Below are 56848 nucleotides of genomic sequence, written 5' to 3'. Positions count from 1 at the left end.
CACTGATCCCGTTCGGGTCTTCGGCCGGTCAGAAGGAGTTCACTGCCGCCTCCTCGACGACCGTCGATCAGGGAAACCCGCTGCTGGCCCGACTCGACCCCGGGATCGGGGCGCGCCTCATTGCTCTGCGCTGTCGGCTCGTGTGGGCGACGACCTGGATGGAAGAGGCGAACGACGTCATCGCCCCGCGCATCGGCCTGCCGCGGCTGCCGGTGCTGGAGTGGCCGGACGCCGACGCGGGAGGAACCCCGCGGGGACTCCACTGGAAGACCCGCCCCATGGTCGAGTGGGCCGCCGGCCGCCCCTTCGTCTGGGTCGACGACGAGATCAGCACCATGGACCGCCTCTGGGTCGACGCCAGCCACCCTGGGCCTTCACTGCTGCACCAGGTCGAGCCGGCCAGAGGCCTCGATGGCGCCGACTTCCGCGCGCTCGCCGGATGGCTCGATGCCGTTGCGCCGGGATGAGTACACCTCAGGGCTGAGTCCACCGCCTTCGGCGCCGTCCTCATACGGCGAAGTCCAGGCGTGGCTATCGCGCGGGCACCCCCGACGTCACCGATTCACGCCTTGCGGACACCGTCCGCGGGGAATCATGGGTGCGACGTCGTGACGGGGTCACAGCGAGGGGGATGGGGAAGAGTGCCAGCAGCGGTGGAGTCGGTCTTCGTCAGCTATGCCGGGCCGGACCGGGCCTGGGCGGAGTGGGCGGCATGGCACCTGCGGGAGGTCGGCCATGCCGTGGAGCTGGATGTCTGGGACTGGCGGATCGGCGACAACTTCATCGAACGGATGAACGACGCGATGCGGCGTGCCACGACGGTGGTGGCGCTGTTCTCCAACAACTACTTCGATCCCGCGCGGTGGACGCGGGAGGAGTGGACCTCCGTCGTCGCGCGCCGCGAACGCATCGTCCCGGTGACCATCGAACCCCTCACGGCATCAGACATCCCGGACATCCTGACCGCCGTCATCCGAAAAGACCTGCACAGTCTGGACGAGCAGGCCGCCATCACGGCACTGCTGGAGGCCGTCAGCGGCCCCACCGGCCCGCGCACGGCGCCCAGTTTCCCCGGCACACCCGCACCGGTGCACGCCGCTTCCGCAGGGGGCGCACAGGGACAGCGTCCCCGGCTGCCCAGTGGCGCAGGCCTGCCACGGGTGTGGAACGTGCGAGACCGCAATCCCCATTTCACCGGGCGTGAGGCCCTGATCTCCCGGATCCGCGAGGGCTTGCTCGGCGGTCGGCAGGCCGTGGTCCAGGCCCTGCACGGCCTGGGCGGCATCGGCAAGACACAGATCGCCCTGGAGTACGCCCACCGCTTCGCCAGCCAGTACGACACCGTCTGGTGGATCGACGCCGCGCGGGCCGACCAGATCCTTGTCCGCTACACCGAGCTGGCCGCCCGGCTGGGCATCGCCAAACCGGAGGCCGGCGCCGAACACAACGCGCGCACGCTGCTGGAACATCTGCACACCCAGGATCGCTGGCTGATCATCCTGGACAACGCCGACGATCCTCACGACTTCGAAAGCCTGATCCCCACCGGGCCCGGCCACGTCCTGATCACGTCACGCAACCCGGGCTGGAACGACCGGGTCCACAGCCTGAACCTGGGCGTCTTCGCCCGCAGCGACTCCCTGGCCTACCTCACCGCCCGCATGCCCGGCATCACGCCGGACCAGGCCGGCGGCCTCGCGGACGACCTCGGCGACCTGCCCCTCGCCCTCGCCCAGGCGGTCGGCGTCATCACCAGCGGCATGACCTTGGACCGCTATCGCCATCTGCTCACGGAGAAGACCGCCAAGCTCATGGCCAACGGAGGTCCGCCCGGCTACCCCGCCCCGTTGGCCGCCGCCGTGGACATCGCCACCAACCGCCTGGCAGGCGACGACCCGGACGCCGCCGACCTGCTCCGCCTCGGCGCCTTCCTCGGCCCGGAACCGATTCCCACCGCCTGGCTGGAAGCGGTCCGCGACCGGCTGAGCACCATTGCCGTCGACCCGGACAACATCATGTGGCCGCAGACCGCCCTCCGGCCCCTGGCCCGTTACGGTCTCGCCCGCGTCGACCACGAGACCTTCCAGATCCACCGGCTCACCCAGGCCATCCTCCGCGACCGGTCCAGCCAGGCCGACACCGACGGGTCCGAAGACGATGTCGCCACGATCCTGACCACCGTGGCCCCGGGCGACCCGGACACGCCCGCCGCCTGGCCCGGGTGGGCCGCCTACACGACCCACCTCGCCGCCCGGAAGGACATCGCGACCAGTCGCCCGGAGCTGCGCCAGGCGCTCGTCCGAGCAGCGCGTTACCTGATCAAGAGCGGCCAGGAACGCACCGCCCGCGACCTCGTCTCCGCCCTCCACGACAGCTGGACCGGCGTCCTCGGCGAGGACCACCCCGACACCCTCGCCGGCGCCCGCTACCTCGGTCACGTCATCAGCTACTTCGGGCAGTACGGCGAGGCCCGCCGCTTGCACGAGGACACCCTCGACCGGCGGCGCCGCGTCCTCGGCGAGGACCACCCCGACACCCTCGACTCCGCGCACAGCCTCGCAGGCGCACTGCACGGCCTCGGGCAGTACGCCGAAGCCCGCCGCATGCACGAGGACACCCTCGACCGCCGCCGCCGCACCCTCGGCGAAGACCACCCCGACACGCTCCACTCCGCCCACAGCCTCGCAGGCGCACTGCACGACCTCGGGCAGTACGCCGAAGCCCGCCGCATGCACGAGGACACCCTCGACCGCCGCCGCCGCACCCTCGGCGAAGACCACCCCGACACCCTCGACTCCGCCCACAGCCTCGCCAGCAGCCTGCACAATCTGGGGCGGTACGCGGACGCCCGCCGCATGGTGGAAGAAACCTTCGACCGGCGCCGCCGCACCCTGGGCGAGGACCACCCCGACACCCTCGCCTCCGCCCACGATCGAGCCGCCAGCCTGCACGCTCTCGGGCAGTACGCCGAGGCCCGCCGCATGGTCGAGGACACCCTCGACCGGCGCCGCCGCACCCTCGGCGAGGACCACCCCCACACCCTCTCCTACACCCACGACCTCGCCGCCAGCCTGCACAACCTCGGGCAGTACGCCGAAGCCCGCCGCATGGACGAGGACACCCTCGCGCGCCGCCGCCGGCTGTTCGGGGAGGACCATCCCCACACCCTCGCCTCCGCCCACAGCCTGGCGGTGACCCTGCACGCTCTCGGGCAGTCCACGGATGCCCGCCGCATGCACGAGGACACCCTCGACCGCCGCCGCCGCATCCTCGGCGAAGATCATCCCCACACCCTCGACTCCGCCCACAGCCTGGCCGTCACCCTGCACACCCTCGGGCAGTCCACGGATGCCCGCCGCATGCACGAGGACACCCTCGACCGGCGCCGCCGCACCCTCGGCGAGAACCATCCCCACACCCTCGCCTCCGCCCACAGCCTGGCGGTCGCCCTCCACGCTCTCGGACAGGACGCGGACGCCCGCCGCATGGTCGAGGACACCCTCGACCGGCGGCGCCGCATCCTCGGCGAGGACCACCCCGACACCCTCGACTCCGCGCACAGCCTCGCAGGCAGCCTGCACAACCTCGGGCAGTACGCCGAAGCCCGCCGCATGGACGAGCAGACCCTCGGCCACCGCCGCCGCATCCTCGGCGAGGACCACCCCCGCTCCCTCCAGTCCGCGTACAGCCTCGCGGTCACCCTGAGTGCCCTGCGAGACCATGCGACGGCCGTGCAACTGCTCAAGGACACTCGCGCTCGAAGCCGCCGAACCCACGGTGAGGAGCACCAGTTCACCGAGGAAGTGACCGAGGCACTCGCCGCCGAGCTGACTGCGGTGGGCAAGCGGCACGAGGCGCAGAAGATACTCTCCGCCCGCAAGGCGGGCTCGCGCCCCGTCACCCGCCGGAAACGCCGCTAGCCCCGGTTTGCGCCGTCGGCCGGGATCGGGGCCGGGGTCAACCGCTCACCGGCCCGGGCTCTCGTCACTGCTCGTTCTTCCTGCGGACCAACAGCAGGACCGCGCCGCCGAGGACCACGAGGCCGATGGCCGCGCCGCCGATCAGCGGGGTCGCGTCGGAGCTGCCGGTTTCGGCGAGGTTGGGGTTGGGGGAGGGCGTGACGACCGTGGCGGGGGCCGGTTCGCTGAGGGTGTGGGTGGTGTCGGACAGGGTGGCGCTCTGGGTACGGCAGTCGAGGACGCCGGCGAATCGCTGTTCGAAGCCGGCCGGGCCGCGGATCGTGAAGTCGTAGGCGCGGTCCTCGGGCAGCGGTACCGGCACCGTCCGGGTCTCGCCCGGCGCGATGGTGTACTCGGCGTCCAGCAGCTCGAAGGTGAAGGGCTCGTCGCCCTTGTTGAGCGCCGTGATGTCCAGGGTGCCCTCGGCGCAGTTCTTCTCGGCGGACAGGGCGGGTATCGCGCCCTCGGCGGCCCAGGTGGCGGTCGCCGTGGCCGCGACTGTCGACTCGCTGGACCCGGCCAGGATCTGCGTCTGGCTCCGGCTCTCGGAGGCGAAGGCGCGGCCGACCGGCACGGTCGTCGAGGCCTGGACGGACAGCTGGGCGGTACCGGCCGCCGCGTCCTCGGGCACGTCGAAGAAGATCTGGGCACCGTCGGTGACCTTGGTGACGGGCTCGCCCTTCTTGTCGACGATCCGTACCGCGCCCTCGCTCGTGGCGTCCACCGGCGGCGTCACCGTCGCGCCGCCCGCGTTGGTGCGGACCGTCACCGGGCCGAGCCGTTCGCCGGGGCGGCCCGAGACGGCCGGCGGGTCCAGGGCGAGCGACGCCGCGGGTTCCGCGAGGCCGCGGGCGTTCTCCTCCAGGTAGTCGGCGAGCCGCTCGGCCTGCGGATCGACGGCCTCGACGTCCGTGTCGTCCGAGTAGCGCCAGATGGCGACCTGGGTACCGGCCGCCGCGTCCTCCTCGGTGAGCCCGCCGCGGAGGCCGGCCTTCTTCGCGAGCGCGGCGAGGTCGTTGACCTGCGGGTAGCTGTTCTGCAGGATCCAGCGGACGCGGCCGGCGTCCTTGTTGGTGCCCAGCGACGTCCCGCTCCAGGGAGTCTCCTGGTACTTGGCGTCCTTCTGCGTCGGGTTCTGGATGTCGACGCAGTACGTCTGCAGCATGCCGCCGCCCTCGACGGACATCTCGAACAGCCCGGCCGGCACCTGCTGGTCGCCGTCCGGCCCGTGGATGACCGCGGTGCCGTGCGTCTTGAGGCCGCCTATGGTGGCCGTCGCCCCGCCCTGGCCCCGCGCCGCCCCGTCCTGGGCGGCGGCGGGAGCCGCACCGGTCACCACACCGGCGAGCGCGAGCGCGGACGCCAGCGCTCCGGCGGCGAGACGCGCCGCCCCTCGACCGGGCAGAGACGGCGCAGCGTGCGAAGAAAACACCAAATTCCCCTTCGAGCAGGACCCGTTGGCGTGGGGGGAACGGTCCCACCAGCAGAATCAGCAGCCACACAAGGCTCGTTCGGCATCCTAAGGACGTGAGGGACCGGGCTTGCCGGTGATCGTCGTCCGCGCGGTGATCCGACTCGGAATCGTTATCGCCGAGAGCGTTTTCGAACAGGGATTGTCGACAAATCCATCCTGCCCGGGCTTCAGCTCATCCCACCGGGACGGGGTCCGGCCGCTGTTCGGGGGCCGGTTCCCGCGGCGTGCCCCCGGCCGGGACCTCCCAGTTGGGTTCCGGCTGGGGCGGGGAGGCCGACGCCTCCGCCCTGCCGGTGCGCCGGAACGCCGCCGTGCCGCGGGCGAGATCGTGACCGATCGCCACCGCGTCGATGTCGGCCGAGGTCCGGCTCTGCCCCTCGCGCACATCGGTGCGCACCTTCAGCCTGCCCTGCACGACGACGGGGTCGCCCACCGCCAGTGACCCGGAGGCGTTGGTGGCGAGCTGCCGGTTGGCCCACACCGTGAAGAAGTTGGTGTGCCCGTCGGTCCAGGCGCTCTTCTCGCGGTCCCAGTAGCGCGCGGTGACCGCGAGCCGGAAGCGCACCGACGGTCCGTTCGCCAGGTCGCGGAAGACCGGCTGGGTGGCCACGTTCCCCACCGCGCAGATCATCGTATCGTTCATCGCGAGTCCTCCCTCCCGCACGGGCCTGTCCCGTACGGCGGCCGGGGCGACCGCGTCCGTCGCGATCGCCGTGGAGGCCAGATTGCCCGCGCCCGGGCCGGTCCGCCGAGGGCTGTGGACCGGCCCGGTGCCTGTGGAGAACTCCCCCACCCGCAGGGGTGGCAGCCGCCGACCCGCACGGGTGGCAGCCGTGGAGACGCGCCGCTACCTCGTCGCCGCTCCCGCCCCCAGGCCCGCCCCCGTGACCCGCGCGTACTGTTCCCGCACCTCGCGGTACCGCAGCAGTTCCGCCGCCAGCGGATCCAGCACCCGGGCCCGGCCGCACCCCGCGGCCGCCTCCCGCAACAGGCGTTCCGCCTCATGGCCGTAGCGCCGGGCGGGGCCGCGGGCCGCCAGGCGGCAGCTCCACTCGATGAGGGGGCCGCCGACGATGCCGGCCACCATCAGCAGCACGGGCACACCCAGGTTCGGCGGCACGACGCCGATGATCTGGCCCAGCAGCCACAGACCGCCCACCACCTGGAGCAGGGTCATGGTCGCCTGGGCGAGGACTGCCATCGGCCACCATCCGGGCCGCGGCGGACGCCCCGGCGGCAGCCCCGCGCGCACCGCCAGCTCGTCGAGGGCCTCGGGCAGCCCCTGGGCGCCGCGGACGGCCGCCTCGCGCATCGCCAGCGCCCACGGTGCCGGCAGTCCGGCCGACGCCCGGTCCGAGACCGTGCGCACCGCCTGTTCGACGCGCTGCCGCGCCGTGGCCTCCTCGTCCGCCTGGGCGCGCGACGACAGCCGTCCCGTGACGGGATCGCGCCGGTCGTGGTACCAGCGCCACAGCCGCAGCCAGGGTGTCCCGCAGGCGCGGTTGGCGTTGCGCAGCCAGGCGCGTTCGGCGGCCTCGCCCGCGGCGGTGGCACCCACCGCGTCGGCCAGCCGGTCCGCGAACTCCTCCCGCGCCTCCTCGCTGAGCCCGGTGCGCCGCCCCGTGACGTACACGGGGCGCAGGTGCCGGGCGGCGGCGTCCACGTCGGCCGCGATACGTCGCGCCGGGGCCTGCCGCTCGGCGACGAACTGGCCCAGCGTCTCGCGCAGTTCGCCGACGCCCTCCCCGGTGAGCGCGGACAGGGCGAGCACCGTCGCGCCGGGTTCGCCGTACTCGCCCAGCGCGATGCCGTCCTCGTCGAGCAGACGCCGCAGGTCGTCGAGGACCTGCTCGGCGGCCTCCCCGGGGAGCCGGTCGACCTGGTTGAGGACGACGAGGGTGACCTCCGCGTGGCCCGCCATCGGCCGGAGATAGCGCTCGTGGAGTACGGCGTCGGCGTACTTCTCCGGGTCGACGACCCAGATGACGGCGTCGACCAGCGCCAGGATGCGGTCCACCTGTTCGCGGTGCTGCACGGCGGCCGAGTCGTGGTCGGGCAGGTCGATCAGGACCAGTCCGCGCAGCGGTGACTCGGAGTCCGGGTGCTGGAGCGGACGGCGGCGCAGCCGGCCGGGGATGCCGAGCCGGTCGAGGAGGCTGGCGGCGCCGTCGCTCCAACTGCACGCGATGGGCGCGGCGGTGGTCGGCCGGCGGACGCCGGTCTCGGAGATCGTCACCCCGGCGAGGGTGTTGAACAGCTGCGACTTGCCGCTGCCGGTCGCGCCGGCGATGGCGACGACGGTGTGCTGTCCGGAGAGCCTGCGCCGCGCGGCGGCCTCGTCCAGGACCCGGCCCGCCTCGGCCAGGGTTCCGCCGTCGAGCCGGGTCCGGGAGAGGCCCACCAGTTCGCGCAGTGCGTCCAGGCGTGACCTGAGGTTCCCGTCGTAGGCGAGCGGCATCAGGGCGGCCGAGGAGGCGGCGGGCCTGCTCGGCAGGACGGCGAACTGCTCGGCTCCGCCGTTCTCGTCCACCCGCCTGGCGATCAGTCCATCGCCCCAGGCTTCCTCCCCGCCCCCGTCGCCGGAAGCGGCCGAACCGTCGGCCGGGGCATCGGCGCGTTCCGCGCGGCGGTGCCCCCCGGTGAGGTCGTCCTGCACGCGCGCGTGAGAGCCACCGCCGGAGCGCTCGCTCCCACGTTCCCGCGGACGCGTCCCGCGCCCGGCGTCCCCGGCGTCCCCGGCATCCCGGACGTCCCCGGTGGCGTGCTCCGGGCCGACGCGCTTCCGCCCGGCGCGCTCGCGGGGGACCGCCTTCTCGGCGAGGCCCTCCTCGTCCCGGCCGTCCCGGCCGTCCCGGCCGTCCCGGCTGTCCCGGCGCTCTCGGCGCTCTCGGCGCTCTCGGCGGTCCAGGTCATCCCGCTCGTCCCGGCGGTCCCGGGGGTCCGGGGCATCCCCGTCGTCCCGGTCGCCCCGGCCGTTCGTTTCATCCCGGTTGCCTCCGCGGTCCCCGTGGTCTCCGTGGTCCCCCCGATCCCGGTCGTCCCGGTCGGCACGGTCGGCCCGGGGGTTCGCATCCTCGGTGCGGTCCGCCCGCGTCGTCTCCTTCGTCGTGTGCTCGGTGGGGTCCTGGTCAGTGACGGCGGTCACCGGTCACCTCTCCTTCTGCAGTACGGACAGCGCGGCGATGAGCTCTGCCTGCGGCTCCGGGTGCACCTCGAGACCGTCGAGCGGCGCCAGCCTGCGCTCGCGCTCGACGTGCATGACCCGGTCGACGTGTTCCTCGAGCAGCCGCCCGCCCCGGTCGCGCAGCCGCAGCGCGCCGTGGGCGCCGATCCGCTCGGCGAGCCGTTCCCCGGCGACGCGTGCGCGCCGCCCGCCCAGCAGCACGGTGGCGACCAGGCCGGCCACCACCCCGGGGTCCGGGGCCAGGTTCCGGTCCAGCTCGCGCACCTCGTCCTCGGCGTACTCCTCCAGCTCACGCCGCCAGCGCCGTACGGCCACCCCGATGCGTTGCTCGGCGCTCTCCGGCGCGGGGACGTGGTCCGCGAGTTCGGGGGCACCCGACGCCGGTTCGTGCCGCCAGGCCTCGTCGACGCTTTCGTCGGCGGCCGTGACGGCGCACAGCAGCAGGGCGCTCAGGCTCTCCACCAGCGAGTCGAGGAGCTCTTCCGGCGAGCAGTCGAGGGGGAAGGCCCGCCAGCGCTTCAGCGCGTCCCCGGCGAGCACGGCGCCCGCCTGCAACCGGCCCCGCACGCGCGCGTGCTCGGCGTCGTAGGCGCCCTCGACGGCGGCGGTGAGCCGCAGCGCGGCGGCGTACTGCGCGGCGGTGGCACCGGCCAGCTCGGGCATCCGGGACCTGAGCGAGTCCAGGATGCCGTGCGCCGTGCGGGCCATGGCGTGGTGCCGGGCGTCGAGTTCCTGCGCCCGGTGGACGAGCCAGGACCGCAGCGGGGCCACGGCGCTGGCCGGCAGCAGGCCGCCGCCCCAGGCCGACTCGGGCAGTTCCGGGACCGTGAAGCGGGGGACGTCGCCGAGCCCGGCCTTGGTGAGCAGGGCCCCGTACTGCCGCGACACCTCGGACACCACCTGGTGGGGCACCCGGTCGAGCACGGTGACCAAGGTGGCGTCGTACTCCTTGGCGGTGCGCAGCAGGTGCCAGGGCACCGCGTCGGCGTACCGCGCGGCCGTGGTGACCATCACCCAGATGTCGGCGGCGCAGATCAGTTCGGCCGCCAGGACGCGGTTGTCGGCGATGAGGGAGTCGACGTCGGGCGCGTCCAGGAGGGCGATGCCGGGCGGCAGGGTGTCGGCGGTCTCGACCCGCAGCACGCGCGCGGGGTTCTCCCCGGGCAGCAGCAGGTCGTCGTCCGGGTCCCGGTGGGGCACCCACACGCGCGTGAGGTCGGGCAGCACCCGCATGCCGCTGAACCAGTGGTGGTCCTCCGGGTGGCAGACCAGGACCGGCGTGCGGGTCGTGGGCCGCAGCACACCCGCCTCGCTGACCCGGCGTCCCACCAGGGAGTTCACCAGGGTCGACTTCCCGGCGCCGGTGGATCCGCCCACCACGGCCAGCAACGGCGCTTCGGGCTCCTTCAGGCGGGGCACCAAGTAGTCGTCGAGCTGTGCGAGCAGTTCGTCACGGTTGGCACGCGCGCGTGGGGCCCCCGCGAGGGGCAGCGGGAAGCGTGCGGCCGCGACACGGTCGCGCAGGGCGGAGAGTGCGTCGAGCAGCTGAGGCCGTACGTCCAAGGTCACCACATGTGAAGAATGCCCAATTTTGAGGGAATTCTGAAGCATATGAGCATGATGAGCATGTCTGCGCGCCGACCGGACACTCCGGACGGAAGGGACTACTGGGACGCGAGGACAGTCCAGGCATAACGAGTGGACAACACCCGATGCGCGAGACGCCAAAAGCGATGCACGATTCGTAACTGCCTGCGATTATCGGGATCGCTTCACCGAACCTCCACATCGAGCCACGGAGGGGAAGCGTCCGGGACATGGAGCCGGGAGCCCTATCCTTGTCCCCGGCGAGGTCACGGACCGGCCCACACCCGGGCACGCACGACCGAGGCCACCACACCAGGCCCCCGTAGCTCAGTGGATAGAGCAGGCGCCTTCTAAGCGCTTGGCCGCAGGTTCGAGTCCTGCCGGGGGCGCCGGGACACCCCTCCTTCCGGGAGGGCACCATCTCCGGTGCGGACACCGCCTCGCTCCGCCGACGCGGGTCAGTCGGCCGCGAGGGCCGACGGGTCGTCACCCGCCCGCCCGGGCTCTTCGTCGAGCACGCCGGTCTTGGCCATGAGGAAGGCCAACTGGGCGCGGCTGCGACTGCTGAAGGCCTCCGACGCCTTGCGCACATGGGTGGCCACGGTCCTGACGCTCATTCCGAGCCGCCCGGCGATGGCCTCGTCGGTGTAGCCGTTCACCATCAGCTGGAGGACGGACCGGCGAGTCTCGTCGGCCAGCAGGGGCGGGCGGTGCGCTCCGGGGGAGTACCGGAGCGGGGTGGCCCGCTCCCAGGCGTGCTCGAACATGCCGACGAGGTAGCGGATGAGACCCGGGTGCTCTATCGCCAGGGCGGTCTGGCTGCGCCGTTCACCGGGGTCGGGGACGAAGGCGATGCGCTGGTCGCAGACGATGATCCGGTCGAAGACCTCGTCCAGCGTTCGGACTTCCGCCCCGGCGGCGGAGATCTGCTCCACATAGAAGAGGGTCGGGTTGTGGGTGCGAATGGTGTGCTGGTAGATCGTGCGCTGCCGCACCCCGCGCCGGAGCGCCGGCAGGTCGCTGGCGAGGGCCTTGGCCAGGAGTTCCTGCGGCCGGCCGCCGCCGGGCTGGGCGGTGAGGAGTTCCTCCTGGCAGGAGTCCACGGCCGAGGCGAGGGTGGTGCTGATGACGTCCGCTCCACTGATGACCCGCGCGGCCTGCACCCCGTCCTCGCGGTAGCTGTCGCGGTAGACCTGCTCGGCGCGGTGGATCGACGCGTGGACCGCGTCGAGCGCGTGCTGCTGACGACCGATGGCCGCCTCCAGGGGCCGCAGGATGCCGCCGGCGGCCAGCCCGGGCGGAATGGCGACCACACCGCCGTCGGGTGCCCGCCGCAGAAGACCCAGGCTCGTCAAGCACTCCGGGATTTCCTGATTTATTGAGCGTCCTTTCAAAATTCGCGCATAGAAGTTCAACCCCTTCTGGCAGATCTCAAGCACCTGAATATTGTTCGGTATGTCCAGTTTCACACACATCTGTACATCCTTCAGATTCCGGCAATGCATGATCATGCCACATTTTCCTCTTGGCACAAGGGCGGAGCGGGACGCAAGATCTTCAGCAGACATCACGGCAACTCGACCCGGCATTGACGGCGGGCGAAAACAGGGGGCAGCTGTATGTTCAAGACCATGCATTTGCGCAAGGCGATCGCCACGTTCACCCTTTCCGCATTCCTTTCCCTGGGAGCGTTCGCCGCGTTTTCCGGCACAGCGCAGCACGAATCAGAGTTCGAGATCTCTGCCTTCACCGATTCGACGGACGACTCGCAGTGGGGATGACCATGCGCACCGAAGAGAACGAAGACGTGATCGTCGCACCCTCCCCTGCCGTGCAGGTGAGAGCCCGGGTGGAGGTTCCCGTCGACGTCCCCGGCCTGGGGCTCCGGGCGAGCACCATGGTCAGTTTCGACGGACTGCACGACGGCCGCGAGCACGTCGCACTCCTTATGCCGGGCTGGGAAGGGAAGAGCGATCCACTGGTGCGGGTGCATTCCGAATGCCTCACCGGTGACGTCTTCGGATCTCAGCGCTGCGACTGCGGTCCACAACTTCACGAGGCACTCGCCCTGTGCTCCCACGAAGGCGGCATCATCCTGTATCTGCGACAGGAGGGGCGCGGTATCGGGCTGTACAACAAGTTCGATGCCTACCTGCTGCAGGACGGTGGTCTGGACACCTTCGAAGCGAATGCGGTGCTCAATTTCAGCCATGATCTCCGGGACTACCGGGTGGCGGCCGAGATGCTGAGTGCTCTGGGCGTGCCCAGAATCCGTCTGCTGTCCAACAACCCGGAGAAGGGAAACCAGCTGCGTTCGCACGGCGTTGTCATATCGGACGTCGTCGCGACGGGGACCTTCGTCAATGAGAACAATCAGGCCTACCTGACGGCCAAGCGCGAACGAGCCGGTCATGCACTCGAGGTCTGAGGGGCCCGGGCCCGGGGAACCGACCGCGGTCGCCCCGCGGGAACTGACCGCCATGCGCCGGGCGCTGGAGCTGGCCGGGGCCGAGGTGGGGTCGACCGGTTCGAATCCCGCGGTCGGCTGCGTGCTGCTCGACGCGGAGGGTACGACGGTCGCGACCGGTGTCCACCGGGGGCCCGGCACCCCGCACGCGGAGGTCGACGCGCTGCGGCGGGCGCGGGGGCGGCAGCGCGGGACCACCGCCGTGGTCACCCTCGAACCCTGCGACCACCAGGGCCGTACCGGTCCCTGCTCCAGGGCCCTGATCGAGGCAGGGGTCCGCCGCGTCCTGTACGCGGTGGCGGACCCGAACCGGGTGGCGGCCGGCGGCGCGCGACGGCTGGCCGACGCCGGGATCGAGGTCGTCGGCGGCGTCCTCCAGACCGAGGCCGAGGCCGTACTGGAGATGTGGCTCACCGCCGTACGCGTCGGACGGCCCTTCGTCACCTGGAAGTTCGCCGCGACCCTGGACGGCCGCAGCGCCGCCGCCGACGGCTCCTCCCGCTGGATCAGCTCCGCCGAGTCCCGGACGGACGCCCATGAACTGCGCGCCCGGCACGACGCGGTCCTCGTCGGCTCGGGCACCTGGCGGTCCGACGATCCCCGGCTCGACCTGCGTCACGGCGTCGTGGGACAGCCTCCCCTGCGGATCGTGCTGGACGCCCGCGGTGAGCTGCCGCCGGACTCCCGGCTGCTGGACGGTGCGGCCCCGACGCTCGTGGTGACCGTTCCGGCCACCGAAACCGCCGACTACGACGAAAACGACAGCCACAACCACAGAGACAGCAACAGCAACAGCAACAGCAACAGCAACAGCAACAGCAACAGCGACAGCCGCAACGGCACCGACGTACTGCGTCTGAAGACCGACGCACGCGGGTACTTCCCGCCCCTCGACCTGCTCGAAGCGCTGGACGGCCGGGGAGTGCGGTCCGTGCTGGTCGAAGGGGGCCCCGCACTCGCCGCCTCCTTCGTCCGCGCCGGGCTCGTCGACCGTGTCGTCGCCTATGTCGCGCCCCTGCTGCTGGGTTCCGAGGGAGTCGGCGCCACCGGACCGCTGGGGATCGGGTCGATCCGTGAGGCACACCGGTTCCGTATCGCCTCGGTGGACCGGATCGGACCCGACCTCCGGGTCGAACTGCGGCCTCCCGCCCGGACCGGAGGGACACGGTGACCGGATTTCTCCTCCCCAACGCCCGTCTCACACCCCAGGAACACCCAGGGGCCGCCACGTCGGCGCTCCCCCCGGTCACGGTCCTCGTCCCGTTCTACCGGGAGACCGCCGCGATCCTGCGGCGCTCCGCCGACATGCTCCGGTCGCTGGACTATCCGCACGACAGGCTGTCCGTGCGCTGGCTCGTCGACGCCCGGTACCCCGAGGACGTGGCGGCCGCCGAGCGCGTCGCCACGTCGGCGCGGGCGGATTTCGGGGGCGAACTGCGGGTCGTGGCGGTGCCCTCCATGACACCGAAGGCCAAGGCCCTGAACCATGCGCTGCGCGAGGTCGACGACCCCTTCGTCGCCTTGTACGACGCGGACACGGTCCCGGACCCGCACCAGCTGCGGCAGGCCGTGGCCGCGCTAGACGCCCGCGGCCTCGACGTCGTCGACGCCATCGAACTGCCCGAGGCGGGCGGCGACCTGGTCAACCGGATCACGCTCGCGCAGTCGGCGGCGTTCTTCGGCGCGATGGAGTACGTCAATCGCCGAACCGGCATGCACATGCTTCTCGGCAGCTCGGTCTACTTCCGCCGCACCGCCCTCAAGGAGGTCGGGCCGCTCAGCGAGGACGGCGTCGAGGAGCTGTACGAGTGGGCGGTGCGGGCCGCCGCCACCGGGGTGCGTATGGGGCGCATCGTCTCCTTCTCGTACGGCACCCGCACCTCGGTGGTCGGGCCCGCGCTGCGGCAGCGCACCCGATGGATCCGCGGCCAACTGGACATCGGAGTCCGCTTCCTGCGCGGGAAGCCACTGCCGAACCGGCCGCGGACCGCCGTGGCGCTGATGACCCTCAGCCTGCTCGGCCAGCTCAGCGTGCTGCCGGTGACGGCCGCGGCCGTGCGCCACCGCGCGCTGCGCCTTCCCGCCGCCGCACTGCTCCTCGGTGAGGCACTGCGCGTGCGCAGCGTGTCGCGCGACCCGGTGTGGGAGGTGCTGCGGATCGGCTCGGGCTGGGCCCTGCTGCTGCCGTTCGAGCTCCTGGAGTCGACGTCGGCCTGGCGCGCGGTGTGGGAGCTGGCGACCGGCCGCGACACCTGGCACAAGGTACGGCCCGAGACCGGGGAGGACACGACGTGATCAGTCTGGGCCTGCCCCGCATCCCGCAGCGCGGACGGATCTTCTCCTCCGTCTTCATCGACACCTTCGGCTGGGGCCTGTTCGCTCCGCTGGCGTTCCTCTACTTCTCGTACAACACCGGGCTGTCCTTCTCGGCCATCGGTTCGGCGGTCAGCGCGGGCACCCTTGCCGCCCTGCCGACGGCCCTGCTGGCCGGCTGGCTGGTCGACCGGTTCTCCCCGAAGACCGTGCTGGTCTCCAGCAACCTGGTCACGGCACTGGGCTACGGCCTCTACCCCTTCGCGTCCGAGTGGACGCTGATCGCGGTGGCGACGTTCCTGGTCATGGCCGGTGACCGCCTGTACTGGGCGAGTTGGCCGGTGATCGTGGTGGATCTGGCCTCGGGCCGCAAGCTCGACGCCACCTATGCCGCGGTCGGGACCATCAAGAACTTCACCGTGGCCACCGGAGCCCTGGCCAGCTCGGGACTGACCGTCGTCTTCGGCCACGGGGCCGCGGACCTGGTGCTGGCCCTGAACGTGGTCACCTCACTCGTCGCCGCGGTGCTGCTGGCCGGAGTCCGGATCCCGGCGACCGGACCGGGCCGGAAGCCCGGGGCCACGGAGGAAGCGGAGCGGGAGGAGAACTCCGGCCGGCCGGCCCCCGGCTGGCGGGACGCCTTCACGGATCACGCGTTCACCGGGTTCTGCTTCTTCTTCATGCTCCTCACCTTCGCCTGGGCCCTGCCCTCGACGATCCTGCCCGCCTACGCCGTGGAGATCATGGAGCTGCCCGACTGGACCCCGGCCCTCTTCCTCGGGATCAACAGCGTCGCCATCATGCTGGCGCAGATGCCGGTGACGGCGAGGGTGTCCCACGTTCCGCGGCAGCGGCTGATCGTGCGCGCCGGGCTGATCTTCGCCGTCGTCTTCACCGGCCTCTATCTGGTGACCAAGGTGCCGGCCACCACGGCGATCGTGGTGCTCGTCCCCGTGATGCTGACCTTCACGCTGGGCGAGATGATCAGCCTGCCCGCGGCCAACGCCCTGGTGGCGAGCAGCGCTCCGGCGGCGATCCGCGGTCGTTACATGTCGCTCTTCCAGCTCTCCTGGGCGATCTCCGGCCTCTTCGTCCCGCTGCTCGCCGGGTTCGTGCTGGACCGCGGGGCGTTGTGGGTGTGCGCCGCGTTCGGTGGCATCGCCCTGCTCGCGGCGATCGGCATCCAGGCCACCACGTACCGGATCGCGCCCGCCGACCGGCCCGGCCCCGCCCCCCGGGGAGCGAGAACCGGTGCTCCCCCGCCGGCCCGCCCGAGTGACGAACCGGCGTCGTCCCCCGACCCGGGTCCGAGCGAGAGCACCCGCCCCGTGTCCACCAAGGATGTGACATGACGCAGACCTCGGCCGGTGCCCACGGCCTCTCCCCCGCTCCCGCCCGCACCGCCTCCCGGCTCCCCGGCATCAGGGTCATGGCCCACCCCCGGCGACGGGACCAGGCGGAGGCCCTGCTCGCCCGACTGCACGGCGACGACCGTGCACTCGTCCTCGACCCGGACCCGGACGGGCCGCCGAGCCCCCTGCGCACCGCGGCCGCCGCGTGGGCCGGCCCGTACGGCGAGGCGGGTCACCGGCTCGTGCTCCAGGACGACGTCGTGCCCGCCAAGAACTTCCTGGACCTGGTCGCGGAGGCCGTCCGCAGCCGCCCGGACGATCCGATCGCCTTCTACAGCAACTGGAACCACTGGAACGGCTCCGCCGTACGGCTCGCCGCCCTCAGTGGCGCCGGCTGGGCCCAGGCCATCCCGGACGAGTACGCGCCCTCGCTGGCCGTGGTCCTCCCCACCGCCCTGGCCGCCGACTTCGCCGACCACGCACGGCGGCTGCTCGCGCACGGCACGCCCCCGGACGACGAGGCCCTGAGCGCGTTCCTGCGGGAACGTGGTCGAGCACTCTTCATCGCCGTCCCCAACCTGGTGGAGCACCGGGGCGGTGACAGCCTCGTGGGCAACGACGTGCAGGGGCCCAGGTTCTCGCCCTGTTTCGCGGACGACGCGGCGGGGGGCCGAACGGGATCGTCCACGCTGGGAGCGCTGGACTTCTACCCCCACTTCTTCAAGGGGCACGTCTACGGAATCGTCCCCGCGGGTCCCGACGGCGGCCACACCAAGACCTACTGGGACGAGAGCGTCCGGACGACGGGCGTCGATCCGGTCCTGGTCCGGGAGGCGGCCCGGTGCGAACCGACGCCCGCGGCGCTGCTGCGCGACCTCGCGGGCGCCGGGCTGCACATCCACCACGCGACCGCGGCGTGGACGGCGGCCGTGCTGTACGGCATCACCCTGGAACGCCTTCCCGCCCCCGCGGGCGCCGGTGCCCGGGTCCCGGACCCCGCGATCCGCGCGCGGGCCGTCGAGACCATCCCGCTGGGCGGTCTGGCCCAGGTCGTGGGGCTTCCCCTGCTGCACCGGGTCATGCAGCCGCTGCGCGCACTGACCGAGGAAGGCCTGCGCGCGGGAGCGGAGCTGGCCGCGGCCACGCGCGGCTGACACGACGGCACGCCCTGCCCCCTCCCCCCCTCTCCCCCTCTCTCTGCTCTCTCTGCTCTCTCTGCTCTCTCTGTTCCTTCCAACTGCTCTGTCAGGAGTTCGAGAAGATCATGCGGACAGTCGACGTGTTCCACCCGCAGGCCGCCGGCAACGGCGCCGCTGTGCACGCCTCTCCCCAGACCACCGTGGCGTTCAGCCCGGACGGCACCCACTACGCCAGCGCGGGCTACGACGGCCGGGTGGTCCTGTGGGACCGCTCCAGGACGGCCCCACTCTGGGTCGGCCGTCACTCACGGCTGGTCAACGGGGTGCGGTTCTCCCCCTCGGGCCGACTCCTCGCCAGCGGGTCGGCCGACAAGACCTGCCGGGTCTGGGAGGTGGCCACGGGCCGTCAGGTCCAGCTGCTCGCCCGGCAGCCCGACGACCTGAACGCCCTGGCCTGGCTGGACGAGAACCGCCTGGTCACCGTCTCGCAGGACGGTACGGGCCGGATCTGGGACATCCGTACCGGCGTGCTCCAGGAGGGCGTCATCTTCCACGCCGACCACTGCATGTCGGTCGACGCCGCGCCCACGGGTGTCCTGGCCAGCTGCGGCGAGGACGCCACCATCCGCCTCTGGGACACCGACGGCTCCCTGCTGCGGGACCTGCCCCAGGCCGGTCACGCGGAGATGTGCCGCTGGTCCCCCGACGGCACCCTGCTCGCCGCCAGCTGCGACGACGGCTTCGTGCACATCGTGCGCACCGACGGCGAGCTGGTCACCAAGGTCGGCCCGTACACCGCCGCCGTGAAGTCGGTCGCCTGGTCCCAGGACGGCTCGCGGATCGTCATCGGCGCCTACGACAGCACGATCACCCTCTGGGACATTGCCGGCTGCCGCCCGCTGGTGCGCTGGTACGGCGCGCACCTGTGGCCCCGCGCGGTGGACTGGTCCGCGGACGGCAGGACCGTGGTCGCGGGCACCTTCTCGGCCCGGCCCGCGGTGATCGACGTGCCCGAGATCCCCGCGGACGCCCTGCCCGACGAGGTGCGGGAGGTCACCCTGGAGGCACCGGTGCCCACGCACGGCGTCAATCACGTCTCGGCGGCCGGCGAGGTGCTGGCGGCGGGCGGCGACAACGGCACGGTCCGCGTCTGGAGCCACCGCGGCGCCACCGCGACCGAGGTACCGGTGGGCAACGGCAGTCTGGTCAACACGGTCGCCGTCTCGGCCGAGCTGCCGGGGCTCGTCGCCTACGGATCGTTCTCCGGGCGGGTGGGCGTGGCCGACGCCGTGACCGGACGCGACGTCGCCGCCGTCCAGCGCGAGCACCCCGTGAACCGGGCCGCGTGGTCGCCGGACGGGAAGCGGCTGGCGGTCGCCGACTACGAGGGCGGGCTCGACCTGTACGCCTGGACGGGGCGCGACCTGGTCCCCGGGGTGCACTACGCGGGCCACGACGGCGCCATCAAGGACGTTTCCTGGGTCGACGCGGACCGGCTGGTCACCTACTCGACCGACCGCCAAGCCCACCTCATCACCACCGGGGGCACGCTGATCCGCTCCTTCGGCGGCCACGGCGAGCTGATCAACGGCGGGTCCGTGACCACCGTGGCGGGCAGGACGCTGCTCGCCACCGTCTCCCGCGACCGCACCAGCCGCATCTACGACCTGGAGACCGGGGAGCTGCTCCAGGTGCTGGTCGGCCATGACGAGTCGGCCAAGTGCGCGGCCTGGCACCCGGGCGGCGAGCCCCTGCTCGTCACGGGCTCCTACGACTTCACCGGACGGCTGTGGGTCCTCGACCCGAAGACGCTGGCCCCGCTCCACCAGCACGTGCTGGAGGGACACGGCAGCGCGGTGAGCGCGGTCTGCTGGCTCGGGGACGACGCGGTCACCGCCTCCTGGGACAGCAAGGTGTTCACCTGGACGCCGGACGCCGACCCGGCCCGGCCACCGGCCCCGGCCGAGCCCGCCACGGACTGGCGGGTCCTGGAGGGTTCCCGATGACCTCCCTGAGTCCTTCCCTGAGCCCGCCGGTCGGCACCCCCGCCTCGCTCGCCCTGTTCGAGGCCGAGGCGGCGGTGGTACGGCGTGCCGCGGAGCGCGTGTGCCGCGTCGCGGGTGGCGAGCTGGACGACCCGGAGACGACCGCCGCGGCCCGCGAAGGCTGGGAGGAGCTGCCGGTCCGCCTTCGAGCGGCCGTCCGTGCCTTCCGCAGGAACTCGGGCGAGTGCGGGGTGACGCTGGTCAGCGGCCTGCCGGTGGACGAGGCGCTGCTTCCGCCCACCCCGACGGCCAACGGCTCCGTCCGCCGGGAGGCGACGGTGCCGGCCGCCACCCTGCTGATGACCGCGGCCGGTGGTCTGGGCGACCCGGCCGCCTACGCCCCGGAGAAGTCCGGCGCGCTGGTGCAGGACGTGGTGCCGGTGCCGGGCAAGGAGGACTTCGAGGGCAACGCGGGCTCCACGCTGCTCTCCTTCCACGTGGAGAACGCCTTCCACGTGCACCGCCCGGACTTCGTGATGCTGCTGTGCCTGCGCGCCGACCACGACGGAGCGGCGGGACTGCGCACCGGTTCGATACGCCAGGCGCTGCCCGTGCTGTCGCAGCGGACCCGGGAGGTGCTGTTCCGCCCGGAGTTCAGCACCCAGCCGCCGCCCTCCTTCGGGACGGCCGCCGGGAGCACGCCGCCACGCCCGGTGCTGACCGGCGACCCGGAGGACCCGGACCTGCGGGTGGACTTCTCCGCCACCACGGCCCTGACGCCCGAGGCGCGCCGGGCGCTGGTCGAGTTGGAGGCGGCCGTCGACGCCGCGTCCCACACGGTGCGTCTGACGCCGGGGGACCTCGCCATCGTGGACAACCGGGTGACCACGCACGGCAGGACGGCCTTCCGGCCACGCTACGACGGGGGCGACCGCTGGCTGCTGCGCACCTTCGCGGTGGCTGATCTGCGACGCTCGCGTGACCATCGCCCCGGCGACGGTCACGTGCTGAGTCACTGAGCACCGCCGCCGACCGGGAGCCGAGGGCATGTCACCACCCTTGATCACGGGGCTGCACATCAACGCCGTAGTTCTCGGGGACTCCTGCCGGATCTGCGCGATCTGGCGGGTGAGCAGGCCGGCCGGCCCGCGGCCGGCCTGCGAGCCCGCCTTCGCGCTCCTGCTCCCCCGTCGCGGCACGGAGCAGGACTGGGCCGCCGAGACCGCTCTGCGCGCCCTCGGGGAACAGCGGTTGGGCGACGGCCCGGTCTGCGTCGACCTCGCCACCACGGTGGACGGCATCGCCGTGGACGCACTGCGGCCGGGTCTGTGCGAGTCCGGCCTGCTGGAGGCGTCCCGTGCGGCGCTGGGCGAAGGGCAGCAGGAATGGGCCGAGTCGGCACGCGGGAATCCGTCGGCCTTCCACGCCGCGGCGTCCGACGGGTATGTGCTGCTGCGCCACGCCGCGGTGGTGACCGCATGCGACCCGGCGGGTCCGGGCGGCCGCGTCCCCGTCGTCCACGTGCGGGAGCACCGGGTCCTGCGGGCCTACGGGGCGGCGCTCCTCGCCCACGCCGGGGCGGGGTCCTAGGCCCGAAAGCCGGGTCGGTCTCCGTCCGGGGGCGGGTTCGCTCCGGGCGGGTACGGGCGATCATGGTGGTCCTGTCGGACAGGCCTAGGAGGGGCAATGCGGATCGAACCGGTGGACTGGGTGGAGATTCCGGCCGGAGTGGTGCACCGAGGCACCCCGACCGGGGACATCCCGCTGGTGGCGGAGCGTTACGCGGACACGGGGGTGCCGGTGGAGTGGTACCTCAAGGAGGCACCGCGCACGGAGATCCGCCTCCCGGCCTTCCGGATCGCCCGTACCCCGGTCACGGTCGGCCAGTGGTCCGTCTTCGCCGCGGCCACCCGCCGACCCGTGCCCGAGGCTCCCGACGACCACCCCGTCACCGGCGTGAGCTGGGAGGCGGCGACGGCCTACTGCCGGTGGTTCGGCGAGCGGACCGGCGACCCGGGCGTCAGGCTCCCCACGGAGGACGAGTGGGAGCGCGCGGCCCGCGGCGACGACGGCCGGGAGTTCCCGTGGGGCGACGAGTACCGCACCGGCCTGGCCAACCTGGTGGACCTCGGCATCGGTACGACCACCCCGGTCGGCTCGTTCCCGGAGGGCGCCGGCCCGTTCGGGGTGCTGGACATGGCGGGCAACGCCGACGAGTGGACGTCCACGCTGTACGCCCCCTACCCGGGCGCCCCCGACGGCGTACCGCTGGTCGAGGGCTGGGCGTTCGACCCCCACATCACCCGTGGCGGGGCCTTCCGGCACGACCGGGACCTGGCCAGGTGCGCCCGCCGCCACAGTGCGTACGAGGAGGACCTGGCGGCGATCGGCGTCGGGCTGCGCCTCGCGGCACCGGCCACCGGGACCGCACTCCCCGCGTCGGCGCGTCCCGGGCCTCGGTAGACTCGGCGGCCGCCACTGCCCCTTCGGCGAGAGGGACCACCCACCGTGCGACTGCGCTGCGCCGTACTCGACGACTATCAGGGGGTGGCGACCGAGGTGGCCGACTGGTCGCCGGTCGCCGACCGGGTGGAGGTCGTGTCCCACGACACCCACTTCCCGGACGAGGACGCCCTCGCCGCGGCGCTCGCGGACGCCGACATCGTGGTGACCCTGCGCGAACGCGTGCCGTTCCCCGGCTCGTTGATCGCCCGGCTGCCCCGGCTGAAGCTGCTCGTCGCCTCCGGCATGCGCAACAGCGTGATCGACTACGCCGCCGCCGACGCGCACGGCGTCACCGTCTGCGGTACGGCCTCCTCCTCGACCCCGCCCGTCGAGCTGACCTGGGCCCTGCTGCTGGGCCTCGCCCGCGGGATCGTCCAGGAGGGCAACGGACTGCGCGAGGGCGGCCCCTGGCAGCAGACGGTGGGCGCCGACCTGCACGGCCGCCGGCTCGGACTGCTGGGCCTGGGCAAGATCGGCGGGCGGGTGGCACAGGTCGGCCTGGCCTTCGGCATGCGGGTGAGCGCCTGGAGCCAGAACCTCACCCGGGAGCGCACCGACGAGGTCGGTGTCGAACTGGCCTCCTCCAAGGAAGAGCTCCTGACGACCGCCGACTTCGTCTCCGTCCACCTGGCGCTGGGCGAGCGCACCCGCGGTCTGCTCGGCCCCGCCGAACTGGCCCTGCTCAAGCCGACCGCCTACCTGGTCAACACCTCGCGCGCGGCGATCGTCGACCAGGGGGCGCTGCTCGCCGCGCTGCACGAGGGCCGCATCGCGGGTGCGGGCGTGGACGTCTTCGACACCGAGCCGCTGCCCGCCGGACACCCGATGCGCACGGCCCCGCGCCTGCTCGCGACACCCCACCTGGGCTATGTCTCGCGCGCCAACTACGCCACGTACTACGGCCAGGCCGTCGAGGCGATCGGGGCCTACCTCGCGGGCTCCCCCGTACGGCGGCTGCCCGTCGTGTCCCCGCCGCCGGCCCCGAGCCGGGCGTAGCCGGGCTCGGGCGGGCTCAGCCGGTGCCCGTCCGGGCGGAGTCCGCCGGGCGCGCGTAGATGCCGTCGCTCCGGCGCAGGTGACCGAAGTCCACCAGGTGGCGCCGGAGCGTCACATGGTCGACCTCGCCGTCCTCGCACCACGCGCGCAGCTTCTCGTCGACGGTGCGCTCCGGGTACTCCACGCCGGGTGCGAAGGTCTGCTCGGCGATGTGCCGCAGCACCACCTTCTTGCGCGTCCAGCGTGCGGGGAGACGTACCAGCCGGCCGTTCCTGACGAAGGTCCGCACGATCATGTCGCCCGGTCCGTCGTCACCGGCCGCGGCGGCGTCCCGGGGCGCCTCCGACGCCGTACGGCCGACGCGGGCCAGCTCCCTGAAACGGCTGTGGGCGACGACGAGTTGACCGTCGTCCCCGGACGTCACCACGCCCTGCTCCCGCAGTCGGCGCAGCGCGCCGGCCGTCTTCTTCGCGGAGAGACCGGCCGCCAGGGCCACCTGCGCGGCGTCGCCCGCGCCCAGCGCCACGGCCGCGAAGGCCCGCACCCGGCTCTCCTCGGCGAACAGAGCGGGCAGTGCCGCCGGCGCGGACGGCGAGAACGGGATGAACGAAGACTGCGAGGTTTCGGAGATCTCGGAGGTCTCGAAGGCGTCGGAGGCCTCGGAGGCCTCGCTGGACGAGTCGGCTCGGTCGTTCGGCATGCCGGGAGGCTAGTGGACACACCGGTGCGCACGGGAACGGTTTTCCGCCGGACGCCGTCGCTCCGGTCCGCGCGTTCAAAACGGGTGATCCACACATTCCCCCCGTGACCCGCTGCGACCGGGGGCGTTGAACCGGCAGTGCGGCGGCGCGTCCTGCCGCCGCGCTCCCCGAGTCAGAAGGAGAACGTGATGTCTCGCATCGCGAAGGCCGCCGGTGTCGCCCTCGGCGCCGGTGCCGTGGTGCTCAGCGGCACCGGCATGGCCATGGCGGACGCGGGCGCGGCGGGCGCGGCCGTCGGCTCGCCCGGTGTCCTGTCCGGCAACGTCGTCCAGGTCCCGGTGCACGTGCCGGTCAACCTCTGCGGCAACACCATCGACGTGATCGGCCTGCTGAACCCGGCCTTCGGCAACGCCTGCGAAAACGGCGACGACGACGACAAGAGCGGCGGCTACGGCGGCTGAGTCGCCGGACCCGCGAGGAGCCCCGGCCTCCCCGGCCGGGGCTCCTCCCGTATCCGCCTAGGCGTACCGGTAGATCCGGCCGACGTCCTCCAGTTCGTCCGGTGTCACGTCCCACGGCGGCAGCTTCTCGTGCCGTGCGACGATCCGCCCGCGCTGTGCGCTGCCCCGGCCGGGCGGCTCGGCGGGCAGGTAGCGGGCGCCGCGGTGACGGGCCTGCCAGCGGGACCACTGGAGGTCGACGAAGGCGTGGTGCAGCCAGAACACCGGGTCGTTGACGGAGGCGCCGCCGACCATGGCCCCGCCGACCCAGCGGTGGACCCGGTTGTGGTTGCGCCAGGAGACGCTGCCGCGGCCCGCCCCCCACCCCTCCAGCTTGTTGCGGAACCCCTTGCGGACCGTGGAGTCGTAGGGCGAGGTGTCGTACTTCGGGTCGTCCAGCGCCCACTCCAGGTCGCTCTTGGAGGGCAGGCCGAGGGGGTCGGCGGCGCGTCCGAGGTCCCGGGTGAGGTACTCCGTGTCGGTGACGTTCACCTTGATGGTCCAGTTGCCCTCGGCATGGGCGAAGGGACCGGTGGTCACCCGGTGGTCGGACCGCCGCCCGGTGCCGCCGAGGAGGTCGGCGGTCCAGGGCGTCGACTTGGCACCGCGGTCCTTCGTCCAGTCCCAGTACGGCACCGCGACCGACGGGTCGACCCGGCGCAGCGCCTCCTCCAGGTCCAGCAGGAACCGGCGGTGCCAGGGCAGGAAGGACGGCGCCATGTGCGCCGTACGCAGTCCGTTCTCGCCGTCGGAGACGTAGTACTCGATGTGGGTGCGCACGAACTCGTCGTACTCCCCGCGTCGTTTGATCTCCAGCAGCGCGTTGACGAACCGCCGCTTCTCGGTGCGGGTCAGCGTGCTGACGTCCTTACGCGTGTAGGCCATGCCGCCCCCCGGAGTGCCGGCCGTGGCCCGTGGACGGGGTGTCGCGCAGGTGCTCGCCGGGGCCGAGTTCGTCGACGGCGCCGCGGGCCGCGGCGAGCGGGGTGGGGTAGGACCGGTAGTGGTCGACCATGCTCAGCCAGCTGCCGTCCGCCCGGCGCATCAGGTGCAGCGGCCGGCCGTCCACGGTGACCTGCCAGGTACCGGCGCCCACGGCCCGCCCGGCGGCCGAGCGGATGCCCCGGATGCGCCGGCCGCGGTAGGTCTCGTCGAAGGCAGCGCCCTCGACACCCTCGGCGGACTCGGCGGACTCGGCGGACTCGGCGGACTCAACGGCGTGCGGCCCGGGGTGGGCGGGTCGCGGTCCGGTGGTGGCGGCCTCCGCGGCCCGGGTGGGTCGCGAGGCGGCGATCAGGGGCGCCAGGCCGACGGCGAGGGCCGGGGCGAGCAGCCCCCGCACCACCTGCCGCCGGGTGCCGGAGGCCGGCCCGCCTCTCGCCGCGTCCTGCGTCGCGTACTCCCGCTCGGCGCCGTTCGCCGTCGCACCCGCGTTGCCGACCATGGCTCACTCCTCTTCCGGTTCGGTTGGTCCGCACCGCTAACCGAACGGCGGGCCCCGCGGTCACCGCCCGCAGGGCCAGTCGGAGCACGACCGCTCCGGGGACCGAGGTCGCCCGGGGGGTTACAGACCCGGTCCGACGCCCAGGTCGGCCACCGGAACCGTCTGGACCACCGGGGCGAGCAGGCCGACCTCGGGAAGCTTGGGCGCCGGCAGGCCGAGGGCCTCGGGGTTCGGCGCGGTGAGCGGGGCGTCGAGGGACAGTTCCGGCGCCAGGGTGCGCAGCTCGGCGGCGGGGGCGTCGACACCGGCGTGGTCGAAGTCGTCGCCGAGGACGTGCGGCAGCGGCTGGCGCACGTCGACGCCGGGCAGCCCGCCGCGCACCGGCAGTTGCGGCAGCGTCCGCTCCGGCAGCAGCCGGCCCTCGACGTACTGCGGGCCCTCCGGTGCGCCCGCCGTCGGCACGGGCAGCTCGCCGGCCACCTCCGGCAGCTCCATGCCGAGGGCCGTCTCCGCGCCGCCCAGCGGCACCGGCACGGGAACCGCGCGGGCCGCGGCGGCGGGGGTCGCGGCTACGCCGACGGCGGCGGCCACACCGGTGACCACGGCGGCCAGGGTTCGTCTGGTGGTCGGCTTCATGACAGACACGGTCCCTTTCGAGAAGGCGGGGGGTTCGGCTTCGGGAGGGCGGGAGGTACGGCTTCGGGAAGGCGGAAGCAGGACGGGGAGCGGAACCGGGAGCGGGGTGGTTCAGCCGCCCAGCGGGAGGCCGCCCAGCAGGCCGTTCGCGGAGTTCAGCTTCGTGGTGGCGCCCTTCACGGTGTGCAGCACGGAGTCCTTGTTCTCGGTGTCCAGCGCGTCGGAGCGCGCTTCCGACTGGTGCTTGATCGGCATGACGTCGATGGGCTCCGCGGTCAGCGCGTTCACGGCGCCGTTGAGGCTGGTGGGCGTGAGCGCGGCGGCGTCGGCGGCGTCGTAGGCGAACGCGGGCGCGGCGGAGCCGGCGGCGACCAGGGAACCGGCGACGACTGCGGCGGCCTTGAGGGACTTCATCGTGTTCCTTTCTTCGGCGACCCGTGTCACCGGAGGGTGTGCTGACGCCCTCCCTAACGACCTGCGCCGGGCCCGGAAACTCCGCCGTCCGGAAGACATATGAGATCTCCGGGCACGGAAAGGGCCGTCGCGCCTCCGAAAGGGGAGGCGCGACGGCCCGGGACGCCGGGGGCGGCGTCAGGAGGGGTTCGCCGGTGCGGCGGCCTCCGGAGTGGCCGCCTCCGGGGTCGTGGCCTCCGGCGCGGTCGGTACGCCGGGCAGCCCGGCGAGGTCCGCGGCGGGCAGACCGTTGCCGACCATGGTGGCGGCGACGACGTTGACGATGCCGGTCATCAGGTCCTTGACGGCCGGGCTCACCTGCTCGGCGGTACCGGAGGTGGTGGCCTTGACCAGGGCGTCGACCTGCTTCTGCAGCGCGGCGTTCGCGGTCGCGGTCAGGTCGGACGCCGCCGCCGTCCCGTCGTCGCCCGGTGCCGTGACGGGCGCCGGCAGCGTGACCGGGGTGTCGGTCCCGGCCTCCGGCGCGGTCACGGCCGGCGGCTGGGCCGGGGTGCTGGGAGTGGTCGCCGCGTCGTCGGCGTCCGTGTCCGCCGCGTCCGCCTTGGCGAGGGCGTCCTTGACGGCGGTGGAGAGCTTGTCGGCGTCCGTGGCGGAGAGCTGGCCGTTGTCGGCCTTGAGGACGGCGGTGAGCATGTCGGTGACGGGCGTGAGCACTCCGCTCAGACCGGCCAGGCTGCCGACCTGGCTCTGCAGTTCCTCGGCGTCGGGGAGGGGAGCGCGGGACGCCGCGTGGGTGCGTTCCCGGACCGAGTCGCCGTCGGCCGCCATCACCGCCGGACCGGAGATACCGATCAGCAGGCCGGCGCAGAGAGCGGAGGTGGCGATTCGCCGTGCGGGCAGACGCATGGGGGTTCCTTTCGGTGGTGCGTCGGATGTTGTGCCCACCGTGGAAGCGCCCTCGGCGCTCTGCAACGCAGGGGGCGGCCCGGGGCGCCCGCCCGCTCTTCTCAGGTGTCGTGTCCTACCTGGTGAGACGCCCTGTCAAGGTCCGTGCGCCGTGTCGCGGCCCGGTCCCCCCATTCGGGGCAGCACAGCGCCGTCCGCACGGCAACGCGAACCGGCCGCCCGCTCGCGGAGGAACCGCGGTACGGACGGCCGGTGCGCAAGTGGTGAGCCGACGTCAGTCGTTCTCGCACTCGTTGCCGAACGCCGGGTTCAGCAGGCCGATGATGTCGATGGTGTTGCCACAGACGTTGACCGGGATGTGGACCGGGACCTGCACCACGTTGCCGGACAGGACGCCCGGAGAGTGGGCGGCGGCGGCCTGCGCGCCGCTGTCGGCGGCGGCGACACCGGCGGTGCCCGCCACCGCGGCGGCGGCGACGGAGGTCAGGGCCAGGCCCTTCGCGATACGCGACATGGAGAAGTGCTCCTTGGGGTTGTACACACATCCGGGCGGCTGCCCGGCGCAGTGTCAACGCGTGGCAGGGGCGCGAGTTGTGCCGCCAAAGGGGTGATCTCGCGAAATGCCGGTGTTCACAAATCCAACACACTTACCCGATTTCGCCGTATTAGTACGGATAGCAGCTAGAGTCCCACACCATTCGACGCACCCGTTCGATGCACCCGTTCGACGCACCCGTACGGCGAGGAAACGCGCATGCACCTGCCACCGACCGGCTTACGGCCACGGGTTCTGCACCTCACCCAACCGGTGGACGGCGGGGTCGCCCGGGTGGTGGCGGACCTGACGCGGGCTCAGCTCGCCGCCGGACTGCGCGTCGCGGTCGCCTGCCCCGCCGGGGGCCTCGCCGACCGGCTGCGTGCGCTGGGCGCCGATGTGCGGCACTGGCCGTCGACCCGCTCGCCCGGCCCGGCGCTGGTGACGGAGGTACGGCGGCTCGTGCGCGTGGTCGAGGACGTACGGCCCGACCTGGTGCACGCGCACAGCGCCAAGGCCGGTCTGGCCGGACGGCTCGCCGTGCGGGGCCGGATCCCGACCGTGTTCCAGCCGCACGCCTGGTCGTTCGAGGCGGTCGGCGGGGCCGCGGCGCTCCTCGCGCTCGGCTGGGAGCGGTGGGCGGCGCGCTGGACGGCACGGACGGTCTGCGTGAGCGAGGCGGAACGGCTGCGGGGGACGCGGGCCGGAATGCGCGGGCCCTGGACGGTGATCCCGAACGGCATCGACCTCGCCCGCCCCCTCGCCGACGCCGCCGCCGAAGCTCCCTCCGACGGCTCCGCCGACGCGGCCGGTGTGCGGCGGCTCCACGGCATCGGCCCGCACGCGCCGTTGGTGGTCTGCGTGGGCCGGCTGTGCCGGCAGAAGGGGCAGGACGTCCTGCTGAGCGCCTGGGAGTCCGTCCTCGCGCGGGTGCCGGGCGCCCGGCTGGTCCTCGTGGGCGACGGCCCGGACCGCGCCCGGCTGACCGCGCGGGCCCCGGCGTCCGTGCTGTTCGCGGGGGCCGTCGCCGATGCGGCCGCTTGGTACCGGGCCGCCGACCTGGTCGTCCTGCCGTCGCGCTGGGAGGGCATGGCGCTGGCCCCGCTGGAGGCGATGGCCTGGGGGCGGCCCGTGGTGGTGACCGACGTGGACGGTGCCCGCGAGGGTCTGCCGCCCGCTCTCGTACCGCACTGTGTGGTGCCGCCCGAGGATCCCGCGGCGCTGGCCGACGCCGCCGCCGCGCTGCTGCTCGACGCGCCGCTGCGGGCCTCGCTCGGCCGCCGGGGGCGGGCGCACGTGCGGTCCGCGCACGACGTACGGCACACGGCGGCGGCGGTCGCGGCCCTGTACGGCGACCTCCTGAACGGCGGCTACCTGAACGGCGGCCTCCTGAACGGCCTACGGCCCACGCCCGCGGCGCGCACCGGCGACGGCACCGGCGACCGCGTCGGCGACATCGGCGACAGGTCCGCGGCCGTGCGGCGCCCGGCCGTCGTGCCCATCGAGTGCAGGGAGTCCACCTACCCGTGAGCGCGGAAAGCACCGTTCCCTCCCCCGCCGGCCAGTCGCGCGACCTCGGCTCCTCCCCCGTCTCGGTGCTGCCGCCGCGCGACGGCACCGCGGGCCCGCGACTGCCCGACCGGCGTCCCGCACCACGGCAGGACTTCCCGCTGCCGCTGCTGGTCGCGGACGGCACGGCGGCCCTGCCGGGCTCGCTGGTCCTCACCGGCACCCCGCACCAACCCCTGCTCACGGCCCTGTTGGTCGCCGCCTCGCTCCTGCTGCGCCCGCGCCGGGCCCGGCGGACGTCCGGCGCCCTGGACGACCTGCCCGCCGTGTGCGGCCGGATCGCGGTGGTGTGGCTATTGCTCGCGGCGCTCCTCGCGGCGTACGCCCCGTCGCACGCCCTGTCCGCGCGCACCCTGTGCGCCGGCTTCCTGCTGCACGCGGTGACGGGCTGCGCCGGCCGGGGCGCGGTGCACCGCCGACGCCGTACGGCGCTGCTGAACCGCCCCCGCGCCGCCCTGGTCGTCGGTCCGGCCGCGACCGCGCAGCGCGTGGCCTCGGCGCTGCTGCGCCACCCGGGCTGCGGGCTGCGCCCGGTCGGGGTCGTCACCGGCGGCCCGGGCGGCACCGCGGGCCTGCCGGTGCTGTCCACGGACGAGGAGGTGCGGCGGGCGGTCGTACAGAACGGCGTACGGGACGTCCTGGTCGCCGGCTCCCCGGTGAACCCCTCCGCACGGCCCCGGCAGGCGGCGCTGCTGCGGACGCTGGCCGAGTCGGGCTGCACGGTGTGGGAGCTGGACGCCGAGGCGCCCGAGCACGCCGACGCCCCCGCCCGCCCGGCCGGGGACCGGATCGCCGGGTTCCCCTGCCGGCGCCTGGGACCGGCGGCACGGCGCCCCGGCGGCGCGGGCAAGCGGATCCTCGACGTGGCGGTGTCGGGAGCGCTGTTGCTGCTGCTGAGCCCCCTGCTGCTGGCCTTTGCGGCGGTGCTGCGGGTGGTGGGCGGTCCCGGGGTGCTGTTCCGGCAGGAGCGGGTCGGGGAGGGCGGCAGGCCGTTCACGCTGCTGAAGTTCCGCACCCACCGCCCGGCCGACGAGCACGAGTCGGCGACCCGGTGGAGCGTGGCGGACGAACGCCGGATGCCGTGGTTCTGCCGCTTCCTGCGACGCACCTCGCTGGACGAGCTGCTCCAGCTGTGGAACGTCTTCCGGGGCGACATGAGCCTGGTCGGCCCGCGTCCCGAACGCCCGTACTTCGTCGCCCGGTTCAGCCAGAGCCACCCCGGCTACGCGGCCCGCCACCGGATGCCGGCCGGGATCACGGGTCTCGCCCAGATCAACGGGCTGCGCGGCGACACCTCCATCGAGGACCGGGCCCGCTTCGACAACGCCTACATCGACGACTGGTCGCTGTGGCGGGACGTGTGCATCCTGCTGCGCACGGCCGCCGCGCTCGTGCGCCCCACGGGGAGCTGACCCAGGTGGCCCACGCCCTGCCCCTCCCCCCGACGGCGCGCGTACGGCGGCTGCCGCCCGTACTGGCCGTGGTCGCGGTCGTCGCGCTGCTCGCGCTGCCGCTCGCCCCGGACGACGGGGGCGGCGCGCACCCGGCCGACGCGGTCTCCGCGCTGGCGGTGCTGTACTGCGCGCTGCGGCTGGTGCGGGACCGGCGGCGCCCCCTGTCCCGTACGGCGGCCGTGGTGCTCGGGCTGCCCGTGCTCGGCCTCGCGGTCGCGGCGGCCGGCGCCCTCTCCCCGGGGGCCGGGCTCACCGGACTCGGCCGGTACCTCCAGGTCTTCGTCCTCGTCCCCGCCGCCGTACTGCTGCTCGTCCGCGACCGGGCCGACGTGCGGCTGCTCACCTGGTCGATGGTGGGGCTGGCCCTGTGGCAGGGGGCGGTCGGCGTGCACCAGTACGTGACCGGGACCGGCGCGTCCTACCAGGGCGAGCGGATCCGGGCAGTGGGCACCTTCGGGCCGCAGGACGTGATGGGGATGGCGACGGTGGTCTCCCTGGGGCTGGTCTGCGCGGTCGGACTGGCCCTCGGCCGGACACCGGTGCGGCACCGTCTCCTCGCCGCCGGGTGCGCGCTCGTCCTGCTGCTGCCGCTGGCCCTGTCGTTCAGCCGCGGGGCGTGGATCGCGACGGCGGTGACGTGCGGGGTGCAGCTGCTGCTCGCGGGGGTACGCCGGGCGCTGGCTGTGGGGGCGGGCGTGGTCGCGGCGGCGGTGGTGCTGGTGGGGGGCTTCGGGGTCGGTACGGCGATGCTCCAGGAGCGGGTCGGCTCCATCACGCAGGTCACGGAGGCCCCCGATCAGTCGGTGACCGACCGGTACACGATGTGGGCGGCGGCGGCCGGGATGTGGCGGGAGCGGCCGCTGACCGGCGTCGGGCTGAAGGGCTTTCCCGAACACCGTGACGCGCACGCCTCCCTGGCGCTGTCGTCGGGCAGCGAGACCGACGGCGCGGGTGCCGGGTACCGCAGGCAGCCGCTGCTGTCGCCGCACAACATGTACCTGCTGGTGCTGGCCGAGCAGGGACTGTTCGGGCTGCTGGCGCTGGCCGGGAGCTGGCTGGCGCTGCTGGTGCTGGGCCTGCGCGGGCTGCGCGCCGCACGCCGGGAGCACGGGGCGGTACCGGACTGCGCGCTGGTCGCCTGCGGGCTGCTGGTGTGGCAGCTGACCGACTTCGCGTACGCCGACATCGGCGGGCCTTCGACCGTGCTGACGGCGGTCTGCTTCGGGCTGGCGGCCTGGTGGGCGCTCGCCTCCCAGACCCGGGAGGTGGCGGGGCGGTGACGGCGCGCGGGGCGAGAGGGGCGGGCGGCGCGAAGGGTACGGGCGGTGCGGTCGAGGACGCCGTCCCACCGGCCCGCACATCCGTGCCGGACGCAAGCACCGCGCGCACAGCCGGTACTGGGACCGCAGCCCCCGCAGCCGCCACAGCAGGCACCGTGGACCACGCACCGCCCATCGGCGCACCGCCCCCGGACACCGCCGCCGTCGCCGCCGTCGCCGCCGTCGAGGAGAGGCGGTCCTCAGGGGGATTCCTCGCCCGCGCCGCCCTCGTGACGGCCGTGCTCTCGGTGGCCGGGTCGGTGCTCGGGCTGGTCCGGGACCAGGCGCTGGCCCGGTTGTTCGGGGCCGGCAGTGAGACGGACGCCTTCCTGGTGGCGTGGACGGTGCCGGAGTTCGCGGCGACGCTGCTGATCGAGGACGGGCTGGCCTTCGCCCTGGTCCCGATGTTCAGCCTGGCGCTGGCCCGCCGTGCCCGGGGCGCCCCCGGCGACCAGGTCCGCGCGCTGGTCGCCTCGACACTGCCCCGGCTGGCCCTGGCCTTCGCCGCCACCGGTGCCCTGGTCGCCGTGGCCGCGCCGGTGCTGGTCAGGACCCTGGCACCGGGGCTGCCCGACCACGCCCTCGCGGTGGACTGCACGCGGCTCACCGCCACCTGCGTCGTCAGCTTCGGGCTCGCCGGGTACTGCAGCGCCGCGCTGCGGGCGCACCGCCGGTTCCTGGCGCCGGCGGCGATCTACGTCGCCTACAACACCGGCATCATCACGGCGATGTTCGTGCTCGGCGGGCGCTGGGGGGTGCGCTCGGCGGCGGTCGGGGTCGCGGTGGGCGGTGTCCTGATGGTGGTGGCGCAACTGCCGTCGCTGCTCGGCCAACTGCGCCGCCGGAGCGGCGGCGAGCGCCCGCCGGGCACCGGGGCCGAGGCGCGTCCCCTCGCCCTCGCCCTGTTCACCACCGTCCTGCTGTTCGCCCTGTGCCGCCAGTCCCAGGTCCTCATCGAGCGCTTCCTCGCCTCCGGGCTCCCCTCCGGGGCCATCTCGCACCTGAACTACGCGCAGAAGGTCGCGCAGATCCCCATGACGCTGTCGCTGATGCTGTGCACGGTCACCTTCCCGGTGGTCGCCCGCGCGCTGGCCGACGGCGACACGGAACGGGCCCGGGACCGGGTCGAGCGGGACGTGGCACTGGCGGCCGCTCTGGTACTCCTCGGCGCGGCCACCGTCGTCGCCTGCGCGCCGCAGATCATCCAACTGCTCTTCCAGCGCGGCGCGTTCACGGCGTCGGACACGGCGGCGACCGCGGGTGTCATGCGTGTGTACGCCCTCGGGCTGCTCGGCCAGACCGTGGTGGGCGCGCTGGCCCGGTCCTACTTCTCCGCGGGCCGCGCCTCCTGGTACCCGTTCGGCGCGATGGGTGTCGGCGTCACCGCCACCGCCGTCGCCGGTGCCGCAGCCGTCGGCCCGTGGGGCGTGACCGGCATCGCCGCCGCCAACGCCGCCGGCATCACCGTCACCGCCGCCCTGCTGCTCGCCGGGACGGGCCCGCGCAGCGTGCCGGTGCGGCTCCGGCGGGTCCTGGGCGACCTGGGCCGGCCCCTGCTGGCGGCGGCCGTGGCGACCGGCGCGGGCGCGCTGGCCGCGGACCGGGTCACCGACGCCGGTGCCGCCGTCTCGGGGGCCGCCCTCGCGCTGGCCGTCGGCGCCGCCACCGTCGGCGGTGTCTTCGCCGTCCTCTGCCTGGCCCTGGGCGTCCGGGGCCCGCGGCCCGTCCGTTTCCTCCACCCCGTCACCCGAAGGCTCCCTCATGGCCGTTTCCGCTTCCGCTTCCGTATCCGCTTCCGGTTCCGCGACCACGACCACGACCACGACGACCGTTGACACCCGCCCCGGCACCGTCCCCTGGATTGCCATGTACCACTCCGTCGGTGACTGCTCGGACGACCCGTACCGCATCACGGTCACGCCCGACCGGCTGGACGCCCAGCTGGGCTGGCTGCGGCGGCGCGGGCTGCGCGGCGTGCCGGTCGGCGAGCTGCTGGCCGCCCGCGCCCGGGGCGGCGGCCGGGACCTGGTGGGGCTGACCTTCGACGACGGGTACGCCGACTTCGTCGAGCACGCCCTGCCGTGTCTGCGGCGCCACGGCTGCGGGGCGACCCTCTTCGTGCTGCCGGGGCGGCTCGGCGGCGTCAACTCCTGGGACCCGCTCGGCCCGCGCAAGCCGCTGCTGACCGCCGACGGCATCCGGCGGGCGGCCGCCGAGGGCGTCGAGATCGGCTCGCACGGTCTCACCCACGTCGACCTCACCACGGCGGACGACGCCGTGCTGAGCGCCGAGACCGCCGGGAGCAGAGCACTGCTCAGGGAGCTGACCGGCGCTCCGGTCACCGGCTTCTGCTATCCGTACGGCACGGTCGACGCCCGCGCCGCCGACGCCGTGCGCGCCGCCGGTCACACCTACGCCTGCGCCATCGACCCCGGCCCGCTGACCGGCCCGTACGCCCTGCCGCGGGTGCACGTGGGTCAGAACGACACACCCGTACGGCTGTTGCTGAAGACCCGGCTGCACCGCCTGCGCCGCCGGGCCGCGGCGGGAGTGTGAGGTGACGGACGTGAAGGCCCTGCACATCATCACGGGTCTCGGCGTCGGCGGCGCCGAGCAGCAGCTGCGGCTGCTCCTGCGTCATCTGCCCGTCGACTGCGACGTCGTGACGCTCACCAACCCCGGCCCGGTCGCCGACGGGCTGCTGGCCGACGGCGTGCACGTCGTCCACCTCGGCATGACCGGCAACCGCGACCTGGCCGCGCTGCCGCGCCTGGCCCGTCTGATCCGCACCGGCGGCTACGACCTGGTGCACACCCACCTCTACCGCGCCTGCCTCTACGGCCGTGTCGCCGCCCGGCTGGCCGGGGTGCGCGCGGTGGTCGCCACCGAACACTCCCTGGGCGACTCCCAGATGGAGGGCCGCCCGCTCACCCCGGGCGTCCGCGCCCTGTACCTGGCCGGGGAGCGCCTCGGCAGCGCCACGGTCGCCGTCTCCCCCACCGTCGCCGGCCGGCTGCGCCGCTGGGGCGTGCCCGCCCCCCGCATCGAGGTGGTGCCCAATGGCATCGACCTGGCCCGCTTCCGCTTCGACCCGGTCCGGCGACTGCGCACCCGGCGCCGCCTCGGCCTGCCCGAGGGCGCGTACGTCGTCGGCGGCGTCGGCCGGCTGGCGGCGGCCAAACGCTTCGACGTCCTGGTCCGGGCCCTGGCCCTGCTCCCGCCCGACTGCTGGCTGCTGCTGGTCGGCGGCGGCCCGGCGGAGCACCTGCTGCGCCGCACCGCCCGCGAGGCCGGGGTCGCCGACCGGGTCCTGCTCACCGGCGAACGCCCCTACCTGCCCGACGGCTCCCCCGGCCCCGACCTGCCGGCCCTCGCCGCCGCGATGGACGTCCTCGCGTCACCGTCGCCGGAGGAGGCCTTCGGCCTGGCCGCCGTGGAGGGGCTCGCGTCGGGGCTGCCGGTGCTGTACGCCTCCTGCCCGGCGATCGAGGACCTGCACCCCGGGGCGGCGCCCACGGCACGGCGGGTCGTCGGCGGCGCCGAGGAGTTCGCGCGCGCCCTCGCCGAGACCCGCGCGTCCCACGGCCCGGTCCCCGGCATGCGCACCGCGCCCGAGGCCGCCCGCCACTACTGCGTCACCCGCAGCGCCGCCCGGCTGATGGACGTGTACGCGACCGCCCTCACCCGACCGCTGCCCCCGCCCCCGCCCGCGTCACCGTCCCCGGCATCCCAGGGAGTCACCCCCGCATGACCGAGCCCCTCACCCAGTCCCCGGCCGCACCCGCGACGGACGACGGGCCCGCACCCCCCGCTCGCCCACGCCGCGTCCGGGCCGCCCTGCGCCGGGTGCCGCGCCGCCTGCGCTCCCTGCCGCCGTGGTCCCCGCTCGCGGCCGGCGTCCTCGTCGGCGGGCTGCTCGGCGCCGGATACGGCCTGCTCACCACCCCGCAGTACACGGCGACCGGTTACGTCGTCGCCGTCCCCGCCGACCAGTCCGACCCGGCGTCCGCGCTGGGCTTCGCGCAGGCCTACGGCCGGGTCGCGACGCAGCTCGCGGTGCTCGGGGACGCCCAGATGTGGGCCGACGTGCCGGTGGCGACCCTGGAGCGGAGCGTGCGCACCGCGACCTCGCCGGACGCGCCGATGGTCTCGGTGACGGCCACCTCCGCCGACCCGGAGGAGGCCGCCGACATGGCCAACGCCGTCGCCCGTGCCCTGACCCGGCACGCGGCGGACTCCGCCGCCGACACCCACGTGGAGCTGCGGCAGTTCGCCCGGGCCACCGAGCCCACCGAGCCGTCCTCGGCGTCCACCGCCGTGACAGCCCTGGTGGGCGCGGGCGCGGGCGGGCTCCTCGGCGGGCTGGCGCTGCTGGTCCGGCCGCGCCGCGCCGCACGGGAGCCCGGCCGCGCGGCGGCGCCGGTACCCGGACCGGCGTCGGCGGCCGACGTCCGCGGCCAGCTGTGACGCACCGCAGGCGGCCGTGTCCGGGCACGCTCCCGCCCGGCCACACCATCGAACTGGTCACCGACGAGGGCGCCTTCGCCGAGCTGGCCCCGCAGTGGCGGCGGCTGTACGACCGGTGCGCGGCCGCGACCCCGTTCCAGAGCCACGCCTGGCTGCTCTCCTGGTGGCGTGCGTACGGTTCGGCCGGGCGGCTGCGCCTGGTGCTGGCCCGCGAGGGCGGTGAACTGGTCGGCGCGGCGCCGCTGACGCTCGTACGGCGCCCGGTTCCGGCGCTGGTGCCGCTGGGCGGGGCGATCTCGGACTACGGGGACGTCCTGCTGGCCGACGAGCGCGGCCCGGACGCGGTGACCGCGCTCGCGGTGGGCGTCGCGGCGGCGGCCCGTACCGCGCTGGTCGACCTGCGCGAGGTACGGCCGGGCGCCGCCGCCGAACGGCTCTACGCACACTGGCACGGGCCCCGGCACCGGCTCGCGGACTCGCTCTGCCTGGAGCTGCCCGCCCTCCCCATGGACGAGCTGGTCGCCCGGCTGCCGTCGGCCAAGGCCAGGCAGCGGGTCCGCGCCCAGCTGCGCCGCCTGGACGCGCTCGGTGTCAAGGGCCGCCCCGTCCTGCCCGACGAGGCGGAGGCGGCGCTGCGCCGGCTCCTGGACCTGCACCGGTTGCAGTGGCGGGGGCGGAAGGTCACCGGCGAGCACCTGCGGACCCGCTTCCGCGAGCACCTGGTGCGGGCGGTGGGGCCGATGGTGCGGACCGGGGACGCGGTGGTCACCGAGTTCCGGATGGCCGACGAGGTGGTGGCCGTGGACGTGACGCTGCTGTCCCGCCGGCTGGCCGGGGGCTATCTGTACGGCGCGCATCCCCGGCTGCGGGAGCGGAAGGCGGACGTGGCGGTGATGCTGCTGGACACGTGCGCCGAGTACGCCCGCGCGCCGGGGCGCGGCACGCTCAGCCTGCTGCGCGGCAACGAGCCGTACAAGCACCACTGGCGCCCGGAGCCGGTGCCGAACCAGCGGCTGCTGCTGGCCCGCCGCCGCACGGCCCCGCTGCTGGCGGCGGCGCTGGCCGACGCCGCCGCCCGACGGCGGGGCAAGGAGCTGCTGCGGCGGCGGGCGGAGCGGAGGGACCGTGACGGTGGCGGCACCTGACCGGGCCGGCCGCCACCGCGGCACCCTCCGCACGCCGCTACTCGTCCCGCTGTTTGTCCCGCGCGTACCAGTCCAAACGCATGCACAGCTTCCCGCCGAGCCAGTACTCGACCCAGTCGCCCAGCTCCAGCGGCGAGCAGCCGGCCGGGGGCTCGGGCACGGTGGACGGCACCGGGGGCACGGGCGGCGCGGTGGGAGTCGTGGGCGGGGTGGGGGTGGTGGGCTCCGTGGGTGTCGGGGCCGTCGGTGCGGGCTCGTCGGTGCGGCCGAAGAGCACGGACCGGTAGACGGCCGTGGAGCGGGGATTGTCGTCGCACTGCCACACGCCGTGCGGGCAGTAGTCGGTGACCGTGTTGTACACGGGTTTGTGCTCGTCCATCCAGGCGAGCATGCGCCGCATGTAGGCGGCGTTGTCGCCGTTGCGGAACAGTCCCCATTCCGGGTAGGAGACTGGCTTGCCGTGCGCCTTCGCGAAGTCCACGTGCGCCTGGAGCCCGTACGGCTCCTTCACCTGTTCGTCGAACGACATCCCGCGCGGCTGGTCGTAGGAGTCCATGCCGATGATGTCCACGGTGGCGTCGCCGGGATAGCACTGGGTCCAGGGCACCGCGTCCCGGCCGCGGCTCGGCGCGAAGTCGAACCGGAACTTCTGCCCGGGCACCGCGCGCATGGTGGTGACGATCCGGTTCCAGTACGTCTTCCACGCCTCGGGGTCCGGTCCGCAGCGGTGGGTGTAGGTGGTGCCGTTCATCTCCCAGCCGAGCACCAGGACCGTGTCCGGCACCTTGAGGGCGACCAGGCGTTCGGCGAGGGCGCGGAAGTGGTGGTCGAAGCGTCCGGCGGCGCCCTGGCGCAGCAGGTCGCGCACCTCGTCGTCGTCGACGTGCTCCTCGTTGCGCTCCATCATGGGCACATTGAGGACGAGCATCCGGTCGGCCTTGCGGGTGCGCCAGTCGGCCCACACGTCGAGGAAGCCGGGGGCGCCCTCGATGTTGCTCCAGCGGTCGCCGGGCAGGTAGGTGTGGCCGACGCGCAGTTCGGCGCCGCCCAGCCAGTGGCTCAGCGCGGCCATCCGGGCCACGCCGCGGGGCCCGTAGTCGAGGTAGGCGCCGAAGGCGGGTGTCTTCGCCGCGGCCCCGGCCGCCGGGGCTCCGGGCGCCGGGGCCGCGGGCGCGGGTGCCGGCGGGGTCGGTTCGGCGGCGGCCGTGGAGCCCGCCGCGGCCACCAGCGCCGCCGCCGCGACCGCCGCCGCGACGCCTGCCGGCCGCCTGGACCGGTTCCGTGACTGCCGTACGGGCATACCGGCTCCTTTCCTCGCCGTGAATTCCGCTTACTTACTGACACCCAGTCATATGAGTCGTCATCACGCCACCGCCGTTACGGCTTTCGAGTGCGCCGATCGCCCGCACCGGTGAACCGATCCGAAGACGAAGGAAGTCTCCCGTGTCGCTGTTCGACACCCGTGTCCCCGCCGTTCTGCTGCGGATCGACCGGAATCCCTTTCACCACGGCACGCTGGGCGCCGTGCGCTCGCTCGGCCGTGCGGGGGTGGACGTGCACGTGGTCGCCGACTGCGCGCAGAGCCCCGTCCGCGCCTCCCGTTACCTGAGCGGGCTGCACACCCCGCCGCCGCCCGGCGCGCCGCCCGCCGAGATCGCGGCGGCGCTGCGCCGCGTCGCCGCGCGGATCGCGCGGCCCGCCGTGCTGATTCCGATGGACGACGCGTGTGCCGTGGCGGTGGGCCGGGCGCGGGCGGAGCTGGCCCACCTGTATCTGCTGCCCGACCAGCCGGGCGAGCTGCCCGCCCGCGTGGCCGACAAGGCCGAACTGGCCGGTGTGTGCGCGTCGCTGGACGTCCCGCACCCCGAGACGCTGGTCCCGGACGGCGCGGCGGAGGCGGCGCGTGCGGCGTGGCGGCTGGGCCTGCCGGTGGTGGCGAAGTGGAGCCGCCCCTGGCTGGTGCCCCCGGGCGGCGGGCTGCGCAGCACGGTGCTGGTGCGCTCGGCGCGGGAGGCCGGGGAGCTGTACCTGCGGGCCGAGGAGGCGGGCAGCAGGCTGCTGCTCCAGGCGTTCCTGCCGCCGGGCCCCGACCGGGACTGGTTCTTCCACGGGTACGCCGACCGCTTCGGCGCGGTCCGGGCGGGCGGTCCCGGCCGCAAGACGCGGGCCAGGCCGCGCGGCGCCGGTCTGACGGCGGTGGGCCGCTGGACGCCGAACCCGCAGGTGCAGGCGCTCGCCGAGCGGGTCACCGCGGAGCTGGGCTACCGGGGCGTCTTCGACCTCGACTTCCGTCGCTGCGGCACGACGGGCCGCTACCACCTGCTCGATTTCAATCCGCGTCCCGGCGCCCAGTTCCGGCTCTTCGCCGACACCGCCGGACTGGACGTCGTACGGGCCCTGCACCTGGACCTGACCCACCGGCCGCTGCCGCAGGGGGCGCCGCGGCCGGGGCGGGCGTTCGTGGTGGAGAACTACGCGCCACTGAGCGCGCTGCGTCCGGCCCACGAGGCTCACGGGGGGCGCGAGCTGGCCTGGCACGCCCGGGACGACCGGGCGCCGGGCCGGGCGCTGTGGGCCCTGTGGGGCCGCCACGTGAGCGCCCGGCTGCGGGACCGCCTGCACCGGGGCGGCACCCGGCCGGGCACCTCCGCGCCGGCCGGCGCCCGCGTCGTACGCCAGGCCTCCGCCCCACCGGCGGACCACGCCGACCGCCCGGACGAGGACCGGGCGCCCAGCCGCTGAGCCGCCCGCGCACCCGGGGCGGAGGGGACGACGACGCCCCCGGTGGCCCGTGCGGGCCGGCCGGGGGCGTCGGGGTGGCGGGTGAGGTCAGCGGCCGGTGAGGGCGCGGCCCCTGCGGTACAGGATCGCTCCGCCCGCGATCAGCACGGCACCGGCGGCCGCGGCGCCCAGCGTGCCCTCACTGCCGGTCTCGGCCAGGACGGGCGGCTGCTCCGTCTGGGGAGCCGGCGGGGTGTGCTCCTCCTCGGACGGCGGCGGGGGCTCCTCCTCGCCGTAGGACGGCGGCGGCTCCTCGTGGGTGGGCGGCGGGGGCTCCTCCTCGCCGTAGCCGGGCGGCGTCGTGGGGGGCGGCGGCTCCTCCTCGCCGTAGCCGGGGGGCTCCTCCGCCTCGTTCTCGCACTCGTTGCCGAAGACCGGGTTCAGCGCCGCGATCACGTCGACGGTGTTGCCGCAGAGGTTGACCGGCACGTCGACCGGAACCTGTGCGTTGTTGCCGGAACCGACGCCGGGTGAGCCCTCGGTCGCGCCGTCCGCGTGGGAACCGGACGACGAGGCCGAAGTCGAGGACGAGGACGAGGACGAGGCGTCCGACGCTTCCTCGCCGTACCCGCCGCCGCTGCCGTCGGTCTTCTCGTCCGAGGTGTTCTCGCACTCGTTGCCGAAGGCCGGGTTCAGGGCGGCGATCACGTCGACGGTGTTGCCGCAGGCGTTCACGGGCACGTCTACCGGGACCTGGAGGGCGTTGCCGGACACGGCGCCCGGCGAGTTCGTGGCGGCCCCGTCCGCATGCGAGTCGGCAAGGGCGGGGCTGCCGCACAGGGAAAGGATGCCCGTCGCGGCGGCAGCCGCGACCATCCCCCTGCTCAGGGTCTGTCGCACTCTGGTTGTCTTCCTGCTTGGAGAGATGAGAGATGAGAGATGACCGGAGAACGCTCCGGGGGGGGACGGGCTGCAGAAAGGGGAAAAGCCGGCCCCGAACCAAACGAGTTGGCCAAGGCCGGCCGTGACGCAGCCGGTCGGTGCGGAACGACGTCAGTCGTTCTCGCACTCGTTGCCGAACGCCGGGTTCAGCAGACCAACGACGTTGATGCTGTTGCCGCACACGTTGACGGGAACGTGCACGGGAACCTGGATGACGTTGCCGGACAGGACGCCCGGGGAGCCTACGGCGGCACCCTCGGCGCCGGCGTCGGCGAAGGCCGGGGCGGCCATGCCGAGGGCCATGATCGCGCCCGCGACGACAGCAGCGCTCTTCTTCATGAACTTTCCCTTCTCTGCGGTCATGCCTGAATGACGGCCGAAACCGCGCGAGCACAGCATTGACGGCTCGCACCATGACCTGCAGCCTGCAAACGAGGAATTGACGGCCGGAGAAACTACCGAACGTGGGACACCCCGAAATTCACTCGGATGCCTCACGATCCGGTCCGGCCGTTCCCCCAGGAGAGCGACGACGTCGTTCCGCTCCCCGGCGAAATCCCGTCCCGTTCACGGCCGGGCGGCCCACGCGGAAGTCAGCGGGCCGCCCGTACCGGGCTGGGCTGGGCTCAGCGGCCCTCGCCGTTCGCCGACAGCACCGACAGGTCCTCGAGGACGTGCGACAGGGCGCCGTCACGCTTGGCCTGCGTGGAGTTGTCCGCGCACTGCTGGTTCAGGTCGTCCGCCAGGACGTTGATGTCCTGGATCGGGACGAGGTTGATGACGGCGACGTTGACGTCCTCGACACCGAGGCACGGCTTGTTCAGCGTGCCCTCGACCAGCGACAGCTGGGGGCTCATGTCGCCCTTGGTGGCCGAGTTGCCGAACGCCGAGGTGGCGCCGTTGCCGTTGGCCACGGCCGGCCCGTTGTCGTCCCCGATGGCCAGGGCCTGGGGAGCGGCGGCAGCCGACATGCCGATCACAGAAGCGGCAGCCGCCGCGGCGACCATTGCCTTCTTGAGCACTTCGCGTTCCTTTCGTCGTAGCGACGCACTGTCCTACGGCCTCATCAACCCGGTGCGCGATGATTGGTTGCGGGCGTTCACCCGGTTGGCCCGCACGGGATCTCAAAAACGCCGCAAAAATCCCCGGAATCCCCGGGGAAACGCGGACCCGTACACATTTCCCGTTGTCCGCCGACGGAGTGAACGGGAGAAACCCGACCGGACCCACGGAGTTGACCAGTGAGCTCCGGTGGACGGGGTTTCCTCAGAAAGGACTGGCCAGTGATCAAGAAGGTAGTTGCCTACGCGGCGATCGCCGCCTCCGTCATGGGTGCCTCCGCTGCCGCGGCCCCGCAGGCGATGGCGATCGGCGACGACAGCGGGCCCGTCTCTGCCAACGGGAACGGCGCCTCGCAGTACTTCGGCAACTCGATGACCACGGGCAACATGAGCCCGCAGATGGCGCTCATCCAGGGCTCGTTCAACAAGCCGTGCATCGCGGTCAGCGACATCCCGGTCAGCGTCATCGGTCTGGTGCCGATCCAGGACCTCAACGTCCTGGGCGACGACATGAACCAGCAGTGCGCCGAGAACTCGACGCAGGCCAAGCGCGACGGTGCGCTGGCCCACCTCCTGGAGGACGTCTCGATCCTGTCCTCCAACGGCGAGGGCTGACATCGCCCGAGGGCGGGCCGCCGAGCACATCGGCGGCCCGCCCTTTCGCATGCCCGGGGCGCCGGGTCGCGGATCAGCGGCCCGGCGTCGCGTACAGCGCTTCGATCTCGTCCGCGTACGCCGCGACGGCCGCGTGCCGCTTCACCTTCAGGGACGGGGTCAGCAGGCCGTTCTCCTCGGTGAACTCGCCCTCGACCAGCCGGAAGGCGCGGATCGACTCGGCCCGGGAGACGGCCGCGTTGGCGTGGTCCACGGCCTTCTGGACGTCCGCGCGCATCCTGTCGTCCCGTACGACCTCGGACATCGGCGTCTGCGCGGGAAGCCCGCGCACCGCCAGCCAGTGGGCGACGGCGTCCGGGTCGAGGGTGATCAGGGCGGCGACGAAGGGCCGGTTGTCGCCGACGACCAGGCACTGGGCGACCGGCGGGCGGCTGCGAAGGCGGTCCTCCAGGACGGCCGGGGAGACGTTCTTGCCGCCGGAGGTGACCAGGAGGTCCTTCTTGCGTCCGGTGATGGTGAGGTAGCCGTCCGCGTCGAGGGAGCCGAGGTCGCCGGTGGCGAACCAGCCGTCGGTGAGGGCCGCGTCGGTGGCCTCGGGGTTGCCCCGGTAGGCGCCGAAGACGATGCCGCCCTTGACGAGCACCTCGCCGTCGTCGGCGATGCGCACGGCGGTGCCGGGGACCGGCGGGCCGACGGTGCCGGGGCGGGGGCCGAGCGGCGGGACGATGGTGGCGGCCGCGGTGGTCTCGGTCAGGCCGTAGCCCTCGTAGATCATGATTCCGGCGGCGTAGAAGAACAGGTTGAGTTCGCGCTCCAGCGGGGAGCCGCCGCTGATGGCGTAGCGCATCCGGCCGCCCAGTTCCTTTCGGACCCGGCGGTAGACCAGCAGGTCGTACAGGGCCCAGCCGGCCCACAGGCCGGGGGTGGGGCCCTTGCCGCGGCGGAGGAAGCGGTCGAGGTGGGCGGCGCCGAAGCGGACGGCGAGGCGGTGGGCGCGTTCGAAGGAGGCGCCGCGGCCGATCTTCTCGGCGGTGGCCCGGCCGGTGTCGTGGATCTTCTCGAACAGGTACGGGACGCCGACCAGGAAGGTCGGGCGGAACGACTTGAGCGCGGGGCGCAGTTCGTCCGGTTTGATGCTCGGGAAGTGGCCGACCTCGATGCGGGCCAGCAGGCAGGAGATCTGGATGGTGCGGCCCAGGATGTGGGCCAGCGGCAGGAAGAGGAGGGTCGATGCGGTCTGGCCGGTGACCTCCTTGAAGATCGGGTGCAGCAGCTCGACCGTGTTGGCGGCCTCGGCGTGCAGGTTGGCGTGGGTGAGGACGCAGCCCTTGGGGCGGCCGGTGGTGCCGGAGGTGTAGCAGACGGTGGCGACCGTGTCCGGGGTCAGCGCGGTGCGGCGCTTGGTGACCTCTTCGTCGCTCACGCCCCGGCCGAGGGCGGTGAGGTCGGCGAGCGCGCCGGCGTCCAGTTCCCAGACGCGCGGGCCCTCGGGGTGGTCGGCGGTGCCGGCCCGGACGGTGGCGGTGTTGGCGGCGGTCTCGGTGACGGCGTACCGGGCGCCCGAGTCGCGGACGATCCACTCGACCTGGTCGGCCGAGGAGGTGGGGTACACCGGGACGGTCTGGCCGCCGGCCGCCCAGATCGCGAAGTCCAGGACCGTCCACTCGTAGCGGGTGCGGGACATGACGGCGACCCGGCCGCCGGGTTCCAGACCGGCGGCGATCAGGCCCTTGGCCACTTCGGTGACCTCGCGGGCGAACCCCTCGGCGGTGACGGGCCGCCAGGCGCCGTCCACCTCGCGGCGCAGGACGACGGCGCCGGGGGCCTCGGCGGCGTTGGTGAACGGGATGTCGGCGGTGCTGCCCGTGGCGGGGCGGGACGCCAGGGCTGCGGTGCGGGCCTCGCGGACGGTGCCGTCCGCGTCCCTGACGGTCTCGGTCCTGGTGCGGGACGCCAGGTCGCCGCTCTCTCTCGCCCGTTTCAGGTCCCTGCGTACGCCCATGACGGCTCCCGGTCGCGGTCGGACTGCTGCGCTGTCGCGTGTACTCGGCTGCGAACTCGCCTGCGAACTTACTTCGGAGTAAACTTACTCACGCGTAAGGAAACGTCAATGGGCGCACCCACCCCGCGGGTCAGGCCAGCCGGTTGGCGTCCTCGATCGCCTCGGCCAGTTCGCGCAGGTCCGCGTTCTCCGTGCGGTCCGCCAGGCCGTCGGCCCGCTCGGAGAGTTCGGACAGGCCCGGTGCGCCCGGCAGGGAGCCGCCGTCGCCGCCCGGGGACCGGAGCGCGTCGGCGAAGTAGGCCGCGGTCGCCGTGACCCGCAGCCCGCGGCCCGACTCCCAGACGGAGTCGTCGAGGGCGTCGCTCTCCACGTCGCCGGACTCCTCGTGCGGGGTGCGGCTGTCGGGGTCGAGCCAGCGGACGGTGGCCGTGGCGAGGTGGCCGTCGGCGCCCGGCCTGGTGCGGACGGCGTACAGGGCGGTGACCGTGTGGCCGGGGCCGACCTCGCCGCCGTCGACGCGGTCGTCGCGGAAGTCCTCGTCGGCGACCTGGCGGTTGTCGTAGCCGACGAGGCGGAACTCGGCGACGGTCTCCGGGTCGAAGGCCACCTGGGCCTTGGCGTCGCGCGCGGTCAGCTCGATGTGGCGCGGGAGCTGCTCGCAGAAGACCTCGCGGGCGTCCTCGCTGGTGGAGACGTAGGTGGTGTGGCCGTCGCCCTTGTCGGCGAGGCGTTCCATCAGGGCGTCGCCGTAGTCGCTGCCGACACCGACGCCGAAGAGGGTGATGCCGTGCTCGCGGCGCTCGGTGGCGATGCGTTCGAGGATGGTGTCCGCGTCGGTGTCGCCGGTGTTGGCGAGGGCGTCGGAGACGAGGACGACACGGTTGGTGACGCCCTCGCGGCGGCCCTCGACGGCGGTCTCGTAGCCGGTCTCCATGCCCGCGCCGAGGTTGGTGGAGTCGGTCGGCTCCAGGCCGTCGATCGCGTCGTGCACGCGGCCGCGGTGGTCGCCGAGCCGGGTCATGGGCAGGACCGTCTCGGCCTCGTCGCTGAAGGTGACGATGGCCACCGAGTCGTCGTCGCGGAGCCGGTCGGTCATGGTGCCGAGGGCCTCCTGGGCGAGGTCGAGGCGGCCGGGTTCGCCCATGGAGCCGGAGATGTCGATGACGAAGGTCAGGGCGGCCGGCGGGCGTTCGCTCTGCCGCTCGGCGGTGCGGGTGGCGAGGCCGACGCGGACCAGCGACCAGTCCTCGTCGTCGGTGCGGGCGCCGTCCACGGTCACCGAGAAGCCGTCGCCGTCGGGCCGGTCGTAGTCCTGGCGGAAGCTGTTGACGAACTCCTCGGGGCGGACCGTGGCCGGGTCGGGCAGCCGGCCCTCGGACAGGGTGCGGCGGGCGTAGCCGTAGGAGGCGGTGTCGACGTCGAGGGCGAAGGTGGACAGGTAGTCGGGGTCGGGCGCGATCTCGCGGGAGTCGCCGTTCTTCTCGCCCTCGTCTCCCTCGGGGGTGCTCGTGCCGCCGTCGTAGCGCTGCTCGCCCTCGCCGCGCGGGCGGTCGGGTGCGGGCATCGGGGCCGAGCCGCCCCGCGAGTCGGCCGCGGTGTCCTTCGCCCCGTTCGACCCGTCGTCCGTCCCGCCGCAGCCGGTGAGCAGCAGCCCGCCCGCCAGGGTGAGCGCGAGCAGTGCGGTCGTGCCGCGCCGCCCCCGCTTCCCATCGGTCCCGTACCGGTTCATCGTCCGTCCCCCTGTGCTTGTTCGGCGCCGGTGTACGTGACTGTGACGGGGCGGCGGCGCGAAACGTGCGGCACGGGGTGTTACGGCTGTGTCTCGAAGCGGGCACGGGGGCGGCCCGCCGAGACCGGTGGGTGATCCTCCGTTGACCTAGGACACGATGTCCTTGCGGGCGAAACCCCGGAAGGCCAGGGCGAACAGCACCAGCGCGTACGTTACCGAGACGGCCGTGCCCTGGATCATGCCCGACCACTCCGGGTTCGGCTGGACGGCGTCCGCCCAGGCGAACTGCCAGTGCGCGGGCAGGAAGTCGCGCCAGTGGCCGAGCGCGGTCACGGCGTCCAGGACGTTGCCGACGATGGTGAGGCCGACGGCGCCGCCAACCGCGCCCAGCGGTGCGTCGGTCCTGGTCGACAGCCAGAACGCGAGCCCCGCGGTGACCAGTTGGGACACGAAGATGTACGCGACGACCACCACCAGGCGCTGGGCGGCCGTGCCCGGGGCGAGCGAACCGCCGGTGGGGATGGCCAGCGGCCCCCAGCCGTAGGCGACCGTGCCCACGGCCAGCGCCACCAGCGGCAGCAGCACCATCGCGGCCAGGCTCAGCCCCAGCCCGACGGCCAGCTTGGACGCCAGCAGCCGGGCGCGCGGCACCGGCGCGGCGAGCAGGTAGCGCAGGGAGGACCAGCTCGCCTCGGAGGCCACGGTGTCCCCGCAGAACAGGGCGACCGGGACGACCAGCAGGAAGCCCGCCGACACGAAGAGGTTGACGGCGGCGAAGTTGGCGCCGGAGGCGGTGGCGGTGTCCATCAGGGTGATGCGGTCGCCGGGGCCCTCCGGCTCGCCGCCGATCGCGAAGGCGACGACGAGCACGAACGGCAGCACGGCGAGGATCGCGCCCATGACCAGGGTGCGGCGCCGCTTGAGCTGGCGCACCAGCTCCACCCGCAGGGGCAGCGTGCGGCCCGCCCGGTAGCCGTACGCGGACTCCGACGCGGACGCCGCTTCGGGCGCGGGCCCGGGCGTCGCCGACTTGGTGGGCGTGCTCATGCGGAACCTCCGATCAGGGTGAGGAAGGCGTCCTCCAGGCGGCGGTGCGGGCCGACCGACGCCACGGGGATCTCCAGCCGGACCAGTTCGGCGACCAGGCCGGGCGCCGTGCCGCCGGGGTCGAGGCGGACCAGGAGCCCGTCGTCGGTGTGCACGACCGAGGCGACGCCGGGCAGGGCGGCGACCTTGTCCACGAGCGGTTCGTCCACCGGCAGGCCGGTGCCGACCAGGAGGGTGTCGCCGGAGCCGATGATCTCGGCGACCGGGCCCGCCTGGACCAGCCGGCCCCGGTCCATGACCACGAGGTGGGTGCAGGACTGCTCGACCTCGGCCAGCAGGTGACTGGAGACGATCACGGTGCGCCCGGCCGCCGCGTAGCGGATCATCACCTCGCGCATCTCGCGGATCTGCGGCGGGTCCAGGCCGTTGGTCGGCTCGTCGAGGATGAGGAGGTCGGGCAGGCCGAGCATGGCCTGGGCGATGGCGAGGCGCTGGCGCATTCCCTGGGAGTAGGTGCGCACCGCGCGGGCGAGCGCGTCGCCGAGACCGGCGATCTCCAAGGCCTCGTCGAGGTGGGCGTCCTCGGGCGGGCGGCCGGTCGCCCGCCAGTACAGCTCCAGGTTCTCCCGGCCGGACAGGTGCGGCAGGAAGCCCGCGCCCTCGACGAAGGCGCCGACCCGGGACAGCACCGGGGCGCCGGGGCGGATGGCGTGGCCGAAGACCCGGATCTCGCCGTCGTCCGGCTTGATCAGGCCCATCAGCATCCGCAGGGTGGTCGTCTTGCCCGCGCCGTTGGGCCCGAGCAGGCCGAGCACCTGCCCCTTCTCCACGCGGAAGGACAGCTCCCGCACCGCGTACCGCTCGCTGGACCCGGCGTAGCGCTTGCTCAGGCCGGTGATCTGCAGGGGTACGTCGGCGAGGGCCGGGTCGGGTGCCGGTGCGGCGGTGCGGCGGCGGCCGGTCCACAGCAGGGCCAGGGCGACGGCGGCACCGGCCAGCGGCAGCCACCACACCCACTCGGGCAGCGGCGCGGCGGCGGTCGTCACGCCGGGGGCGGTCGGCACCTCCAGGTCGCCCTTGAGGGAGACGGTGTACGTCGCCGGGGCGGCCGGGGAGGCGTAGCCGAGGTCGGTGGAGGCGAGGACCAGGCGCAGCCGGTGGCCCTTCTGCACCTCGTGGTCGATCGCCGGGAGGGTGACCGTGACGTCCTTGCCCGCCTTCGCGTCCTCGACGCGGACGGGGGTCACCAGCTGCGACGGGAGCACGGGCGAGGTGCCGCCGGGGCCGACGTCGTACACCTTGGCGAAGAGGACGGCGTCCTCGGTGGTGGAGCGGACGTGGACGGTGGCCGTCGGGGAACCGGTGATCCGCAGGTCGTCGCCGACCGGGGCGGACTCGAACGCGGCGTACTGGCCGGGGAAGTCCAGGGAGACGCCGACGCCGAGCGAGGAGAGCTGGGAGAGCCCTCCGGCGCCGCCGATGCCGGGGAGGGCGGAGACGGCGGGCGGGTTGGCTCCGGCGGGGTTGTCGACGCTCTGCTCGCGGCCGCGCAGGGGCACGGAGCGCTGCCCGTTCGCCAGGCCCGGGTAGTGGTCGGCGCTCGCGCCGCGCAACTGGGCCTGTCCGTCGGTGGAGTCGACGCCTCCGGTGCGGGTGACGCGGAAGGCCGGGCCGGTACCGGCGCCCTCGTCGTCCTTGAGGTAGCGGTCGAACCAGGCGTCGATGCGTGCCTGGACGCGGTCGTTCTCCAGGTCGCCGCCGTCGTGGCCGCCCGCGATCCAGTCGACGTCCACGGGTGCGCCGTTGGCCCGGATCGCCTTCGCCGCGGCGTCGGCCTGGCCGAGCGGGAAGAGGGAGTCGGTCTGGCCCTGCGTCAGCAGCGTGGGCACCTTGATGCGCGCGCCCACCGCCTGCGGGCTGCGCTCCTCGAGGAGCTTCACGGCCTCGGCGTCGGGCGTGCCCGACTCGGCGACCCGCTGGTACATGCGGCACAGGTCCGCCTCGAACCGGTCGCAGCCGCCGCCGGAGTTGACGAAGATGCCGGCCCACAGCTTCTTGAAGACGCCGTTCGGGAAGAGCGCGTCCGCCAGGTTCCAGTAGGTGATGGCCGGGGCGACGGCGTCCACCCGGGTGTCGTGCCCGGCGGCGAGCAGCGCGACCGCACCGCCGTAGGAGCCGCCCGCGACGCCCACGCGGGGGTCGCCGTCCTTGTCCAGCTCGACCTGGGGCTGCTCCGCGAGCCAGTCGATCAGCCGGGACACGTCGGCGACCTCGCCGTCCGGCGCGTTCAGCCCGATCTTCCCCGTGGACTTCCCGAAGCCGCGCGCCGACCAGGTCAGGACCGCGTACCCGTCCCGGGCGAGGTCCTCGGCCTGCTCCCGTACGTCGTCCTTGCTGCCGCCGAAGCCGTGCGCCAGCAGGACGGCCGGGCGGCGGCCGCCGGAGCCCGCCGTGAAGTACGAGGTGTCCAGGCGCACGCCGTCGCCCACCGCCATGACCCGGTCGGCACGGCGCACCGGGGCCGGGTCGTCACCGGCGACGGCCGTCCACGTCCCGGCGCCGGCGAGCACGACGACGGCGGCCGCGGCGCAGAGCATCCGCCGCGGCCCCCGTAGCAGCCCTCGCACGCGGGGCAGTCGAAGATCCATGCGTCAACGGTACGGGCCGCCGCCGACAACCGGGGCCGCCCCGGGGCTGAACCGGCGGCCCTCCCACGGAAGTACGGGGCCGCTCCCGCGTACCACGGGCGCGGTAGGCCGGGCGGAGCCCGGCGGACCGGTCAGGGGCCCGGCAGACTGCCGGGCAGCCGGGCAGCCGGGCAGCCGTCACGGCCCTGCGGGCCGTCCCGGCGGGTGGGTGGTCCCGGCCGGTGAGCCGTTACGCCCATCGGGCGGTCCCGGCCCGGCAGCGTCGTGGTCCGGCGGTCGGCGGTCGGCGGTCGGCGGTCAGCGGACCGTCACGGTCCGGCGGGCTCGCGGACGTCCTGCGGGACGGTGACCAGCCAGCGGGTGCCGCGGCGCGGGCGCAGGTACAGCGCCCAGTACAGGGTGGCGACGGCCGCGATGGAGCCGGTCAGCAGCAGGTGGCTCGCCTCCTGCTGGGTCAGGACGTAGGCGAGGACCGCGATCAGCAGGACCGGCACCACCGGCCACAGGGGCATGCGCCACGCGTGCGCGTGCCGGTGGGTGCCGCGCCGGGACAGCAGGGCGGCGACCGCGACCAGCAGGTACATCGCGGTCACGGAGACGCCGGTGACGCCGTACAGGGTGTCGAGGTCGACGTAGCACAGCGCGGCGCCCGGCACGCCGACGGCGAGGGTGGCCACCCACGGGGAGCCGAACCGGCCGAGCCTGGCGAGGAGTCCGTTGACCGGGGCGGGCCAGGCCTTGTCGCGGGCGGAGGCGAACAGCACGCGAGAGTTCTGGATGACCATGACGATGCCCGCGTTGACGATGGCGAGCGCCACGCACAGGCTCACGAAGGTGCCGACGGCGGAGTTGGACCAGGCCGTGACCATGGCGCCGATGTCGCCGCCGGTCAGGTCGGCCAGGTCGGAGGCGCCGAAGGTGATGGCGACGACCGGGACCAGGATGATCACCGTGGAGATGGCGAGGGTGGCCAGGACCGTGCGGGCGACGTTGCGGCGCGGGTTCTCCAGCTCCTCGGAGAGGTAGACGGCGGTGGAGAAGCCCTGGGTGATGAAGAGGGCGATGGCGAGCCCGGAGACGACCAGCATGGCCGTCACGGGGTCCGCACCGCCGCCCGTGCCGCCCACCTCCATCGACACCAGGCTGCCGGGCCCGCGCTCGGCGTGGGCGAAGCCCAGCACCGCGACGACGGCCGCGGCGATGACCTCCAGGACCAGGAAGACGCCGGTGATCCAGGCGTTGGCGCGCAGGTCGAGCAGCCCGGCGAGGGTGGCGAGCAGCATGACGCCGGCGCCCGCCAGGGAGGGGTCGAGGTGCAGGACCGGTTCGAGGTAGTCGGCCGTCCCCATGGCGATCACCGGGGGCACGATCATGACGACCAGCAGGGACAGCACGAAGACCAGCCAGCCCGCCAGGCGCCCGGCCATCGTCGACACCATGGCGTACTCGCCGCCCGCGCTGGGGACGAGGGTGCCCAGCTCCGAGTAGCAGAAGGCCACGGCGACACAGAGCAGCGAGCCGATGGCGATGGTCAGGGCGGTGGCGGTGCCGAGCGAGCCGAAGAGGTCGGGGACGACCACGAAGAGCGTGGAGGCGGGGGTCACGCACGAGAGCGTCAGGAGCGTGCCGCCGACGACCCCGATGGAACGCTTGAGCGTCCGCGACTCCTCAGGGGCCGCGGGTGCCGTAACGTCCGGGGGCGCGGCGGCGGTCTCGACGGGGCGGAGCGTGTCGGTCATGGAGCGGTTCCGATCGACTCGTGCGGCGTGGTTCGCGGGGAGCGCTATCGCCTCCGGCGGCTGGGTCGTACGTGGTTCTGGTCCGCTCCCGACGCCAGATGGAATCCCGACGAAAACCGCTGCGTCAATGGGTGTTTACCTACGGAAACCGTTGATCAAGTCCGTCCGTACATCCGGAAACAGCAACATGACCCTTGACGCAACGGGAGTTTGAGCCGTGCGGGAACCGTAGGGGACGGGCCGAAAAAACCCGCCGTCGTCCGGTATCCGGACGCTGTCGGTGGGGCCCGGTAGAGTCCTTCGCACAGTTGAATCACAGGAACGCAGCAACGGGTGGGGACTCATGAAGCTGAAGTACACCGCGGCCTGGGTGGGGCTCACGGCGGCCGCGATGGTGGCGGCCACCGCATGCGGCTCGGACGGCGCGAAGACGGCGGCGGAGACGGCCGACAAGGCCGTGGACAAGGCGGACACGATCATGGCGGCCCTCAGCCGGGCCACCGACCGCACCGAGGAGGTGGGCTCCGCCGAGGTCCGTACGACGACGGAGCTGGGCACCGGCGAGCCGATCGCCATGGACGGCACCTACTCCTGGGGCGACGGCTACGCGCTCGACGTCGAGATGGACGCCGAGGCCGCGCAGCTCCAGGACCTCACGGACTCCCCGACCGTGCGCACCCTGTTCGTGGACGGCGCCTACTACTACGACATCGACCCGCAGCCCGCCGGCCCGCTCGCGGGCAAGGAGTGGATGAAGGTCGACGGCTCGGCGGTGTTCGGCGAGTCGGGTGCCGCCGCGATGAGCGGGGGCGGCGGGGGCAGCCCGGCGGACTCCATGAAGGGCCTCAAGTACGCGAGCGACGTCGAGGACCTCGGCAAGGAGACCGTCAACGGCAAGGCCACGACCCACTACCGGGCCGTGCTCGACCAGAAGGACATGGGCAAGTTCAAGGAAGCCCTCAGCGGGGCCGACAGCATGCTGAACTCCGCCTCCGGCGGTGGCACGATCACCATGGACATCTGGGTCGGCGACAAGGACCTGCCCGTGCGCCTGAAGCAGGAGTTCGGCGCCATGAAGGTGACCATGGACTTCGACAGGTTCGGCGCCACCAAGGAGATCGTGGCCCCGCCCGCCGACCAGACCGGCGACCTCACGGACGCCGTGAAGGAGGCCGGTCAGCAGCAGGGCTGAGGAAGCGCGTGGGGGCCTGCGTCCCGCCCGCGGCGGGACGCAGGGGCACCGTGTGTGTCAGTGGTTGCGCGGGAAGCCCAGGTCGACGCCCGCCGGGGCGTCGGCCGGGTCGGGCCAGCGGGTGGTGACGACCTTGCCGCGGGTGTAGAAGTGCGTGCCGTCGTTGCCGTAGATGTGGTGGTCGCCGAAGAGCGAGTCCTTCCAGCCGCCGAAGGAGTGGTAGCCGACGGGGACCGGGATCGGCACGTTCACGCCGACCATGCCGGCCTCGATCTCCAGCTGGAAGCGGCGGGCCGCGCCGCCGTCCCGGGTGAAGATCGCGGTGCCGTTGCCGAACGGCGAGGCGTTGATGAGGGCCACGCCCTCCTCGTACGTCTCGGCGCGCAGCACGCACAGGACGGGGCCGAAGATCTCGTCCTGGTACGCCTTCGCGGTGGTCGGCACCCGGTCGAGCAGGGAGATGCCGATCCAGTGGCCGTCCTCGTGGCCGTCGACCGTGTACCCGGTGCCGTCCAGGACGACCTCGCAGCCCTCGGCCGCCGCACCCGCGACGTAGGAGGCGACCTTGTCGCGGTGCGCCTTGGTGATCAGCGGGCCCATCTCGGATGACGGGTCGGTGCCGGGGCCGATCTTGATCTTCTCGGCGCGCTCGCGGATCTTCTCCACCAGTTCGTCCCCGACGGCGCCGACCGCGACGACCGCGGAGATCGCCATGCAGCGCTCGCCGGCCGAGCCGTAGGCCGCGCTCACGGCCGCGTCGGCGGCGGCGTCGAGGTCGGCGTCCGGCAGCACCAGCATGTGGTTCTTGGCGCCGCCGAGGGCCTGCACGCGCTTGCCGTTGGCGGAGGCCGTGGTGTGGATGTAGCGGGCGATCGGGGTCGATCCCACGAAGGAGACGGCCTTGACGTCCGGGTGCTCCAGGAGCCGGTCCACGGCCACCTTGTCGCCGTGCACGACGTTGAAGACGCCGTCCGGCAGACCGGCCTCACAGAGCAGCTCGGCGACCTTCACGGCGGCCGACGGGTCCTTCTCGCTCGGCTTGAGCACGAAGGTGTTGCCGCAGGCGATGGCGACCGGGAACATCCACAGCGGCACCATCGCCGGGAAGTTGAACGGCGTGATGCCCGCGACCACGCCGAGCGGCTGCCGGATCGAGGACACGTCCACGCGGGTGGCGACCTGCGTCGACAGCTCGCCCTTGAGCTGCACGTTGATGCCGCAGGCCAGGTCGACGATCTCCAGGCCGCGCGCGACCTCGCCGAGCGCGTCGGAGTGCACCTTGCCGTGCTCGGCGGTGATCAGCTCGGCGATCTCGTCGCGGTGCGCGTCCAGCAGCGCCCGGAAGCGGAAGAGGATCGAGGTCCGCTGCGCCAGCGAGGACTGACCCCAGGTCAGGTACGCCTCCTTGGCGGCGGCGACCGCGGCGTCCACCTCGTCGACGGAGGCGAAGGAGACCTTGGTGGTGACCTCGCCGGTCGCCGGATTCGTCACCGGCCCGTACGTGCCCGAGGCGCCTTCGGCGGTCTTGCCGCCGATCCAGTGGTTGACGATGTTCGTCATGACCGAGAACTCCTTCACAGATGGCGGCGACGGGTCGAGACGTGCCGTTGGTGCAGCTCACGCTGTTCGTGCTGGTCAGGGGCCGGGACCGGGGACGGTCGGGTCGCGGTCTCGGCCCTGACTCCATCCCAGCAGCCGGGCGCGGCGGGCGCGCCCGACACTGTGTCTGCGGTTTGGGTGTCCGCGTAGACACGTGGGGCAGTGTGGGCGCCCCGCGTCGGGGCGCGACGCGGGAACCTCCGGCGCGGAGCCGGTGCGAGCGGGGAGTTGGCGCTCGTGCCTCGCTCCTGCCAGGGCGAGGCCGCCTTCCCGCGCCGGAGGCGTTCGGTGGGGGAACCGGCGCCCCGGCCGTGTGCCGTCGGGTCGTGCGCCATCGCGTTCCCTCCTTGCCCGCGCCCTTGCGTCACCCCGGTTTCTAGCCCTGTGCGTGCGGCCTGTCAATGTTTTGTCCGGACATTCGGACGACGTAGTCCGAGTGGCGGCCGAGGGGCGTACGGCGGAACGCCTCCGTCCGCCGCAGTCAACGCGCCGCGCCTGAACGACGGCGTACGCCTGTGTGGCACTCGTGTCACAAAAGCACCTTCCGCGTCACACATGTCACGCGCACGCGGGTCTTCCGTCACACCCGGGAACGGACCCTGACCGCTCGTCACCCCGCGTCGTTCACCCGGAACAGGCTTGGTGATCGCCAGCAGCGCCCGGCTCCCCCCGGCGGCCGTCCCCGGTCGCCGCCGCGGCGCGCGCAGGGAGGTGCGACTAGTGACCGACCGAAGGCTCTGGTCCTACAAGGACATCGCGGCCCACATCAAGGTCCAGCCGGACACCGTGCGGTCGTACCGCAAGCACGGGCTGCTGCCCCCGCCCGACCACGTGGAGGGCGGCAAGCCGTACTGGTACGCGGAGACGGTCCGGGCCTGGGTGGCGTCCCGCCCCCGCAACCGCAACCGGTAGCGACGGGAACGGCGGGAACGGCGGAGAAACCGTTCGGTGCCCCGCGATCCCGTGGGGCACAGTGCCGTGCATGGACTTCTCCGAGAAACCCGTGCTCACCGGCGACAAGACCGTCCTGCGACCGTTCACCGCCGAGGACGCCGACGTGATGTGGGAGATCGTCAACGATCCCGAGGTGGTCCGCTTCACCTTCGAGCCCACCACCGGACTCACCCTCGACAAACTGCGCTCCTGGTACGGCGTGCGCACCGCCGATCCCGACCGGCTCGACCTCGCCGTCACCGACCGCGCCACCGGCGAACTCGTCGGCGAGGTCGTCCTGTACGAGTGGGACCCCGCGGCCCGCGGCTGCACCTTCCGGACGCTCATGGGGCCCCGGGGACGCGGCCGCGGGCTGGGCAGCGAGGCGACGCGGCTCGTCGTCGGGCACGCCTTCGAAGAGGTCGGCGTGCACCGCGTCCAGCTGGAGGTCTACGCCGACAACCCGCGGGCCCGGCGGGTGTACGAGAAGGCCGGTTTCGTGGTGGAGGGGGTGCGCCGGGAGGCCGCCCTGCGGGACGGCGTGCGGGTGGACGAGGTGCTGATGGCGG

Annotated in this window: 49 protein-coding genes, 1 tRNA gene and 1 pseudogene (2 of these 51 cut by a window edge); 28 read left to right on the top strand and 23 right to left on the bottom strand. The window is 73.6% G+C overall.

The annotated features are described in order from the left end of the window. Both ACZ7MF_RS24020 and fxsT read left to right on the top strand, forming a co-directional pair. A protein-coding gene (locus ACZ7MF_RS24020) for an HAD domain-containing protein (RefSeq protein ID WP_471479618.1) crosses the window boundary here: on the top strand, positions 1 to 467 show its 3' portion. The gene continues 49 nt to the left of window position 1, outside the view; 467 of the gene's 516 nt are visible here — the last part of the coding sequence; the start codon falls outside the window, past its left edge; its stop codon occupies positions 465 to 467. Between the two features lie 174 nt (positions 468 to 641). Next, positions 642 to 3920: an FxSxx-COOH system tetratricopeptide repeat protein gene (gene fxsT / locus ACZ7MF_RS24015; protein WP_471479616.1), complete on the top strand. Its 3279-nt coding sequence runs from the start codon at positions 642 to 644 to the stop codon at positions 3918 to 3920. A 64-nt stretch (positions 3921 to 3984) separates the two neighbouring features. Here fxsT and ACZ7MF_RS24010 read toward each other — a convergent pair whose 3' ends face one another. From ACZ7MF_RS24010 to ACZ7MF_RS23995, 4 genes are all read right to left on the bottom strand, one after another. Continuing rightward, positions 3985 to 5391 carry a Cys-Gln thioester bond-forming surface protein gene (locus tag ACZ7MF_RS24010; RefSeq protein WP_471479614.1) on the bottom strand — a complete coding sequence of 469 codons (1407 nt, stop codon included), beginning with the start codon at positions 5389 to 5391 and terminating at the stop codon, positions 3985 to 3987. 214 nt (positions 5392 to 5605) lie between these two features. Then, positions 5606 to 6076, bottom strand: coding sequence for a single-stranded DNA-binding protein (locus ACZ7MF_RS24005; protein ID WP_471479612.1), 471 nt, complete (start codon positions 6074 to 6076; stop codon positions 5606 to 5608). A gap of 204 nt (positions 6077 to 6280) precedes the next feature. Next, on the bottom strand, positions 6281 to 8578 hold the full coding sequence (locus ACZ7MF_RS24000; RefSeq protein WP_471479610.1) for a YfjP family GTPase: 2298 nt from the start codon (positions 8576 to 8578) through the stop codon (positions 6281 to 6283). A 3-nt stretch (positions 8579 to 8581) separates the two neighbouring features. After that, positions 8582 to 10189, bottom strand: a complete 1608-nt coding sequence (locus tag ACZ7MF_RS23995; RefSeq protein ID WP_471479608.1) for a dynamin family protein — start codon at positions 10187 to 10189, stop codon at positions 8582 to 8584. Between the two features lie 331 nt (positions 10190 to 10520). On the opposite strand from ACZ7MF_RS23995, the gene ACZ7MF_RS23990 reads away from it, so the two are divergent. Continuing rightward, a tRNA-Arg gene (locus tag ACZ7MF_RS23990) sits at positions 10521 to 10593 on the top strand. Positions 10594 to 10662: 69 nt separating this feature from the next. Here the strand turns inward: ACZ7MF_RS23990 and ACZ7MF_RS23985 are convergent. Continuing rightward, a complete protein-coding gene (locus ACZ7MF_RS23985) occupies positions 10663 to 11559 on the bottom strand; it encodes a LuxR C-terminal-related transcriptional regulator (protein WP_471479606.1) in 897 nt (298 codons plus the stop codon). 264 nt (positions 11560 to 11823) lie between these two features. On the opposite strand from ACZ7MF_RS23985, the gene ACZ7MF_RS23980 reads away from it, so the two are divergent. From ACZ7MF_RS23980 to ACZ7MF_RS23930, 11 genes are all read left to right on the top strand, one after another. Then, complete coding sequence (locus tag ACZ7MF_RS23980; RefSeq protein ID WP_471479604.1) at positions 11824 to 11985, top strand: hypothetical protein; 162 nt, start codon at positions 11824 to 11826, stop codon at positions 11983 to 11985. A 2-nt stretch (positions 11986 to 11987) separates the two neighbouring features. Next, the gene (locus tag ACZ7MF_RS23975) at positions 11988 to 12632 is read left to right on the top strand and encodes a GTP cyclohydrolase II (RefSeq protein WP_471479602.1); all 645 of its coding nucleotides are present in this window, start codon (positions 11988 to 11990) and stop codon (positions 12630 to 12632) included. Positions 12633 to 12684: 52 nt separating this feature from the next. Then, positions 12685 to 13842, top strand: a complete 1158-nt coding sequence (gene ribD, locus ACZ7MF_RS23970; RefSeq protein ID WP_471480104.1) for a bifunctional diaminohydroxyphosphoribosylaminopyrimidine deaminase/5-amino-6-(5-phosphoribosylamino)uracil reductase RibD — start codon at positions 12685 to 12687, stop codon at positions 13840 to 13842. After that, entirely contained in the window at positions 13839 to 14966 is a 1128-nt protein-coding gene (locus ACZ7MF_RS23965) for a glycosyltransferase (RefSeq protein WP_471479600.1), read from the top strand. The genes ribD and ACZ7MF_RS23965 overlap by 4 nt, the downstream gene beginning before the upstream one ends. Continuing rightward, positions 14963 to 16336 (top strand): MDR family MFS transporter, encoded by a 1374-nt coding sequence (locus ACZ7MF_RS23960; RefSeq protein WP_471479598.1) that lies wholly within the window; start codon positions 14963 to 14965, stop codon positions 16334 to 16336. Before ACZ7MF_RS23965 ends, ACZ7MF_RS23960 begins: the two co-directional genes overlap by 4 nt. Beyond that, positions 16333 to 17490, top strand: a complete 1158-nt coding sequence (locus ACZ7MF_RS23955; RefSeq protein ID WP_471479596.1) for a hypothetical protein — start codon at positions 16333 to 16335, stop codon at positions 17488 to 17490. Before ACZ7MF_RS23960 ends, ACZ7MF_RS23955 begins: the two co-directional genes overlap by 4 nt. 110 nt (positions 17491 to 17600) lie before the next feature. Beyond that, positions 17601 to 19481 carry a WD40 repeat domain-containing protein gene (locus ACZ7MF_RS23950; RefSeq protein WP_471479594.1) on the top strand — a complete coding sequence of 627 codons (1881 nt, stop codon included), beginning with the start codon at positions 17601 to 17603 and terminating at the stop codon, positions 19479 to 19481. Further along, the gene (locus tag ACZ7MF_RS23945; RefSeq protein WP_471479592.1) at positions 19478 to 20479 is read left to right on the top strand and encodes a clavaminate synthase family protein; all 1002 of its coding nucleotides are present in this window, start codon (positions 19478 to 19480) and stop codon (positions 20477 to 20479) included. Before ACZ7MF_RS23950 ends, ACZ7MF_RS23945 begins: the two co-directional genes overlap by 4 nt. A 28-nt stretch (positions 20480 to 20507) precedes the next feature. Continuing rightward, entirely contained in the window at positions 20508 to 21050 is a 543-nt protein-coding gene (locus tag ACZ7MF_RS23940) for a hypothetical protein (RefSeq protein WP_471479590.1), read from the top strand. Positions 21051 to 21146: 96 nt separating this feature from the next. Beyond that, positions 21147 to 21923 carry a formylglycine-generating enzyme family protein gene (locus ACZ7MF_RS23935; RefSeq protein WP_471479588.1) on the top strand — a complete coding sequence of 259 codons (777 nt, stop codon included), beginning with the start codon at positions 21147 to 21149 and terminating at the stop codon, positions 21921 to 21923. 45 nt (positions 21924 to 21968) lie between these two features. Next, positions 21969 to 22961 (top strand): D-2-hydroxyacid dehydrogenase family protein, encoded by a 993-nt coding sequence (locus ACZ7MF_RS23930; protein WP_471479586.1) that lies wholly within the window; start codon positions 21969 to 21971, stop codon positions 22959 to 22961. A gap of 16 nt (positions 22962 to 22977) precedes the next feature. Here ACZ7MF_RS23930 and ACZ7MF_RS23925 read toward each other — a convergent pair whose 3' ends face one another. Beyond that, entirely contained in the window at positions 22978 to 23661 is a 684-nt protein-coding gene (locus tag ACZ7MF_RS23925) for a DUF2087 domain-containing protein (protein WP_471479584.1), read from the bottom strand. 189 nt (positions 23662 to 23850) lie between these two features. Here ACZ7MF_RS23925 and chpF point away from each other — a divergent pair, with 189 nt between their 5' ends. Next, the gene (gene chpF / locus ACZ7MF_RS23920; protein ID WP_356861246.1) at positions 23851 to 24123 is read left to right on the top strand and encodes a chaplin ChpF; all 273 of its coding nucleotides are present in this window, start codon (positions 23851 to 23853) and stop codon (positions 24121 to 24123) included. A 57-nt stretch (positions 24124 to 24180) separates the two neighbouring features. On the opposite strand, the gene ACZ7MF_RS23915 is transcribed toward chpF, so the two are convergent. From ACZ7MF_RS23915 to chpG, 6 genes are all read right to left on the bottom strand, one after another. Further along, positions 24181 to 25047 carry a tyrosinase family protein gene (locus ACZ7MF_RS23915; protein ID WP_471479582.1) on the bottom strand — a complete coding sequence of 289 codons (867 nt, stop codon included), beginning with the start codon at positions 25045 to 25047 and terminating at the stop codon, positions 24181 to 24183. Beyond that, entirely contained in the window at positions 25031 to 25606 is a 576-nt protein-coding gene (locus ACZ7MF_RS23910; RefSeq protein ID WP_471479580.1) for a tyrosinase family oxidase copper chaperone, read from the bottom strand. The genes ACZ7MF_RS23915 and ACZ7MF_RS23910 overlap by 17 nt, the downstream gene beginning before the upstream one ends. 120 nt (positions 25607 to 25726) lie before the next feature. After that, positions 25727 to 26242: a hypothetical protein gene (locus ACZ7MF_RS23905; protein ID WP_471479578.1), complete on the bottom strand. Its 516-nt coding sequence runs from the start codon at positions 26240 to 26242 to the stop codon at positions 25727 to 25729. A gap of 111 nt (positions 26243 to 26353) precedes the next feature. Beyond that, on the bottom strand, positions 26354 to 26656 hold the full coding sequence (locus tag ACZ7MF_RS23900; RefSeq protein ID WP_115742183.1) for a hypothetical protein: 303 nt from the start codon (positions 26654 to 26656) through the stop codon (positions 26354 to 26356). A 177-nt stretch (positions 26657 to 26833) separates the two neighbouring features. After that, positions 26834 to 27562: a hypothetical protein gene (locus ACZ7MF_RS23895; protein WP_471479576.1), complete on the bottom strand. Its 729-nt coding sequence runs from the start codon at positions 27560 to 27562 to the stop codon at positions 26834 to 26836. Positions 27563 to 27836: 274 nt separating this feature from the next. Further along, on the bottom strand, positions 27837 to 28076 hold the full coding sequence (gene chpG / locus ACZ7MF_RS23890; RefSeq protein WP_030179666.1) for a chaplin ChpG: 240 nt from the start codon (positions 28074 to 28076) through the stop codon (positions 27837 to 27839). A 240-nt stretch (positions 28077 to 28316) separates the two neighbouring features. Here chpG and ACZ7MF_RS23885 point away from each other — a divergent pair, with 240 nt between their 5' ends. The 8 genes from ACZ7MF_RS23885 (at position 28317) to ACZ7MF_RS23850 (ending at position 38051) form a co-directional block, all read left to right on the top strand. Then, entirely contained in the window at positions 28317 to 29627 is a 1311-nt protein-coding gene (locus ACZ7MF_RS23885) for a glycosyltransferase family 4 protein (RefSeq protein ID WP_471479574.1), read from the top strand. Then, positions 29624 to 31078 carry an exopolysaccharide biosynthesis polyprenyl glycosylphosphotransferase gene (locus tag ACZ7MF_RS23880; protein WP_471479572.1) on the top strand — a complete coding sequence of 485 codons (1455 nt, stop codon included), beginning with the start codon at positions 29624 to 29626 and terminating at the stop codon, positions 31076 to 31078. Before ACZ7MF_RS23885 ends, ACZ7MF_RS23880 begins: the two co-directional genes overlap by 4 nt. 5 nt (positions 31079 to 31083) lie before the next feature. Further along, positions 31084 to 32400 (top strand): O-antigen ligase family protein, encoded by a 1317-nt coding sequence (locus ACZ7MF_RS23875; protein ID WP_471479570.1) that lies wholly within the window; start codon positions 31084 to 31086, stop codon positions 32398 to 32400. Positions 32401 to 32483: 83 nt separating this feature from the next. Then, positions 32484 to 34274: a murein biosynthesis integral membrane protein MurJ gene (gene murJ, locus ACZ7MF_RS23870; RefSeq protein ID WP_471479568.1), complete on the top strand. Its 1791-nt coding sequence runs from the start codon at positions 32484 to 32486 to the stop codon at positions 34272 to 34274. A gap of 31 nt (positions 34275 to 34305) precedes the next feature. Further along, on the top strand, positions 34306 to 34995 hold the full coding sequence (locus tag ACZ7MF_RS23865) for a polysaccharide deacetylase family protein (protein ID WP_471479566.1): 690 nt from the start codon (positions 34306 to 34308) through the stop codon (positions 34993 to 34995). 10 nt (positions 34996 to 35005) lie between these two features. Continuing rightward, positions 35006 to 36190, top strand: a complete 1185-nt coding sequence (locus ACZ7MF_RS23860) for a glycosyltransferase (protein WP_471480102.1) — start codon at positions 35006 to 35008, stop codon at positions 36188 to 36190. Next, positions 36187 to 36906: a YveK family protein gene (locus tag ACZ7MF_RS23855; RefSeq protein WP_471479564.1), complete on the top strand. Its 720-nt coding sequence runs from the start codon at positions 36187 to 36189 to the stop codon at positions 36904 to 36906. Before ACZ7MF_RS23860 ends, ACZ7MF_RS23855 begins: the two co-directional genes overlap by 4 nt. After that, positions 36903 to 38051, top strand: coding sequence for a GNAT family N-acetyltransferase (locus tag ACZ7MF_RS23850; RefSeq protein ID WP_471479562.1), 1149 nt, complete (start codon positions 36903 to 36905; stop codon positions 38049 to 38051). Before ACZ7MF_RS23855 ends, ACZ7MF_RS23850 begins: the two co-directional genes overlap by 4 nt. Positions 38052 to 38088: 37 nt before the next feature. Here ACZ7MF_RS23850 and ACZ7MF_RS23845 read toward each other — a convergent pair whose 3' ends face one another. Further along, positions 38089 to 39351: a glycoside hydrolase family 26 protein gene (locus ACZ7MF_RS23845; RefSeq protein ID WP_471479560.1), complete on the bottom strand. Its 1263-nt coding sequence runs from the start codon at positions 39349 to 39351 to the stop codon at positions 38089 to 38091. 143 nt (positions 39352 to 39494) lie between these two features. Between ACZ7MF_RS23845 and ACZ7MF_RS23840 the strand changes: the two genes are divergently transcribed. Beyond that, complete coding sequence (locus tag ACZ7MF_RS23840) at positions 39495 to 40793, top strand: carboxylate--amine ligase (protein WP_471479558.1); 1299 nt, start codon at positions 39495 to 39497, stop codon at positions 40791 to 40793. A gap of 87 nt (positions 40794 to 40880) precedes the next feature. Here the strand turns inward: ACZ7MF_RS23840 and chpA are convergent, their stop codons facing one another. The 3 genes from chpA to rdlA all read right to left on the bottom strand — a co-directional run bounded on the left by chpA (position 40881) and on the right by rdlA (position 42736). Further along, positions 40881 to 41672, bottom strand: coding sequence for an LAXTG-anchored chaplin ChpA (chpA, locus tag ACZ7MF_RS23835; RefSeq protein ID WP_471479556.1), 792 nt, complete (start codon positions 41670 to 41672; stop codon positions 40881 to 40883). Between the two features lie 153 nt (positions 41673 to 41825). Then, complete coding sequence (gene chpD, locus ACZ7MF_RS23830) at positions 41826 to 42053, bottom strand: chaplin ChpD (protein ID WP_064727947.1); 228 nt, start codon at positions 42051 to 42053, stop codon at positions 41826 to 41828. 287 nt (positions 42054 to 42340) lie between these two features. After that, positions 42341 to 42736 carry a rodlin RdlA gene (gene rdlA, locus ACZ7MF_RS23825; protein ID WP_352370135.1) on the bottom strand — a complete coding sequence of 132 codons (396 nt, stop codon included), beginning with the start codon at positions 42734 to 42736 and terminating at the stop codon, positions 42341 to 42343. A gap of 261 nt (positions 42737 to 42997) precedes the next feature. On the opposite strand from rdlA, the gene rdlB reads away from it, so the two are divergent. Then, positions 42998 to 43390, top strand: coding sequence for a rodlin RdlB (gene rdlB / locus ACZ7MF_RS23820; RefSeq protein WP_164271876.1), 393 nt, complete (start codon positions 42998 to 43000; stop codon positions 43388 to 43390). A 73-nt stretch (positions 43391 to 43463) separates the two neighbouring features. Here rdlB and ACZ7MF_RS23815 read toward each other — a convergent pair whose 3' ends face one another. From ACZ7MF_RS23815 to ACZ7MF_RS23795, 5 genes are all read right to left on the bottom strand, one after another. Then, on the bottom strand, positions 43464 to 45392 hold the full coding sequence (locus ACZ7MF_RS23815) for an AMP-dependent synthetase/ligase (protein WP_471479553.1): 1929 nt from the start codon (positions 45390 to 45392) through the stop codon (positions 43464 to 43466). Between the two features lie 130 nt (positions 45393 to 45522). After that, positions 45523 to 47121: a vWA domain-containing protein gene (locus ACZ7MF_RS23810; protein ID WP_471479551.1), complete on the bottom strand. Its 1599-nt coding sequence runs from the start codon at positions 47119 to 47121 to the stop codon at positions 45523 to 45525. Between the two features lie 147 nt (positions 47122 to 47268). Further along, on the bottom strand, positions 47269 to 48168 hold the full coding sequence (locus ACZ7MF_RS23805; protein WP_471479549.1) for an ABC transporter permease: 900 nt from the start codon (positions 48166 to 48168) through the stop codon (positions 47269 to 47271). Next, the gene (locus ACZ7MF_RS23800) at positions 48165 to 50816 is read right to left on the bottom strand and encodes a CocE/NonD family hydrolase (protein WP_471479547.1); all 2652 of its coding nucleotides are present in this window, start codon (positions 50814 to 50816) and stop codon (positions 48165 to 48167) included. Before ACZ7MF_RS23800 ends, ACZ7MF_RS23805 begins: the two co-directional genes overlap by 4 nt. A 308-nt stretch (positions 50817 to 51124) precedes the next feature. Continuing rightward, entirely contained in the window at positions 51125 to 52555 is a 1431-nt protein-coding gene (locus ACZ7MF_RS23795) for an APC family permease (protein ID WP_471479545.1), read from the bottom strand. 343 nt (positions 52556 to 52898) lie between these two features. On the opposite strand from ACZ7MF_RS23795, the gene ACZ7MF_RS23790 reads away from it, so the two are divergent. Continuing rightward, complete coding sequence (locus ACZ7MF_RS23790; RefSeq protein WP_471479543.1) at positions 52899 to 53747, top strand: SCO4651 family lipoprotein; 849 nt, start codon at positions 52899 to 52901, stop codon at positions 53745 to 53747. Positions 53748 to 53804: 57 nt separating this feature from the next. On the opposite strand, the gene mmsA is transcribed toward ACZ7MF_RS23790, so the two are convergent. Together mmsA and ACZ7MF_RS23780 are read right to left on the bottom strand one after the other, a co-directional pair. Continuing rightward, on the bottom strand, positions 53805 to 55307 hold the full coding sequence (gene mmsA, locus ACZ7MF_RS23785) for a CoA-acylating methylmalonate-semialdehyde dehydrogenase (RefSeq protein ID WP_471479542.1): 1503 nt from the start codon (positions 55305 to 55307) through the stop codon (positions 53805 to 53807). A 14-nt stretch (positions 55308 to 55321) separates the two neighbouring features. After that, a pseudogene (locus tag ACZ7MF_RS23780) lies at positions 55322 to 55531 on the bottom strand (hypothetical protein); the annotation flags it as partial. Between the two features lie 535 nt (positions 55532 to 56066). On the opposite strand from ACZ7MF_RS23780, the gene ACZ7MF_RS23775 reads away from it, so the two are divergent. Together ACZ7MF_RS23775 and ACZ7MF_RS23770 are read left to right on the top strand one after the other, a co-directional pair. Next, positions 56067 to 56258 carry a helix-turn-helix transcriptional regulator gene (locus ACZ7MF_RS23775; protein ID WP_016326277.1) on the top strand — a complete coding sequence of 64 codons (192 nt, stop codon included), beginning with the start codon at positions 56067 to 56069 and terminating at the stop codon, positions 56256 to 56258. A 70-nt stretch (positions 56259 to 56328) separates the two neighbouring features. Further along, positions 56329 to 56848, top strand: partial view of a GNAT family N-acetyltransferase gene (locus tag ACZ7MF_RS23770; RefSeq protein ID WP_471479540.1) — the 5' portion only. Its footprint extends 53 nt past the window's final position; the window shows 520 of its 573 coding nt (coding positions 1-520); its start codon is at positions 56329 to 56331; its stop codon lies off the right edge, out of view.

Source organism: Streptomyces sp. NPDC111628 (genome assembly GCF_055635195.1).
The sequence above is the reverse complement of the archived record's forward strand: the minus strand, read 5'-3'. Positions and strand labels throughout refer to the sequence as shown.

What these genes read in the sequence shown, in the direction of transcription:
- ACZ7MF_RS24005 (WP_471479612.1), bottom strand. Translation starts at nt 6,076, where the DNA reads ATGAACGATACGATGATCTGCGCGGTGGGGAACGTGGCCACCCAGCCG.
- ACZ7MF_RS23980 (WP_471479604.1), top strand. Translation starts at nt 11,824, where the DNA reads ATGTTCAAGACCATGCATTTGCGCAAGGCGATCGCCACGTTCACCCTT.
- ACZ7MF_RS23975 (WP_471479602.1), top strand. Translation starts at nt 11,988, where the DNA reads ATGCGCACCGAAGAGAACGAAGACGTGATCGTCGCACCCTCCCCTGCC.
- ribD (WP_471480104.1), top strand. Translation starts at nt 12,685, where the DNA reads ATGCGCCGGGCGCTGGAGCTGGCCGGGGCCGAGGTGGGGTCGACCGGT.
- ACZ7MF_RS23955 (WP_471479596.1), top strand. Translation starts at nt 16,333, where the DNA reads ATGACGCAGACCTCGGCCGGTGCCCACGGCCTCTCCCCCGCTCCCGCC.
- ACZ7MF_RS23950 (WP_471479594.1), top strand. Translation starts at nt 17,601, where the DNA reads ATGCGGACAGTCGACGTGTTCCACCCGCAGGCCGCCGGCAACGGCGCC.
- ACZ7MF_RS23945 (WP_471479592.1), top strand. Translation starts at nt 19,478, where the DNA reads ATGACCTCCCTGAGTCCTTCCCTGAGCCCGCCGGTCGGCACCCCCGCC.
- ACZ7MF_RS23940 (WP_471479590.1), top strand. Translation starts at nt 20,508, where the DNA reads ATGTCACCACCCTTGATCACGGGGCTGCACATCAACGCCGTAGTTCTC.
- ACZ7MF_RS23935 (WP_471479588.1), top strand. Translation starts at nt 21,147, where the DNA reads ATGCGGATCGAACCGGTGGACTGGGTGGAGATTCCGGCCGGAGTGGTG.
- ACZ7MF_RS23925 (WP_471479584.1), bottom strand. Translation starts at nt 23,661, where the DNA reads ATGCCGAACGACCGAGCCGACTCGTCCAGCGAGGCCTCCGAGGCCTCC.
- chpF (WP_356861246.1), top strand. Translation starts at nt 23,851, where the DNA reads ATGTCTCGCATCGCGAAGGCCGCCGGTGTCGCCCTCGGCGCCGGTGCC.
- ACZ7MF_RS23915 (WP_471479582.1), bottom strand. Translation starts at nt 25,047, where the DNA reads ATGGCCTACACGCGTAAGGACGTCAGCACGCTGACCCGCACCGAGAAG.
- ACZ7MF_RS23910 (WP_471479580.1), bottom strand. Translation starts at nt 25,606, where the DNA reads ATGGTCGGCAACGCGGGTGCGACGGCGAACGGCGCCGAGCGGGAGTAC.
- ACZ7MF_RS23905 (WP_471479578.1), bottom strand. Translation starts at nt 26,242, where the DNA reads ATGAAGCCGACCACCAGACGAACCCTGGCCGCCGTGGTCACCGGTGTG.
- ACZ7MF_RS23900 (WP_115742183.1), bottom strand. Translation starts at nt 26,656, where the DNA reads ATGAAGTCCCTCAAGGCCGCCGCAGTCGTCGCCGGTTCCCTGGTCGCC.
- ACZ7MF_RS23895 (WP_471479576.1), bottom strand. Translation starts at nt 27,562, where the DNA reads ATGCGTCTGCCCGCACGGCGAATCGCCACCTCCGCTCTCTGCGCCGGC.
- chpG (WP_030179666.1), bottom strand. Translation starts at nt 28,076, where the DNA reads ATGTCGCGTATCGCGAAGGGCCTGGCCCTGACCTCCGTCGCCGCCGCC.
- ACZ7MF_RS23885 (WP_471479574.1), top strand. Translation starts at nt 28,317, where the DNA reads ATGCACCTGCCACCGACCGGCTTACGGCCACGGGTTCTGCACCTCACC.
- ACZ7MF_RS23865 (WP_471479566.1), top strand. Translation starts at nt 34,306, where the DNA reads ATGTACCACTCCGTCGGTGACTGCTCGGACGACCCGTACCGCATCACG.
- ACZ7MF_RS23855 (WP_471479564.1), top strand. Translation starts at nt 36,187, where the DNA reads ATGACCGAGCCCCTCACCCAGTCCCCGGCCGCACCCGCGACGGACGAC.
- ACZ7MF_RS23845 (WP_471479560.1), bottom strand. Translation starts at nt 39,351, where the DNA reads ATGCCCGTACGGCAGTCACGGAACCGGTCCAGGCGGCCGGCAGGCGTC.
- chpD (WP_064727947.1), bottom strand. Translation starts at nt 42,053, where the DNA reads ATGAAGAAGAGCGCTGCTGTCGTCGCGGGCGCGATCATGGCCCTCGGC.
- ACZ7MF_RS23815 (WP_471479553.1), bottom strand. Translation starts at nt 45,392, where the DNA reads ATGGGCGTACGCAGGGACCTGAAACGGGCGAGAGAGAGCGGCGACCTG.
- ACZ7MF_RS23810 (WP_471479551.1), bottom strand. Translation starts at nt 47,121, where the DNA reads ATGAACCGGTACGGGACCGATGGGAAGCGGGGGCGGCGCGGCACGACC.
- ACZ7MF_RS23805 (WP_471479549.1), bottom strand. Translation starts at nt 48,168, where the DNA reads ATGAGCACGCCCACCAAGTCGGCGACGCCCGGGCCCGCGCCCGAAGCG.
- ACZ7MF_RS23800 (WP_471479547.1), bottom strand. Translation starts at nt 50,816, where the DNA reads ATGGATCTTCGACTGCCCCGCGTGCGAGGGCTGCTACGGGGGCCGCGG.
- ACZ7MF_RS23795 (WP_471479545.1), bottom strand. Translation starts at nt 52,555, where the DNA reads ATGACCGACACGCTCCGCCCCGTCGAGACCGCCGCCGCGCCCCCGGAC.
- ACZ7MF_RS23790 (WP_471479543.1), top strand. Translation starts at nt 52,899, where the DNA reads ATGAAGCTGAAGTACACCGCGGCCTGGGTGGGGCTCACGGCGGCCGCG.
- mmsA (WP_471479542.1), bottom strand. Translation starts at nt 55,307, where the DNA reads ATGACGAACATCGTCAACCACTGGATCGGCGGCAAGACCGCCGAAGGC.